Origin of the sequence: Pseudomonas sp. GD03903 (assembly GCF_029840045.1) — a bacterium.
GTDB classification, from domain to species: Bacteria; Pseudomonadota; Gammaproteobacteria; order Pseudomonadales; family Pseudomonadaceae; genus Pseudomonas; species Pseudomonas pseudonitroreducens.
The window spans coordinates 1-56,472 of the sequence record NZ_JAOCBT010000003.1; the positions used below are offsets into that span (position 1 = coordinate 1).

Annotated in this window: 50 protein-coding genes, 2 tRNA genes and 1 pseudogene (1 of these 53 only partly in view); 20 read left to right on the forward strand and 33 right to left on the reverse strand. The window is 65.3% G+C overall.

Annotation, left to right across the window (positions count from 1 at the left end):
• The 11 genes and pseudogenes from N5C91_RS04875 to N5C91_RS04925 form a co-directional block, all read right to left on the reverse strand.
• Positions 1–214 (reverse strand): annotated as a pseudogene (locus tag N5C91_RS04875) (YqaJ viral recombinase family protein); the annotation flags it as partial.
• A 281-nt stretch (positions 215–495) separates the two neighbouring features.
• A complete protein-coding gene (locus N5C91_RS04880; RefSeq protein ID WP_279828244.1) occupies positions 496–1,764 on the reverse strand; it encodes a tyrosine-type recombinase/integrase in 1,269 nt (422 codons plus the stop codon).
• 187 nt (positions 1,765–1,951) lie between these two features.
• Positions 1,952–3,052, reverse strand: coding sequence for a redox-regulated ATPase YchF (gene ychF / locus N5C91_RS04885; protein WP_236172983.1), 1,101 nt, complete (start codon positions 3,050–3,052; stop codon positions 1,952–1,954).
• Positions 3,053–3,092: 40 nt separating this feature from the next.
• Positions 3,093–3,677, reverse strand: a complete 585-nt coding sequence (gene pth / locus N5C91_RS04890) for an aminoacyl-tRNA hydrolase (protein ID WP_024767097.1) — start codon at positions 3,675–3,677, stop codon at positions 3,093–3,095.
• 38 nt (positions 3,678–3,715) lie between these two features.
• Positions 3,716–4,330: a 50S ribosomal protein L25/general stress protein Ctc gene (locus N5C91_RS04895; RefSeq protein WP_024767098.1), complete on the reverse strand. Its 615-nt coding sequence runs from the start codon at positions 4,328–4,330 to the stop codon at positions 3,716–3,718.
• Between the two features lie 112 nt (positions 4,331–4,442).
• A complete protein-coding gene (locus N5C91_RS04900) occupies positions 4,443–5,384 on the reverse strand; it encodes a ribose-phosphate pyrophosphokinase (protein WP_015478849.1) in 942 nt (313 codons plus the stop codon).
• 52 nt (positions 5,385–5,436) lie between these two features.
• Positions 5,437–5,511: transfer RNA gene (locus N5C91_RS04905), tRNA-Gln, on the reverse strand.
• A gap of 62 nt (positions 5,512–5,573) precedes the next feature.
• Positions 5,574–5,648, reverse strand: a tRNA-Gln gene (locus N5C91_RS04910).
• Positions 5,649–5,678: 30 nt separating this feature from the next.
• Entirely contained in the window at positions 5,679–6,527 is an 849-nt protein-coding gene (gene ispE, locus N5C91_RS04915) for a 4-(cytidine 5'-diphospho)-2-C-methyl-D-erythritol kinase (protein ID WP_279828262.1), read from the reverse strand.
• A 1-nt stretch (position 6,528) separates the two neighbouring features.
• A complete protein-coding gene (lolB, locus tag N5C91_RS04920) occupies positions 6,529–7,173 on the reverse strand; it encodes a lipoprotein insertase outer membrane protein LolB (RefSeq protein ID WP_279828264.1) in 645 nt (214 codons plus the stop codon).
• Positions 7,174–7,176: 3 nt separating this feature from the next.
• Positions 7,177–8,943 carry a tetratricopeptide repeat protein gene (locus N5C91_RS04925; RefSeq protein WP_279828265.1) on the reverse strand — a complete coding sequence of 589 codons (1,767 nt, stop codon included), beginning with the start codon at positions 8,941–8,943 and terminating at the stop codon, positions 7,177–7,179.
• A gap of 146 nt (positions 8,944–9,089) precedes the next feature.
• Here N5C91_RS04925 and hemA point away from each other — a divergent pair, with 146 nt between their 5' ends.
• The 6 genes from hemA (at position 9,090) to N5C91_RS04955 (ending at position 14,471) form a co-directional block, all read left to right on the forward strand.
• Positions 9,090–10,358, forward strand: a complete 1,269-nt coding sequence (hemA, locus tag N5C91_RS04930) for a glutamyl-tRNA reductase (RefSeq protein WP_045211202.1) — start codon at positions 9,090–9,092, stop codon at positions 10,356–10,358.
• Positions 10,355–11,437 (forward strand): peptide chain release factor 1, encoded by a 1,083-nt coding sequence (prfA, locus tag N5C91_RS04935; protein ID WP_236172978.1) that lies wholly within the window; start codon positions 10,355–10,357, stop codon positions 11,435–11,437. Before hemA ends, prfA begins: the two co-directional genes overlap by 4 nt.
• A 30-nt stretch (positions 11,438–11,467) precedes the next feature.
• A complete protein-coding gene (gene prmC / locus N5C91_RS04940; RefSeq protein ID WP_279828273.1) occupies positions 11,468–12,298 on the forward strand; it encodes a peptide chain release factor N(5)-glutamine methyltransferase in 831 nt (276 codons plus the stop codon).
• Positions 12,292–13,047 (forward strand): molybdopterin-synthase adenylyltransferase MoeB, encoded by a 756-nt coding sequence (locus N5C91_RS04945; protein WP_279828275.1) that lies wholly within the window; start codon positions 12,292–12,294, stop codon positions 13,045–13,047. Before prmC ends, N5C91_RS04945 begins: the two co-directional genes overlap by 7 nt.
• Complete coding sequence (murI, locus tag N5C91_RS04950; RefSeq protein ID WP_236172975.1) at positions 13,040–13,834, forward strand: glutamate racemase; 795 nt, start codon at positions 13,040–13,042, stop codon at positions 13,832–13,834. Before N5C91_RS04945 ends, murI begins: the two co-directional genes overlap by 8 nt.
• Before the next feature lie 115 nt (positions 13,835–13,949).
• Complete coding sequence (locus N5C91_RS04955) at positions 13,950–14,471, forward strand: acyloxyacyl hydrolase (RefSeq protein WP_279828277.1); 522 nt, start codon at positions 13,950–13,952, stop codon at positions 14,469–14,471.
• A gap of 169 nt (positions 14,472–14,640) precedes the next feature.
• On the opposite strand, the gene phrB is transcribed toward N5C91_RS04955, so the two are convergent.
• The 4 genes from phrB to N5C91_RS04975 all read right to left on the reverse strand — a co-directional run bounded on the left by phrB (position 14,641) and on the right by N5C91_RS04975 (position 19,127).
• On the reverse strand, positions 14,641–16,068 hold the full coding sequence (gene phrB / locus N5C91_RS04960) for a deoxyribodipyrimidine photo-lyase (RefSeq protein WP_279828278.1): 1,428 nt from the start codon (positions 16,066–16,068) through the stop codon (positions 14,641–14,643).
• A complete protein-coding gene (locus N5C91_RS04965; RefSeq protein WP_279828279.1) occupies positions 16,065–17,015 on the reverse strand; it encodes a MerR family transcriptional regulator in 951 nt (316 codons plus the stop codon). Before N5C91_RS04965 ends, phrB begins: the two co-directional genes overlap by 4 nt.
• Before the next feature lie 18 nt (positions 17,016–17,033).
• Entirely contained in the window at positions 17,034–17,993 is a 960-nt protein-coding gene (locus N5C91_RS04970; protein WP_279828676.1) for a DUF523 and DUF1722 domain-containing protein, read from the reverse strand.
• Positions 17,994–18,143: 150 nt separating this feature from the next.
• Positions 18,144–19,127 (reverse strand): NAD(P)/FAD-dependent oxidoreductase, encoded by a 984-nt coding sequence (locus N5C91_RS04975; protein ID WP_236172970.1) that lies wholly within the window; start codon positions 19,125–19,127, stop codon positions 18,144–18,146.
• A gap of 277 nt (positions 19,128–19,404) precedes the next feature.
• Between N5C91_RS04975 and N5C91_RS04980 the strand changes: the two genes are divergently transcribed.
• From N5C91_RS04980 to N5C91_RS04995, 4 genes are all read left to right on the forward strand, one after another.
• Positions 19,405–20,310 (forward strand): TIGR01777 family oxidoreductase, encoded by a 906-nt coding sequence (locus N5C91_RS04980; RefSeq protein WP_279828280.1) that lies wholly within the window; start codon positions 19,405–19,407, stop codon positions 20,308–20,310.
• 119 nt (positions 20,311–20,429) lie between these two features.
• Positions 20,430–21,452, forward strand: coding sequence for a ferrochelatase (hemH, locus tag N5C91_RS04985; protein WP_279828281.1), 1,023 nt, complete (start codon positions 20,430–20,432; stop codon positions 21,450–21,452).
• A 510-nt stretch (positions 21,453–21,962) separates the two neighbouring features.
• A complete protein-coding gene (locus tag N5C91_RS04990; protein WP_236172967.1) occupies positions 21,963–23,327 on the forward strand; it encodes an MFS transporter in 1,365 nt (454 codons plus the stop codon).
• 102 nt (positions 23,328–23,429) lie between these two features.
• Positions 23,430–24,548, forward strand: coding sequence for a hypothetical protein (locus tag N5C91_RS04995; RefSeq protein WP_279828282.1), 1,119 nt, complete (start codon positions 23,430–23,432; stop codon positions 24,546–24,548).
• 260 nt (positions 24,549–24,808) lie between these two features.
• Here the strand turns inward: N5C91_RS04995 and N5C91_RS05000 are convergent, their stop codons facing one another.
• The 11 genes from N5C91_RS05000 to N5C91_RS05050 all read right to left on the reverse strand — a co-directional run bounded on the left by N5C91_RS05000 (position 24,809) and on the right by N5C91_RS05050 (position 41,032).
• A complete protein-coding gene (locus tag N5C91_RS05000; RefSeq protein WP_279828283.1) occupies positions 24,809–27,865 on the reverse strand; it encodes a multidrug efflux RND transporter permease subunit in 3,057 nt (1,018 codons plus the stop codon).
• 83 nt (positions 27,866–27,948) lie between these two features.
• A complete protein-coding gene (locus tag N5C91_RS05005; RefSeq protein ID WP_236172964.1) occupies positions 27,949–29,067 on the reverse strand; it encodes an efflux RND transporter periplasmic adaptor subunit in 1,119 nt (372 codons plus the stop codon).
• Between the two features lie 290 nt (positions 29,068–29,357).
• Positions 29,358–30,983, reverse strand: coding sequence for a methyl-accepting chemotaxis protein (locus tag N5C91_RS05010; RefSeq protein WP_279828284.1), 1,626 nt, complete (start codon positions 30,981–30,983; stop codon positions 29,358–29,360).
• Between the two features lie 259 nt (positions 30,984–31,242).
• Entirely contained in the window at positions 31,243–32,337 is a 1,095-nt protein-coding gene (locus N5C91_RS05015; protein ID WP_279828285.1) for a DUF1513 domain-containing protein, read from the reverse strand.
• Between the two features lie 154 nt (positions 32,338–32,491).
• Positions 32,492–33,553, reverse strand: a complete 1,062-nt coding sequence (locus N5C91_RS05020; RefSeq protein WP_279828286.1) for an imelysin family protein — start codon at positions 33,551–33,553, stop codon at positions 32,492–32,494.
• A gap of 15 nt (positions 33,554–33,568) precedes the next feature.
• Positions 33,569–34,993: a di-heme oxidoredictase family protein gene (locus tag N5C91_RS05025; RefSeq protein ID WP_279828677.1), complete on the reverse strand. Its 1,425-nt coding sequence runs from the start codon at positions 34,991–34,993 to the stop codon at positions 33,569–33,571.
• A 191-nt stretch (positions 34,994–35,184) separates the two neighbouring features.
• On the reverse strand, positions 35,185–36,525 hold the full coding sequence (locus N5C91_RS05030; protein ID WP_236172960.1) for an imelysin family protein: 1,341 nt from the start codon (positions 36,523–36,525) through the stop codon (positions 35,185–35,187).
• A 299-nt stretch (positions 36,526–36,824) separates the two neighbouring features.
• Positions 36,825–38,906 carry a GGDEF domain-containing phosphodiesterase gene (locus tag N5C91_RS05035; RefSeq protein ID WP_236172959.1) on the reverse strand — a complete coding sequence of 694 codons (2,082 nt, stop codon included), beginning with the start codon at positions 38,904–38,906 and terminating at the stop codon, positions 36,825–36,827.
• Positions 38,907–39,100: 194 nt separating this feature from the next.
• Positions 39,101–39,682, reverse strand: coding sequence for a Fe-Mn family superoxide dismutase (locus N5C91_RS05040; protein WP_045211147.1), 582 nt, complete (start codon positions 39,680–39,682; stop codon positions 39,101–39,103).
• 321 nt (positions 39,683–40,003) lie between these two features.
• Positions 40,004–40,606: a LysE/ArgO family amino acid transporter gene (locus tag N5C91_RS05045; RefSeq protein ID WP_236172958.1), complete on the reverse strand. Its 603-nt coding sequence runs from the start codon at positions 40,604–40,606 to the stop codon at positions 40,004–40,006.
• A gap of 3 nt (positions 40,607–40,609) precedes the next feature.
• Positions 40,610–41,032, reverse strand: a complete 423-nt coding sequence (locus tag N5C91_RS05050) for an ACT domain-containing protein (RefSeq protein WP_279828287.1) — start codon at positions 41,030–41,032, stop codon at positions 40,610–40,612.
• A 92-nt stretch (positions 41,033–41,124) separates the two neighbouring features.
• Here N5C91_RS05050 and N5C91_RS05055 point away from each other — a divergent pair, with 92 nt between their 5' ends.
• The gene (locus N5C91_RS05055; RefSeq protein ID WP_279828678.1) at positions 41,125–42,030 is read left to right on the forward strand and encodes a LysR family transcriptional regulator ArgP; all 906 of its coding nucleotides are present in this window, start codon (positions 41,125–41,127) and stop codon (positions 42,028–42,030) included.
• Here the strand turns inward: N5C91_RS05055 and N5C91_RS05060 are convergent.
• A complete protein-coding gene (locus tag N5C91_RS05060) occupies positions 42,017–43,078 on the reverse strand; it encodes a trans-acting enoyl reductase family protein (protein ID WP_279828288.1) in 1,062 nt (353 codons plus the stop codon). The genes N5C91_RS05055 and N5C91_RS05060 overlap by 14 nt on opposite strands.
• Before the next feature lie 203 nt (positions 43,079–43,281).
• On the opposite strand from N5C91_RS05060, the gene N5C91_RS05065 reads away from it, so the two are divergent.
• A complete protein-coding gene (locus N5C91_RS05065) occupies positions 43,282–44,271 on the forward strand; it encodes an NAD(P)-dependent oxidoreductase (RefSeq protein WP_279828289.1) in 990 nt (329 codons plus the stop codon).
• Between the two features lie 108 nt (positions 44,272–44,379).
• Here the strand turns inward: N5C91_RS05065 and N5C91_RS05070 are convergent, their stop codons facing one another.
• Entirely contained in the window at positions 44,380–44,670 is a 291-nt protein-coding gene (locus tag N5C91_RS05070; protein ID WP_236199638.1) for a hypothetical protein, read from the reverse strand.
• A 254-nt stretch (positions 44,671–44,924) separates the two neighbouring features.
• Between N5C91_RS05070 and N5C91_RS05075 the strand changes: the two genes are divergently transcribed.
• The 4 genes from N5C91_RS05075 to N5C91_RS05090 all read left to right on the forward strand — a co-directional run bounded on the left by N5C91_RS05075 (position 44,925) and on the right by N5C91_RS05090 (position 48,752).
• Positions 44,925–45,764 carry an ATPase gene (locus tag N5C91_RS05075; RefSeq protein WP_236172954.1) on the forward strand — a complete coding sequence of 280 codons (840 nt, stop codon included), beginning with the start codon at positions 44,925–44,927 and terminating at the stop codon, positions 45,762–45,764.
• 190 nt (positions 45,765–45,954) lie between these two features.
• Positions 45,955–46,182, forward strand: a complete 228-nt coding sequence (gene feoA, locus N5C91_RS05080) for a ferrous iron transporter A (RefSeq protein WP_024762599.1) — start codon at positions 45,955–45,957, stop codon at positions 46,180–46,182.
• Between the two features lie 6 nt (positions 46,183–46,188).
• Positions 46,189–48,483, forward strand: coding sequence for a Fe(2+) transporter permease subunit FeoB (gene feoB, locus N5C91_RS05085; RefSeq protein WP_236199324.1), 2,295 nt, complete (start codon positions 46,189–46,191; stop codon positions 48,481–48,483).
• On the forward strand, positions 48,483–48,752 hold the full coding sequence (locus N5C91_RS05090; protein ID WP_279828290.1) for a FeoC-like transcriptional regulator: 270 nt from the start codon (positions 48,483–48,485) through the stop codon (positions 48,750–48,752). The genes feoB and N5C91_RS05090 overlap by 1 nt, the downstream gene beginning before the upstream one ends.
• Before the next feature lie 326 nt (positions 48,753–49,078).
• Here N5C91_RS05090 and N5C91_RS05095 read toward each other — a convergent pair whose 3' ends face one another.
• The 3 genes from N5C91_RS05095 to N5C91_RS05105 are packed head-to-tail and all read right to left on the reverse strand — an operon-like array spanning position 49,079 to position 51,703.
• A complete protein-coding gene (locus N5C91_RS05095; RefSeq protein WP_279828291.1) occupies positions 49,079–50,128 on the reverse strand; it encodes an alkene reductase in 1,050 nt (349 codons plus the stop codon).
• 33 nt (positions 50,129–50,161) lie between these two features.
• A complete protein-coding gene (locus N5C91_RS05100; RefSeq protein ID WP_279828292.1) occupies positions 50,162–51,325 on the reverse strand; it encodes an MFS transporter in 1,164 nt (387 codons plus the stop codon).
• 48 nt (positions 51,326–51,373) lie between these two features.
• A complete protein-coding gene (locus N5C91_RS05105) occupies positions 51,374–51,703 on the reverse strand; it encodes a helix-turn-helix transcriptional regulator (protein WP_236172949.1) in 330 nt (109 codons plus the stop codon).
• Positions 51,704–51,968: 265 nt separating this feature from the next.
• On the opposite strand from N5C91_RS05105, the gene N5C91_RS05110 reads away from it, so the two are divergent.
• On the forward strand, positions 51,969–52,562 hold the full coding sequence (locus tag N5C91_RS05110; RefSeq protein ID WP_279828293.1) for an ACP phosphodiesterase: 594 nt from the start codon (positions 51,969–51,971) through the stop codon (positions 52,560–52,562).
• A gap of 75 nt (positions 52,563–52,637) precedes the next feature.
• Positions 52,638–53,498, forward strand: coding sequence for a universal stress protein (locus tag N5C91_RS05115; protein ID WP_233298936.1), 861 nt, complete (start codon positions 52,638–52,640; stop codon positions 53,496–53,498).
• Positions 53,499–53,661: 163 nt separating this feature from the next.
• Here N5C91_RS05115 and N5C91_RS05120 read toward each other — a convergent pair whose 3' ends face one another.
• Positions 53,662–54,432 (reverse strand): lysophospholipid acyltransferase family protein, encoded by a 771-nt coding sequence (locus N5C91_RS05120; protein WP_236199327.1) that lies wholly within the window; start codon positions 54,430–54,432, stop codon positions 53,662–53,664.
• A complete protein-coding gene (olsB, locus tag N5C91_RS05125; RefSeq protein WP_236172946.1) occupies positions 54,432–55,187 on the reverse strand; it encodes an L-ornithine N(alpha)-acyltransferase in 756 nt (251 codons plus the stop codon). The genes N5C91_RS05120 and olsB overlap by 1 nt, the downstream gene beginning before the upstream one ends.
• A gap of 148 nt (positions 55,188–55,335) precedes the next feature.
• Here olsB and N5C91_RS05130 point away from each other — a divergent pair, with 148 nt between their 5' ends.
• Both N5C91_RS05130 and N5C91_RS05135 read left to right on the forward strand, forming a co-directional pair.
• Entirely contained in the window at positions 55,336–56,232 is an 897-nt protein-coding gene (locus tag N5C91_RS05130; protein ID WP_279828294.1) for an acyl-CoA dehydrogenase family protein, read from the forward strand.
• Positions 56,233–56,337: 105 nt separating this feature from the next.
• A protein-coding gene (locus tag N5C91_RS05135; protein ID WP_279828295.1) for an MBL fold metallo-hydrolase crosses the window boundary here: on the forward strand, positions 56,338–56,472 show its 5' end (the start). It continues 651 nt past the right edge of the window; the window shows 135 of its 786 coding nt (coding positions 1–135); it begins with the start codon at positions 56,338–56,340; its stop codon lies off the right edge, out of view.

Below are 56,472 nucleotides of genomic sequence, written 5' to 3' on the forward strand. Positions count from 1 at the left end.
TTTTTCGGCGAGAGAGGGGCGTGTACTGGAGGCTTCTCCAGCCACAGTTCCACTTGTGACTGGTAGGATTCAGGCCGACCGCTGCTGCAGCATCCGAACTGCCGATGCCTTGCTTGCGAACGGTCAGTCAGTCCTCGCGCGGTAGTTCCTTGGCCCTGACCAGGCGCAGAGCGGGGCGTTGTTTGTGGGGACTGTTTATAAAGCGTGCTTTCATAGTGTCTCCTTGCAGATACACAAACGCCCGGTCAGCGCAGAGCTGACCGGGCGTTATGGGGAATGAAAATGGGGACGGAGGTCAGCCGCAGAAGCGGCTCCTAGGTTCGGCTGGGGCAATTTGCAGTGTTCGGGGTGGGGACCGTGGCGCCGAGCCCGAAACAAGCTGGGTTATGGGGCCTTAGCGCATCGAGACAACCTTTCTGTCCTGGTTGTCATTGACGGCTGAGACCGACAGGTTGTTAGTAGCTGCTTCTTGGGTATACCCGCCCCACCACGCTGTCAGCGGGAAGTTGCGCTCACTGATGTCGTATTGTTTGCCTTCCAAGAGTCCAGCATGTCTGCCCATTGCTGCATCATCTCGGCCCTATCACTCAGATACTCGGCATGGTTGTAGGTGCGTCTGACGGCGTTCTGCTCAGTATGTGCGAGCTGTCTTTCGATCCAGTCTGCGGAGAAACCCATTTCATTAAGTCTGGTGCTTCCTGTCGTCCGGGTGGCATGTGGACTGTACTTGCCGCCCCAGCCTAGGGTGTTAAGCATCTGGCGAAACGAGGCTGAGACCATCGGGCGTGTGCGCTCGTCTCGATGTGGAAACACATGAGTGTATTTGCCGGTGATACCTTGAAGAGTCTGCAGCATTTCGACCGCCTGCCTTGGGAGCGGGGTCGTGTGCTCCTTTCGCTTTTTCATTCGCTCGGCAGGGATGCGCCATAGGCCCTTATCTAGGTCAAATTCCGACCATTGAGCCTCCACCGCTTCATTTGGCCGGCACAAAGTTAGCCACATAAGTCGGAAAGCGCAGAGGGTTTCATGGCGCCCGCCGTGGGATTCGACATCCCGCAGTAGCTGGCCAATTTCATCCGTAGAGAGTGGACGTTTGTGTTGTGTCTTATTGGCAGGCAGCGCTTTTCGGACTGGGTGTACGGGATCACTGTTGGCACGTAGCGTTGAGATTGCCAGCTCGAATACGCCGGACATGGTCCGCTTGGCTTCGGCGGCTACAGATGGGCCGTTGTCCCGTGCCGCTCCTTTGAGCACTTCAAGGATGTGGGCGGGGGTGATGGTTTTGATCGGAAGATTTCCGATTTTCGGAAAGACGACGCGTTTCAGCATATTGAGTCGTCTAGATTTGGTGATCTCCTCCCACTCCTTCAGCGACAGCCACTCTTTGGTGACCGCTTCAAAAGTGATCGCTCTCTCATGCTCACGTTTCACCCGTTCGTGTTGGCGATGGTGCGCGGGATTGATGCCTTGTACAACCAATGATCGCGCCTTTACGCGTTCATCACGGGCTTCTGAAAGGGTGAAACGACGTCCTCTTCGGCGCTCCTCGGATTGCTCGGGCGTTTCGCCCTTGGTGGCGATCACATATTCCCCGATGGCGAACACACTTTCTTTCCTAACGCTGCCGTCGCTCAGCTCGAATCGATAGCGCCACGCCTTAACTCCGTTGGGTTTCACCTCCAGATAGAGCCCATTTCCGTCTGTTAGTTTGTAGGGCTTTTCCTTTGGTTTAGCAGTACGGCACTCAGTGTCGGTAAGCGGCATGGCTGCATCTCTCTATCTGTACCCGGTATTTTGATGATGGCGTCAGAGCTGTACCCGGTAGCGTACCCGGTAAGGTCGCGGATCGTATAGGGTCTTGATAGATCTTGCTGGAAAATAAAAACCCCTTAAAGTGGTGTTCTTTAAGGGGTCGGTGTCCTATAGCGTCCGATAGAATCTAAATTTCTATTTAGACGTTGAAGCGGAAATGCATCACGTCGCCGTCCTTGACGATGTATTCCTTGCCTTCCAGGCGCCATTTGCCGGCTTCTTTCGCACCCTGTTCGCCTTTGAACTGGATGAAATCGTCGTAGGCAACCACTTCGGCGCGGATGAAGCCTTTTTCGAAGTCGGTGTGGATCACGGCGGCGGCCTGCGGGGCGGTGGCGCCGACGCGGACGGTCCAGGCGCGGACTTCCTTCACACCGGCGGTGAAGTAGGTCTGCAGGTGCAGCAGTTCGTAGCCGGCGCGGATCACGCGGTTCAGGCCGGGTTCTTCGAGACCAAGGGATTCGAGGAACATGTCCTTCTCTTCGCCGTCGTCGAGCTCGGCGATCTCGGCTTCGATCTTGTTGCACACCGGCACGACCATGGCGCCTTCTTCTTCGGCGATGGCTCGGACGACGTCCAGGTGCGGGTTGTTCTCGAAGCCGTCTTCGGCAACGTTGGCGATGTACATGACCGGTTTGCTGGTCAGCAGGTGGAAGCCACGCACGCCACGCTTTTCGTCATCACTCATGTTTTTCATCAGCGAGCGGGCGGGTTTGCCTTCGCTGAAGTGGGGGATGAGCTTTTCCAGCAGGGCTTTTTGCGCCAGGGCTTCCTTGTCGCCGCCCTTGGCGTTGCGCGCGACTTTCTGCAGTTGCTTCTCGCAGCTGTCGAGGTCGGCGAAGATCAGTTCGAGGTCGATGATCTCGATGTCGCGCTTGGGGTCGACGCTGTTGGAAACGTGGATGACGTTCTCGTCTTCGAAGCAGCGGACGACGTGGGCGATGGCGTCAGTCTCACGGATGTTGGCGAGGAACTTGTTGCCCAGGCCTTCACCCTTGGAAGCGCCCGCTACGAGGCCGGCGATGTCGACGAACTCCATGGTGGTCGGGATCACGCGCTCGGGCTTGACGATCTCGGCCAGCGCATCGAGACGCGCATCGGGCATCGGCACGATGCCGCTGTTGGGCTCGATGGTGCAGAAGGGGAAGTTTTCCGCCGCGATGCCGGATTTGGTCAGGGCGTTGAACAGGGTGGACTTGCCGACGTTGGGCAGGCCGACGATGCCGCAGTTGAATCCCATGCTAGGTCCCTCGCGCCACGTGGCGGAAATAGAGGTGTAATCAGGCCTTCTGGCTGTGCAGCTTCTGCATCGCGCGGGTCCAATCCCCGTCGAGCATTTCCGGCAGCACGCCGAGGGCGAAGTCGATGCTGGTGTCGAGCAGTTCCTGTTCGGCGCGCGGGGCGCGGCCAAGAACGAAACCGGAAACCAGGCTGCTGTGCCCCGGATGGCCGATGCCAAGCCGCAGGCGATGGAAACCGTTCTGGTTGCCGAGCTGGGCGATGATGTCGCGCAGTCCGTTGTGCCCGCCGTGTCCGCCGCCCTTCTTGAGCTTGGCGACGCCGGGAGGCATGTCGAGTTCGTCGTGGGCCACCAGGATGGCTTCGACCGGAATGCGGAAGAATCCGGCGAGCGCCGCCACGGCTTGGCCGCTGCGGTTCATGTAGGTGGTGGGAATCAGCAGACGAACATCGCGGCCCTTGTGGCTGAACTTGCCGACCAGGCCGAAGTATTTCTTGTCGAGAGACAGGTTCGCGCGCTGCGCGTCCGCCAGTCGCTCAACGAAAAGGGCCCCCGCGTTATGCCGGGTCTGGTCGTATTCAGGGCCTGGATTTCCCAGGCCAACGATCAGTTGTACGGCAGTCACGACGGGGGCCCCTTCCTTAAAGGCAATGGTGCGCGCGATTACTCGGCAGCAGCTTCGCCTTCACCTTCTTCTTTCACTACGCGGGAAGCGTGGATGTTGGCGACGGCCAGGTCGTTACCGTGGGCCAGTTGCACCAGCTCTACGCCTTTCGGCAGTTTCAGATCGGACAGGTGAACGATCTGACCCAGTTCTACCTTGGCCAGGTCGACTTCGATGAATTCCGGCAGGTCTTTCGGCAGGCAGGAAACTTCGACTTCGGAGATCACGTGGGAGATCTCGCCGCCGCCAGTCTTGACGCCAGCAGCAGTGGCTTCGTTCAGGAAGTGCAGCGGAACGTGAGCGGTCAGCTTCTGGCCGGCAACGACGCGCTGGAAGTCAGCGTGCATGACGAAGCCTTTCGACGGATGGCGCTGCAGGGCCTTGATCAGTACGGTTTCCTTGGCGGAACCGACGTTCAGGCTGATCACGTGGCTGAAGGCAGCCTCGTTTTCCAGCAGTTTGGAAATCTCGCGCAGTTCCAGGGTGACGGATTGCGGGGCTTTTTCGCCGCCGTAGATCACAGCCGGGATCAGGCCAGCATTACGACGCAGGCGGCGGCTCGCACCTTTCCCCAGGTCGGAACGCTCTTGGGCATTCAGTACAAAATCAACCATTTGTATATCTCCAAAATGACAAGATCGCCCGGACGCTTGCGACCAGCGTTCGGGCGATTTTGCTGATGCTTCGCCGACATGGCGAAGCGCTTTACGTCAGACCTGTTCCGCCTTAGCGGAACATGGCGCTGATCGATTCTTCATTGCTGATGCGGCGCATGGCTTCAGCGACAACCGGAGCAATGTCCAGCTGGCGGATGCGGCCACAGGCTTGCGCAGCAGCGGACAGCGGGATGGTGTTGGTCACCACCAGCTCGTCCAGTACGGAATTCTCGATGTTCTCGATGGCACGGCCGGACAGCACCGGGTGGGTGCAGTAGGCGATGACCTTGGCGGCGCCGTGCTCTTTCAGAGCCTTGGCGGCGTGGCCGAGAGTGCCAGCGGTATCGACCATGTCGTCGACCAGTACGCAGGTACGGCCTTCGACATCACCGATGATGTGCATGACTTCGGACTGGTTGGCCTTCGGACGACGCTTGTCGATGATGGCCAGGTCGACGCCCAGGGACTTGGCGACGGCGCGCGCACGCACCACACCACCAATGTCCGGGGAGACGATCATCAGGTTCTCGAAGCGCTGGTCTTCGATGTCATCGACCAGTACGGGCGAGCCGTAGATGTTGTCGACGGGGATATCGAAGAAGCCCTGGATCTGGTCGGCGTGCAGGTCAACGGTGAGAACGCGGTTGACGCCTACGACGGTCAGCATGTCGGCAACGACTTTGGCGCTGATGGCCACGCGAGCGGAACGCGGACGGCGATCCTGGCGGGCGTAACCGAAGTAGGGAATGACTGCCGTGATACGAGTCGCCGAGGAGCGGCGGAAGGCATCGGCCATCACTACCAGTTCCATCAGGTTGTCGTTGGTCGGTGCGCAGGTCGGCTGGATCAGGAAGACGTCCTTACCACGAACGTTTTCATTGATCTCAACGCTGATTTCGCCGTCGGAGAATTTGCCGACAGAAACGTCACCGAGGGGGATGTGCAGCTGCCGTACGACACGGCGTGCCAGATCGGGGTTGGCGTTCCCCGTGAAAACCATCATTTTGGACACGCTGCGGTACCTGTGTCGGCTTGAGGGTAGGCCCGGTTGAGCCAGAAGAAAATGGCAGGGGCGGCTGGATTCGAACCAACGCATGGCAGGATCAAAACCTGCTGCCTTACCGCTTGGCGACGCCCCTGTAGCTTACAACTTGCGGAGCAATGTGTTCGTTGACGCTGTACGTTAAACCCTGTGGGTTAATGGCAGGGGCGGCTGGATTCGAACCAACGCATGGCAGGATCAAAACCTGCTGCCTTACCGCTTGGCGACGCCCCTGTATCGTACAACCGATTACATTGCTGCTTCTCAGGCCTGGTTTTGCAGCTTGCGGTGCAACATCGAGATGTTACGGCCCTGGGCAACAAAACTCGGCAGAGTGGCCGGAAGTTGGCGGCGAACTTTATCAGCATCGCCTTTGTTTGGGAAGCTCCCAAACACACAAGCTCCGGTGCCGGTCAATCTCGCTTCGGTAAATTTACCTAGCTGGATCAGTGCGTTACGTACATCTGGGTAACGCTTCTCGACGACCGGCTGGCAGTCGTTATGACCGTCCACCCCGAGAAGGCTGCGAACTTTAATGGGCGGAGTATCCCGTGTCAACTCGGGATCGGAGAAAACTTCTGCTGTGGAGACAAAGACTTGCGGCACAACGACGAGGAACCAGGGCTCTTCCAGTTCAACCGGCGTGAGCTGTTCGCCAACGCCTTCGGCGAATGCGGCGCGGCCGCGCACGAATACCGGGACGTCTGCGCCCAGGCTCAGGCCCAGCGCCGCGAGTCGGTCTTCGTCCCAGTCGAGCTGCCACAGATGATTGAGCGCGAGCAGGGTGGTGGCGGCGTCAGAACTGCCGCCGCCGATGCCACCGCCCATGGGCAGGCGCTTGTCCAGCCAGATGTCGGCGCCCAGCTTGGTGCCGGATTGTTCCTGCAGCCGGCGCGCGGCTTTCACGATCAGGTTGCTGTCGTGGGGAACACCGTCGATCTCGGTGTTCAGGCGGATTTCGCCATCCTCGCGAACAGCGAACTGGAGCTCGTCGCCGTGATCGAGAAATTGGAACAGGGTCTGCAGCTCGTGATAGCCGTCGGCGCGGCGACCGGTGATGTGCAGGAACAGGTTGAGCTTGGCCGGTGCCGGCAGGGTCAGGCGGTCCGGCATGTCACTGCTGGTCCGCAGAGTTCGGCTGGCCGCTGCCCAGTTGGCGCGGCTGCCAGGTCTTCACCACCAGGGTGACGTCGAGGTCCTGGCCATGCAGCTTCAGGCGTTCGGGCAGCCAGTAGCCGTTCTGTTCGCTGTAGCGGGTGTATTCCACATCCCAGCCGTCCTGCTGCAGCTTGGCCAGGCGGCTGTCGCCGTCGAGGGTCAGGCGGCTCTTGCTGTCGGGGGCGGGCAGGCCGCGAATCCACCAGAGCAGGTGGGAAACCGGCAGGCGCCAGCCCATCTGCTGTTCCAGCAGTTCTTCGGGGGAGGCCGCCTCATAGCGGCCCTGGCCGGCGACTTCCAGGGTCACGGCGCCTTCACGCCCGGTCAGGCGCGCGGCGCCGCGGCCGAGCGGGCCGGAGAGGCGGATGTCGTAGTAGTCCTGGCGCTGCAACCAGAACAGGGTGCCGCTGCCGGAATCCTTGGGCGCGCGGATGCCCACCTTGCCGTCGATCTGCCAGCCGTCGAGGGTGGCGATGCGGGCCTTGTGGGCATTCCAGGCGGTGGCGTTGCCCTGGCCTTCCAGGGCTTCGTGGGTGCCGAAGCTGGAGCAACCGGCGAGCAGGGCCAGCGCGGCAGCGCCGATCAGGTGACGTAAGCGCATAGATCAGAGGGTTCCGGAGCCGGTCAGGCGCAGCATGGTGTCGCGCAGGACGGCGCTGTCAGGCTGGCTTTGCAGGGCAGTGGCCCAGACTTTTCGGGCTTCGCTCTGCTTGCCCTGGGCCCAGAGCACTTCGCCCAGGTGCGCAGCCACTTCGTGGTCGGGGAAGCGTTCCAGCGCCTTGCGCAGGTAGGTTTCCGCTTCGCTGAGGTTGCCCAGGCGGTAATTCACCCAGCCCAGGCTGTCGAGGATCGCAGGGTCGTCCGGGTTCAGCGCGTGGGCCTTCTGGATCAGATCACGGGCTTCGCCGTAGCGGGTGGTGCGATCAGCCAGGGTGTAGCCCAGCGCGTTGAGCGCCATGGCGTTGTCTGGCTCGCGCTGGATGATCAGGCGCAGGTCCTGCTCCATCTGCGCCAGGTCGTTGCGCTTCTCGGCGAGCATGGAGCGGGTGTAGAGCAGGTTGAGGTCATCCGGGAACTGCTTGAGGCCCTGCTGGATGACGCTCCAGGCGCGATCGACCTGGTCGCGGTTGGACAGGCCCTCGGCTTCGATCAGGTACAGCTGGATGGCGTAGTCCGGCTGGCGGTCGCGGGTTTCGGCGAGACGGCGCGAGGCGTCGTCGTAGCGCTTCTGGTCCAGCAGGATTTCGGTAGAGCGCAACTGGGCCGGGAGGAAGTCGTTGCCCGGACCGACCAGGGCGTATTCCTTGAGCGCGGTCTCGGGGTCCTTCTGCTCCTCGGCCAGGCGGCCCAGGTTGAAGTGGGCGGAGTCGACATGACTGTCGCGCTCCACCAGTTCCTGCAGGTAGACCTTGGCTTCGTCCCAGGCCTGGGCTTCGAGGCAGACCAGCGCCAGGGAGAAGCGCAGGTCGTCGTCGTCGGGGAACTGCTCGACCAGCGCGGAGAACTCGGCCTTGGCGTCTTCCAGGCGGTTCTGCTCCACCAGCAGGCGGGCGTAGGCGAGGTGGACGCGCTTGTCGTCCGGATGCTCCTTGATGCCGGCCTTGAGCAGCGGCAGCGCTTCATCGCTGCGCTTCATGCTCTGCAACAGGCGGGCGCGCAGCAGCAGCGGGGCGACGTCGTGCTTGCTGGCGGAATTGTCTTCGAGCAGGTGCAGGGCTTCCTGCGGGCGGCCGTCCTGTTGCAGCAGCAGGGCCTTGCCGAACAGCAGTTGGCCGTTGTCCGGGTACTTCTTCAGCAGGCGGTCGAAGCTCTGCAGCAGGCCGGCGCGGGTATCCGGATCGGTCTCGGCGGCGGACAGTGCGAGGAAGTCGAAGTGGGTGTCGCCCTGGCCGTTGAGGACCTTCTCCATGTACACCATGGATTCGTCGTACTGGCCGGTGCGCGCCAACTGGATGGCGGCGGCGCGCTGGGCATCGAGGTTGTCCGGCGCGGCCTTGGCCCAGATCAGCGAAGTGTCCAGGGCTTCCTGGTCGGCACCCAGGTACTCGGCGATGCGGAAGGCGCGTTCGGCGACGCCCGGATCACGGGTTTCCTTGGCCTGCTCGACGTAGTTGGCGAGGGCGATATCGAAGCGGTTGCGCTGGCCGGCGAGCTCGGCGGTGAGCAGCGAGTACATCGTGTCCTCGCTGAAGGAGCCGTATTTCTGGTCCTTTTGCGCAGCCGCGGTCTTGTCCTTCTCCGCGGAAGCACTGTCGGTGTTTTTCTGTGTAAGAGACTGGCAGCCGCCGAGCAGCAGCAGAGCAGTCAGCAGCGCAAGAGACTTGTTCATAGAGGAAGGACGAGGGCCTGACCTGCGAAATGGGACCATCATGACATAAGGAAAGTGCCAATCCCATGGGCAAGCGCCGCTGGAAGGCCTGTATACGATTTGCAGTGTGCGATCCGTCGTGGGTGGTTGTCCTTAACAAGGCTAAGTAGGACAATTGCGGGCTTTCCGATCAGCATCAGCGATTCTGCATGGCCTTCATTGCCCTCGGCATCAACCACAAGACCGCGTCCGTGGCCGTTCGCGAGCGCGTGGCGTTTACTCCCGAGCAGATGGTCGAGGCGCTGCAGCTGCTGTGCAGGCTGACGTCCAGCCGCGAAGCCGCGATCCTCTCCACCTGCAACCGCAGCGAACTCTACCTGGAGATCGAACATCCGGACGCCGGCGATGTGCTGGCCTGGCTGGCCGATTACCACAATCTGGGTATCGACGACCTGCGCGCCTGCGCCTACGTCCACCAGGATGAGGAAGCGGTGCGCCACATGATGCGCGTTGCCGCCGGCCTGGACTCCATGGTGCTGGGCGAGCCGCAGATCCTTGGCCAGATGAAGTCCGCCTACGCCGTGGCCCGCGAGGCCGGCACCGTCGGGCCGATGCTCGGGCGGTTGTTCCAGGCCACCTTCAGCACCGCCAAGACCGTGCGCACCGATACCGCCATCGGCGAGAACCCGGTGTCCGTGGCCTTTGCAGCGGTAAGCCTGGCCCGGCAGATATTCAGCGACCTGAGTCGCAGCCAGGCGCTGCTGATCGGCGCCGGCGAGACCATCACCCTGGTCGCCCGCCACCTGCACGAGCAGGGCGTGAAGCGCATCGTGGTTGCCAACCGTACCCTGGAGCGTGCCAGCCTGCTGGCCGAGCAGTTTGGCGCCCGCGCCATCCTGCTGGCGGACATGCCGGACGAGCTGGTCAACAGCGACATCGTCATCAGTTCCACCGCCAGCCAGTTGCCGATCCTCGGCAAGGGCGCGGTGGAGCGTGCGCTGAAGCAGCGCCGGCACAAGCCGATGTTCATGGTCGATATCGCCGTCCCGCGGGACATCGAGCCGGAAGTCGGCGAGCTGGAAGACGTCTACCTCTATAGCGTCGACGACCTCCACGAAGTGGTCGCGGAAAACCTCAAGAGCCGCCAGGGCGCGGCCCAGGCCGCCGAGGAACTGGTTGGCGACGGTGTACACGAATTCATGCTGCGCCTGCGCGAGCTGGCTGCGGTCGACGTGCTGCGAGCTTACCGCCAGCAGGCCGAGCGCCTGCGTGACGAGGAAACCCAGAAGGCCCAGCGCCTGCTGGCCAACGGCGCCGACCCGATGGAAGTCATCGCCCAGCTCAGCCGTGGCCTGACCAACAAATTACTGCATGCCCCCAGCGTGCAGATGAAGAAACTCTCCGCCGAGGGCCGCATCGATGCGTTGGCCGTCGCGCAGGAACTGTTCGCCCTCGAGGAGGGCACTGACAAGCGATGAAAGCTTCCCTCCTGAAAAAGCTGGATATCCTCAGCGACCGCTATGAAGAGCTCACCGCTCTGCTGGGCGACGCCGAGGTGATCAGCGACCAGACCAAGTTCCGCGCCTACTCCCGTGAATACGCGGAAGTGGAGCCGGTCATCCTCGCTTTCCGCGAGTTCCGCAAGGTGCAGTCGGACCTGGAGGGCGCCCAGGCGCTGCTCAAGGACAGCGACCCGGACCTGCGCGAGATGGCCGAGGAGGAAGTCGCCGAGGCCAGGACCGCGTTGGTCGGCCTGGAGGACCGCCTGCAGCGCATGCTGCTGCCCAAGGACCCCAACGACAGCCGCAACGTCTTCCTGGAAATCCGCGCCGGCACCGGCGGCGACGAAGCCGCGATCTTCTCCGGCGACCTGTTCCGCATGTACTCGCGCTATGCCGAGAAGCAGGGCTGGCGCGTGGAGATCATGTCCGAGAACGAAGGCGAGCACGGTGGCTATAAAGAGGTGATCGCCCGCGTCGAGGGCGAGAGCGTCTACGCCAAGCTCAAGTTCGAATCCGGCGCCCATCGCGTGCAGCGCGTGCCGGCTACCGAATCCCAGGGCCGCATCCATACCTCGGCCTGCACCGTGGCGGTGCTGCCCGAGCCGGACGAGCAGGCGGCCATCGAGATCAACCCCGCCGACCTGCGTGTGGACACCTACCGTTCCTCCGGCGCCGGTGGCCAGCACGTGAACAAGACCGACTCGGCGGTGCGCATCACGCACATCCCCTCGGGCATCGTGGTCGAGTGCCAGGAAGAGCGCTCGCAGCACAAGAACCGCGCCAAGGCCATGGCCTGGCTGGCGGCCAAGCTCAACGACCAGCAGCAGGCCGCGGCCCAGCAGGCGATCGCCAGCACGCGCAAGCTGCTGGTCGGTTCGGGTGACCGCTCCGAGCGCATCCGCACCTACAATTTCCCCCAGGGGCGCGTCACCGATCACCGCATCAACCTCACCCTGTACTCCCTGGGTGAAGTGATGGAAGGTGCAGTGGAACAGGTGATCGAGCCATTGCTGCAGGAATTCCAGGCCGACCAGCTGGCCGCACTTGGCGATTGAGACAGCGGGCGACTGAGAGACCGACAGACCATGGCAACCATCATGACCCTGCTCAACGAGGCGCAATTGCCGGACTCGCCCAGTGCGCGCCTGGATGCCGAGTTGTTGCTCGCCGCCGCGCTGGGCAAACCGCGCAGCTTCCTGCGCACCTGGCCCGAACGCGTGGTCAGCCGTGAGGCCCACGACCTCTTCGACCGCTACCTGGCGCGCCGCGTGGCCGGCGAGCCGGTGGCCTACATCCTTGGCCGTCAGGGCTTCTGGAGCCTGGACCTGGAAGTTGCGCCGCACACCCTGATCCCGCGCCCGGACACCGAGTTGCTGGTGGAAACCGCGCTGGCGCTGCTGCCGGCCGCGCCGGCTCGCGTACTCGACCTGGGCACCGGCACTGGCGCCATCGCCCTCGCGCTGGCGTGCGAGCGCCTGAGCTGGCAGGTGCTGGGCGTCGACCGGATTCCCGAGGCCGTGGCCCTGGCCGAGCGCAACCGCGAACGCCTGCGCCTGGCCAACGTCGCCTTCCGTGCCAGTCACTGGTTCTCTGCGGTCGATGGCGAGCGCTTCTCGCTGATCGTCAGCAACCCGCCCTACATTCCCAACACCGACCCGCACCTCAAGCAGGGCGATGTGCGCTTCGAGCCGTCGAGCGCTCTGGTTTCCGGCCAGGACGGGCTGGACGATATCCGCCTGATCATCGACCAGGCGCCGAATCATCTGGAAAACGGCGGCTGGCTGATGCTCGAACACGGTTTCGATCAGCCCGATGCCGTGCGTGACCTGCTGCTCAGCCGCGGTTTCACTGCTGTGGAAAGTCGTCGCGACCTGGGCGGCCACGAACGCATCAGCCTGGGGTGCTGGACATGCTGAGCGACAACGAACTGCTGCGTTACAGCCGGCAGATCCTCCTGCCGCAGATCGACGTGGACGGCCAGCTACGCCTGAAGGACAGCCGCGTGCTGATCGTCGGTCTTGGCGGCCTCGGAGCGCCGGTGGCGCTGTACCTCGCCGCTGCCGGCGTCGGTGAGTTGCACCTGGCGGACTTCGATACGGTCGACCTGACCAACCTGCAGCGGCAGATCATCCACGACACCGACAGTGTGGGAGTGAGCAAGGTGGATTCCGCCATTGCCCGCCTCACGGCGATCAATCCGGACGTGAAGCTGGTCGCCCATCGCCAGGCGCTGGACGCCGATTCCCTTGACGCCGCCGTGGCGGCCGTCGACCTGGTGCTGGACTGCTGCGACAACTTCGGTACCCGCGAGGCGGTGAATGCCGCCTGCGTCGCGGCGAAGAAGCCCTTGGCGAGCGGCGCCGCCATTCGCCTGGAAGGGCAGCTCTCGGTGTTCGACCCACGCCGCGAGGAAAGCCCCTGCTACCACTGCCTCTACGGCCATGGCAGCGAAGCCGAGCTGACCTGCAGCGAGGCCGGTGTGGTCGGCCCGCTGGTGGGCCTGGTGGGCAGCCTGCAGGCGCTGGAAGCGCTGAAGCTGCTGGCAGGCTTCGGCGAGCCGCTGGTGGGCCGCCTGCTGCTGATCGATGCCCTCGGCACGCGCTTCCGCGAATTGCGCGTCAAGCGTGATCCGCAGTGTGCCGTGTGCGGAGTTGCGCATGGCTGATGCCGCGCCGGTCGGTGTGTTCGACTCCGGCGTGGGCGGCCTCAGCGTCCTCCACGAAATCCGCGCGCGGCTTCCCCACGAATCGCTGATCTATCTCGCCGATTGCGGCCACGTGCCGTACGGCGAGAAGACCCCGGAATACATTCGCAGCCGCTGCCGCAGCATCGCCGAATTCCTCCTTTCCCGTGGTGCCAAGGCGCTGGTGCTGGCCTGCAATACCGCCACTGCCGCTGCGGCCGCCGATCTGCGCGAGCTTTATCCACAGCTGCCCATCGTGGCGATGGAGCCGGCGGTGAAGCCCGCCGCCGAAGCCACCCGCAGCGGTGTGGTCGGCGTGCTCGCCACCACCGGCACCTTGAAGAGTGCGCGTTTCGCTGCACTGCTGGACCGTTTCGCCAGCGATGTGCGAGTGATCACCCAGCCTTGCCCGGGCCTGGTGGAGCGGATCGAACTGGGCGACCTGAACGGGCCACAGACCCGCGCGCTGCTGCAGGGTTACGTTGCGCCGTTGCTGGCTGAAGGCTGCGACACGCTGATCCTGGGCTGCACGCACTATCCATTCCTGCGCCCGCTGCTGCGCGAACTGGTGCCCGCTGAGGTATCGCTGGTCGACACCGGTGCCGCTGTAGCCCGCCAGCTGGAGCGGGTGTTGCAGGCGCGGGGGATGTTGGCGGAAGGCCAGGCAAAAAAAATTGAGCTGTGGACCAGCGGCATAGTCGAAGAGTTTGAACGTGTCTTACCAGTGCTCTGGGGAGCTGACGAACCCGTCAATCTGTTCCCGGGCTGATGGAAAAATAGCTAGCTATCTACTTTGGTCTTTCAGTAAACACTGACAAATGGCCTTATAATCGCCAGCTATTCGCGGGGATTTTTCATTCAGCTTTCTACTAAAGGATGTTTCGATGAAGAAACTGCTCTCGCTTGCCACTGTGGCAGCTCTGACTCTCGGATACATGGTCTCTTCGCAGGCTGGCAGCCTGACCGGCGCTGTCGGTTTCACCGGGCAGAACGACATGACCTACCGACTGGGCCTGGGTTTCGACTGGGACAAGAGTTGGTGGGAAACTTCGACGGGCCGCCTGACCGGTTACTGGGACGCCGGCTACACCTACTGGGAAGGCGGTGATCGCGCCGGTGGCCGTCACTCGCTGTCGTTCGCCCCGGTGTTCGTCTACGAGTTTTCCGGTGAAAAGGTCAAACCCTTCGTCGAAGCCGGTATCGGCATCGCCGCGTTCAGCGGCTCGGAAGTGGGCGACCAGGACCTCGGCGGCTCGGTGAACTTCGAGGATCGCCTGGGCGTTGGCCTGCGTTTCGGTGAAGGCCAGGCGCTGGGTGTGCGCGCCATTCACTACTCCAACGCCGGCATCAGCCAGCCGAACGATGGCATCGAATCCTACAGCCTTTATTACACGCATCCGCTGTAACAGAGCGCTGATGAAGAAAGCCGGGCCCAGCGCCCGGCTTTTTTGTGTGCGCCATATCGAGGCTCAGCAGTGAGCGTAGGAGCGGACTTCGTCCGCGATCGTTTCCGGCACCTCCGAACTGCCCGGCAGCGCATCGCGGACAGAGTCCGCTCCTACAAAGGCGGCAGCCTCAGCGTGCGGCGGAGAGGCTTTTGAACGCCTCCAACGCCCGCTCCCGCGTGGCGGAGAGATCACACATCGGCTGTGGATAACCCTCCACGCCGAACAGCCCGAGCTTTGACGGATCATGCATCGCCCGGCCCTGAAGCCCGGCCAGCTCCGGCACCCAGCGGCGGATGAAACGGCCGTCCGGGTCGAAGCGCTCGGATTGCGAGATGGGGTTGAAAATGCGGAAGTAGGGCGCCGCATCGGTACCTGTGGAGGCGCTCCACTGCCAGCCGCCGTTGTTCGCCGCCAGGTCGCCGTCAATCAGGTGGCGCATGAACCAGCGTTCCCCTTCGCGCCAGTCGATCAGCAGATTCTTGGTCAGGAACATCGCCACCACCATGCGCAGGCGGTTGTGCATCCAGCCGGTGGCGAGCAACTGGCGCATGGCGGCGTCGATGATGGGGAAGCCCGTGCGCCCTTGCTGCCAGTCCTGCAGGTCCTTCTGGTCGTAACGCCACTTCAGCTTCTCGGTGTCCTCGCGGAAGGCGCGGTGCCGGCTCACGCGTGGGAAGCCGACCAGGATGTGCTTGTAGAACTCGCGCCAGAGCAGCTCGTTGATCCAGCTGACCGCGCCGCTGTTGCCGGTCTCGAACTCGCCATGGTTGTTCGCCAGCGCCGCATGCAGGCATTGCCGGGGCGAGATCACGCCAGCGGCCAGGTACGGCGAGAGGCGGCTGGTGCCGTCACGGGCGGGGAGGTCGCGGGTGTCCTGGTAGGTCTTGAGGATTTCGTCGGTGAACAGCTCGATGCGCTCGTGCGCGGCGTCTTCGCCGGCGGGCCATTCTTCGCGCAGTTGTGGCGGCGCTGGCTCGAAGCCCTCTACCTGTGCCGGTACCGCGTCGCCGGGGATATCCAGCCTCTGCTGCGCGCGGGGTGCCGGCAGCAGGCTGGGCACACCCAGGTTCAGGCGTTCATAGCAGACCTTGCGGAACTGGCTGTAGACCTGGAAATAGGTGCCGCCCTTGGTGAGGATGGTGCCGGGCGTGAAGAACAGCTGGTCAAGGTGACTGCGCAGGCGAACGCCGTCGTGCTCCAGCGCCTTCTCCACGGCGGCGTCGCGGGCCGCTTCGTTGACGCCGTACTCCTCGTTGACGTGCAGCGTCTCGATGTTCAGTTCGCGGCAGAGTTGCGCGATGACTTTCGGTGCCTCGTCCCAGAGATCCGCCGTGCGGATCAGCAGAGGAATGTGCAGTTCGTCGAGGCTGGCGCGCAGTTCGCGCAGGTTGCGCAGCCAGAAGTCGACCTTGCTCGGTGCATCGTCGTGGCGTTGCCATTGGCCGGGGCTGAGCAGGTAGAGGGCGATGACCGGGCCGCGTTCGGCGGCGGCGTGCAAAGCGCTGTTGTCGCGCAGGCGCAGGTCGCTGCGCAGCCAGACGAGTTGGCGCTTCATGCGGCCTCCCCGTTGAGCAGGTGCAGTTCGCGCAGCAGGTCGAACGCGGCGACAGGATCGCTCGCCAGGTGCAGGGGGGGCTCGGCGATGGCCAGCTCCTGCAGCGCATCGGGGTGGATGGCAGTGGCGGGGCCGGCCAGCAGACGCGGGCAGTCGATGCCGGCGAGCAGCCGGGGCAATTGCAGCAGGTTCAGCGTGCGGCTGGAGTAGAGCAGCACGGCGCGCGGCTGCAGGCGCTCCACCGCCAGTGCCAGTTCACCAGGTGGCAGCGGCCAGTCGAAGATTTCCAGCGCGCAGCCGGCGCTGCTGGCCAGCCAGGCGGTGAGCCACAGGCCCGGCTCCAGCGGCAGGCCCGACTGGTTCACCAGCAGCAGCGGGGCGCCGCGCTGCTGGCGGTTGTGGTGGTAGAGGCGGGTGCCGAACTTGGTGCGCAGCCAGGTATGGAAGAACACCCGCTCCAGTTGTGCGCCGAACTGTCCTTGCCAGCGCCGTTCCAGCTCCTCCAGCAGCGGTAGCATCAGTTGCTCGCAGAGAGTCTGTGCGGGGTAGATCGCCAGCGCGGCGTTGAACAGCTCGTCCAGCTGGCGCTCGTTGATCCGGCCGATGGCGGCGATGCACTGCTGGCGCAGGTCGTCCCAGGGCGAGGCGCTGGTGTCCGCCGGCAACGCCGCGTTGTCGTCGAGCAGCGCGCGGATCTTGCTCACCGCCACGCCCCGGCCGAGCCAGGTGAGGATGGCCTGAATGCGCGCGATCTGCGCTTCGGAGTAGAGGCGGTGGCCCTTGGGCGTGCGCTGCGGAACGACCAGGCCGTAGCGGCGCTCCCAGGCGCGCAGGGTGACCGGGTTGACGCCGGTGCGTCGGGATACTTCACGAATCGGCAGCCAGCCTTCGGCCAGGGCCTGGCGATAGTCGTCGTCCGAGTCGCGGTGGGGGTGGTCGGGATTCATGGGGTTCTTGTGAGGACGTCAGATGGCATTGCGCAGGCTCAGGTCTTCGGGGTGCGGCTGCAGGTAGGCCTGGGCATCGATGTAGGGGTGCGGGTGCAGGCGGAAGTGATGCTTGAGCAGTGTCAGCGGCACGACCAGCGGGATCACGCCTTCGCGGTACTGGTCGATCAGGTGCTGCATCTCGGCCTTCTCCGAGCCGGGCAGGTCGTGCTTCAGGTAGCCGGCCAGGTGCTGCAGCACGTTACTGTGGGTGCCGCGGGTGGCGCAGGTGCCCAGCGCCTGCATGAAGTCGCGGAAGTAATCCGCGGCGAACGCTTCCAGCGGCTGATCGCTGATCTTCGCCAGGCGCTGGCCGAGGGCACTGTACTGGCGCGGGTTGTGCGCCATCAGCTGGTACTTGTAGCGCGAGTGGAAAGTGATAACTGCGTGGCGCGTCAGGCCCTGTGCGCAAAGCTGCTGCCAGGCGGCGCAGGCGAACACGCGGGTGAGGAAATTCTCGCGGATCACCGGGTCGTTGAGCCGGCCTTCTTCCTCCACCGGCAGTTCCGGGCGCGCGGCGCAGAAGGCTTCCGCATAGAGCCCACGTACCCCCGGCGGCCGCAGTTGGCCATCGAAGCGATAGAGCTTTACCCGCTGCAGGCCGCAGGAGGGCGATTGCTGCATGAAGATGTAGCCGCAGATATCCCCCAGCCGCTCCGCCTGCAGGCGGCCGAAGTCGCGCAGGGCATCGCTGACATCGCGACCGCCTTCGCGCTGGATCAGCGCGCGGGGATCGTCGCGGTCGCCCACCAGGCGCAGGGTCGGGCGCGGTACGCCGAGGCCGATGGCGACTTCCGGGCACAGCGGGACGAAGTCGAAATAGCGGTTGAGCACGTCCAGGCACAGGCGCGAGGCCTTGTGCCCGCCGTTGTAGCGTACCGGCTCGCCCAGCAGGCAGGCGCTGATGCCGAGCTTGGGACGTGGCGGGATGCTGGACATGACGTTGACCGATTTCTTGTACAGGATGATTTGTTTGTACAACTATCGGTCAGGATAGACGCCGGCTTGTACAAGTGCAAAGCCTTGTACAGGGCAGGACGCCAACATGGGGGCTTCACGGCCCTCCCCGGAGGGGGAGGGCGTGTGCGATCAGAGGTGTTCGAGCAGCCGGCGGGCGGCTTCCAGGCCGCTCAGCCAAGCGCCTTCGACGCGACCGGAAAGGCACCAGTCGCCGCAGGCGTAGATGCCCAGGTCGGCATCCGCGAGGGCCCCGAACTGGTGGGCTTCCATGGGCCGCGCGTAGAGCCAGCGGTGGGCGAGGGCAAAGTCCGGGGCGTGCACGGCGCAACCGATCAGCTCGGCGAAGGCTCCGCGCAGGTGCTCGATCACGCTTTCCTTGGGCAGGTCGATGTGCTGCTTGCTCCAGCCGCTGGCAGCGTGCAGGACCCAGGTATCCAGTTGCTCGTCGCGCCCCGGCTTGGAGTGATTGCTGGCCAGCCAGGACAGCGGGCCCTCATGCACGAAGCAGCCTTGCACCGGGGTATCCAGCGGCTCGCGGAAGGCCAGGGCGACGGCCCAGGTCGGCTCCATGGGAATGCTCGCGGCGGCGGCGGCCAGCTTCGGCGCGCTGGCCAGCAGGGCGGCGGCCTGTGGGGCGGGGGTAGCGACCAGCACGCGGCTGAACGGCCCGTGGGTCTGGCCCTCGGAGTCCTGCAGGTGCCAGTGCTCCTCGCCGCGGTACACCTCGGTGATGCGGCAGGCGAAGGTGACGACCTGGTCCTGCAGCAGCGCGCGGGTGATCGCGCTCATGCGCGGAGTGCCGACCCAGCGTGGCTGCTCGTCGGGAGAGGGGCTCAACTCACCGTCGCGGTACTGGTACAGGGCCGGGTCCCATTCGGCGACCCAACCGTGCTCGCGCCAGCGCTGGATCGCATCGAGGAAGCGTCGATCGCGGGCGGTGAAGTACTGTGCACCGAGATCCAGGGCGCCAGCTTCGCTGCGCTTGCTGGCCATCCGGCCGCCGCTGCCGTGGCCCTTGTCGAACAGCTGGACGTCCTGTCCGGCATCGCGCAAGGCGTGGGCGGCCGAGAGGCCGGCGATACCGGTGCCAATGATGGCAATGGGGGCGCTCATGACATGCCTCGTAATCTGTTTGCTTTGAAGCGTAACGAGCAGGGAGTTCTTGTACAAACGAAACTATCTGTACAATTGGATTTCAGCTGTCCGCGCTCGTCAACGATAGGAGTCCGATCATCGGAACCTTTGGCGCCACATCGGTTCATTCAGAGATGAGCCCGGCTTCGGTTCCGGCACTTACAGCGTAGACCTCGCCGCAGAGGGAGTGTCAATGCAATCGCCTCCCTCTCGTCCAGACTGATGGAAGGTGGAACAACGCAACAAGGAGTTCGCCATGCATATTCTCTTGACCGGCGGCACCGGCCTGATCGGCCGCCGCCTCTGCCGCCAGTGGAGCGCCGAAGGGCATCAGCTCACCGTGCTGAGCCGCCAGCCGCAGCGCGTCGCAGCGCTGTGCGGTGAGACGGTGCGCGGGATTGCCGATTTCGAAGCCTATGGTGACGGGCCGCTGGATGCGGTGGTCAACCTGGCCGGCGAACCGATTGCCGACAAGCCCTGGAGCGCGCGGCGCAAAGCCCTGCTGTGGGACAGCCGGGTGCGCCTGACCGAACGCCTGGTGACCTGGCTGGAGGGGCGCAGTCAGCGCCCGGCGGTACTGATCAACGGCTCGGCGGTTGGTTGGTATGGCGACGCCGGGGAGCGTCCGCTGGAAGAAAACAGCGCAGCGGCCGGCGAGGACTTCGCCAGTGAACTTTGCCTGGCCTGGGAACAGATCGCCCGCGAAGCCGAGGCGCTGGGCGTTCGTGTGGTGCTGGTGCGCACCGGGCTGGTGCTGGCGCCCGAAGGTGGTTTCCTCAAGCGCCTGTTGCCGGCGTTCCGCCTGGGAGCCGGTGGGCGACTGGGAGATGGCCGCCAGTGGATGTCGTGGATTCATATAGAGGACGAGATCGCCCTGATTGATTTTCTTTTGCGCAAGGAGGACGCGGCCGGTCCCTATAATGCGTGCGCGCCGCAGCCGGTGCGCAACCGCGACTTCACCCAGGAACTGGGCCAGGCGTTGCACCGGCCGACGCTGATGCCGGTGCCGGGCTTTGCCCTGCGCCTGCTGCTGGGCGAAATGTCGACCCTGCTGCTGGGTGGCCAGCGCATCGTGCCGCGCCGCCTGCTGGATGCCGGCTTCGAGTTTCGCTTCGCGGAGCTCAAGGAAGCGCTGGCCGACGTCTTGCAGGACCAACGCTGAACCCCTGCGGCATCGGCGACAGCCTGGAATAGGCCCAGGCTGCTCTGGATAGCGCGGTCTGCGTGTAAACTGCGCAGCCCGCACGACGACCTCCTACCGTACCGGTTTAAGGACACTGCATGACCCAAAACGCCCTCCTGCTGGTCAACCTGGGATCACCGGCCTCCACCCAGGTCGAGGACGTGCGCCGCTACCTCGATCAGTTCCTCATGGACCCTTACGTGATCGACCTGCCCTGGCCGATCCGCCGACTGCTGGTGTCGCTGGTGCTGCGCAAGCGCCCGGAGGAGTCCGCCCACGCCTACGCATCGATCTGGTGGGACGAAGGCTCGCCGCTGGTCGTGCTGAGCCGCCGCCTGCAGGAGGCCGCCCGGCCGTTCTGGCCGCATGGCCCGGTGGAGCTGGGCATGCGCTATGGCGAACCGTCCATCGAGGGCGCGCTGCTGCGCCTGAGCCAGCAGGGCATCACCCAGGTGACCTTCGCGCCGCTCTACCCGCAGTTCGCCGACAGCACCACCACCACCGCCATCGAAGAAGCCCGGCGGGTGATGCGCGAGCACAACCTCAAGCTGGAGCTGAAGGTGCTGCCGCCGTTCTACGCCGAGCCCGAATACCGCCAGGCGCTGGTGGACAGCGTCAAACCGTATCTGGCGCAACCCTACGATCACCTGCTGCTGAGCTTCCATGGCCTGCCCGAGTCGCACATCCGCAAGCTGGTGAAGGACAAGCGTCACGACCTCACTGCCAGCTCCAGCCGGGGTGTGCACGAGGACGTCATGGCTGTCTGTTACCGCAGCCAGTGCCTGCGCACGGCCGAGGACTTCGCCGCTGGCGCCGGGCTGGAGGATGGGCGCTGGTCGGTGTCCTTCCAGTCGCGCCTGGGCCGCAACAAGTGGATCGAGCCCTACACCGAGGCGCAGCTGGAAAAGCTCGGCAAGCAGGGCGTGAAGCGCCTGCTGGTGATGTGCCCGGCCTTCGTCGCCGATTGCATCGAGACGCTGGAAGAAATCGGCCAGCGCGGCCAGGAGCAGTTCCGCGCGGCGGGCGGCGAGGAGCTGGTGCTGGTGCCGTGCCTGAACGACCAGGAGTTGTGGGCACGGGCGCTGGCCAAACTGTGTGAACGGACGCCGCAGGCAATCTGATCGAACTCGGCGCTCGGGCTTCCCCTCACCTTGACCCTGGGTACGCGCCCCGCTCAGAGGGAGAGGGGAACGTTCGGTACAGCGTGAAAGTTCAGCGTCAGCCGGCTCGGACTGCCCCCTCTCACTTTGGGAGAGGGTTGGGGTGAGGGTGGCCGGCAGCTGCGGCGATTCAGGTGTGCAGCGTGCATAACGCCCCAAGTGTTGTCGGCCATGGCGGATAAAGCGTTCCGCTTTATGCGCCCTACTGGAGCCCCAAGCTCCGGCTCTTCGTAGGAGCGAGCTTGCTCGCGAACCCGCCCAGCGTCGGTGCCATCGGCGAGCTCGTTCGCGAGCAAGCTCGCTCCTACAAGGTAAAACCCGCCGTCCAATCCTTGACCACTCATTCATCAGCCAACGGCCGACGCGCGCATTCAGAGACCTGATAGTGCGCGCGCGACGCGTTGGCAATGCCTACTCTGCGGACTCTCCCCTTCGCCTTCGCCGCGATTGGCGGCGTTTCAGGAGCCCGGCATGAACAACAACAATAACGGCTATCCCTCCAGTGCCGTGGCCTGGTCCACGGTTGCGATCCTCATGGTCGCCTACGTGCTTTCCTTCATCGACCGACAGATTCTCAACCTGCTGGTCGGCCCCATCCGTCGCGATCTGGAGATCAGCGACACGCAGATGAGCCTGCTGATGGGCCTGTCCTTCGCGCTGTTCTACACCCTGTGCGGCATCCCCCTCGGGCGCATGGCCGACAGTCGCAGCCGGCGCGGGCTGATCACCGTCGGCGTGCTGATCTGGAGCGCCATGACCGCGGCCTGCGGCCTGGCCCGGCAGTACTGGCACTTCCTGCTGTTCCGCGTCGGCGTCGGCGTGGGCGAGGCGGCCTTGTCGCCGGCGGCCTACTCGCTGATTGCCGACAGCTTCCCGGCCAATCGCCGCGCCACCGCCATCAGCGTCTATTCCATGGGCATTTACCTCGGCTCGGGCCTGGCCTTCCTGCTCGGCGGGCTGGTGATCAAGTTCGCCTCCGCCCAGGGCGATGTGCATTTGCCTGTCCTCGGTGAAGTGCGCCCCTGGCAACTGATCTTCCTGATCCTTGGCGCCGCCGGCGTGCTCTTCACCCTGCTCATGCTCGCGGTGAAAGAGCCGACCCGCCGTGGCGTGGGCGCCGGCGTGGTGGTGCCGATGAGCGAAGTGGGTGCCTACCTGCGCGCCAACCGCAAGACCGTGCTCTGCCACAACTTCGGCTTCGCCTGCATCTCCTTCGCCAGCTACGGCAGCGGCGCCTGGGTGCCGACCTTCTTCGTCCGCACCTATGGCTGGGACGCCGGCCACGTGGGCGTGGTGTACGGCAGCATCGTCGCCGTGTTCGGTTGCCTGGGCATTGTCTGCGGTGGCCGCCTGGCGGATTACTGGGCCAAGCGCGGGCGCACCGATGCCAACATGCGCGTGGGTCTGCTGGCTGCCTGCCTGGCCATTCCGCTGAGCCTGGTCTACCCGCTGCTCGACAGCGGCAATGCGGCGGCGGCGATGATGGCGCCCATCGTGTTCTTCCTCAGCATGCCCTTCGGCGTCGCGCCGGCGGCCATCCAGGAAATCATGCCCAACTCCATGCGCGGCCAGGCCTCGGCCATCTACCTGTTCGTGGTCACGCTGCTGGGCCTGGGCATCGGCCCGACCGCCATCGCTCTGGTCACCGACTATGTGTTCGCCGACGATATGGCGCTGCGCTACTCGCTGCTGATCGTCAGCGTTATCGCCCTGCTCGCTGGCGCGTTGCTGCTGGCCAGCGGCCTCAAGCCGTACCGAGCCAGCCTGGAACACCTGAAGAGCTGGAGTGTGAAAGGCGAGAGCAGCAGCGGCGCGATGCAGCGCCAGCCGGCCTGATCGTACCGGTGCATGATCGAGCCCCCGTGCAGCGATGCACGGGGGCTTTTCTTTGTGCATGGCACAATGCGCCGGGACATGGATTCGACAGGAGGTTCCAGCATGGAAGGCAAGGGCACTGGCGCGTGGCTGCTGGCCCTGGGGGCACTGGCGCTGAGTGTGCCGGCAGGGGCGGACGAGCCCTGGGTGGCCTTCACGCAGAACGATCTGGTCGGTTTCAAGGACTCGCGAGGCGCGGTCAAGGTCGCCCCGACGCTCGTCCAGGGCCTCACTCTGGCTCGCCGTTTCGAGCGCATCATTGCTGCCGGCGAGGAAACCGCCGACGGTTACCGCACCTACTACCTGCTGCGTGACGGACGCCAGGTCGCGCCGGACTCGCTGTACTTCTTCGACAACGCGCCGGTCTGCGAGAGTGAGGACAGCATTCGCTTCCGCGATCACCAGCGCGACAAGGTCGGCTTCCTCGATGGTAACGGCCAGGTGCTGATCGCCGCCGAGCTGAGCGACGCCAGCGCCATGCATAACGGCATGGTCGTCGCGTTGAAGGGGGCCAGCCGAACCTGCGCTGATCCGGGCACCAGCCTGGAACATTGCGAGCACCGGAGCTGGAAGGGCGGCACCCAATTGCTGCTCGATCGCCACGGCAAGACGCTGGTGTCGAACTTCGACAGCACCCGTGCCGGAGCGCTGGACTGGTTCTCGCTACAGATCAGCGAGCAGCCCCCGAGCGATCCGCGCCGCGTCTCCTTCAAGGGCGTCGACGGGCGTTACATCAGCTTCGTCGACATCGAGAAGGACTTCGCCATCTGGTTCAGGGAGGTTTTCCTCGCGCATCTCGACGACGCCTCGTTGCAGGCGCACAGCGCAGTGCGGGTCTGGAACGGGGAGGGCGGCGAACCGCTGGACGACTGGCGCTCCGCGCCGCCTGGGCAGATGATCCGCCAGCATGGGCCAGTGTTGCGTGAGCGCCTGGAGGCGCTGCGCGCGTCCGCCGACTACGGCGTGCGCCAGGACGACATGGGCTGGCCGTTCGACCCCGAGAGCGACCCGCAGTACTTCGACAACTGCGGCGAGTTTGCCCAGTGGAAGACCCCGAAGGTCTCGGCCATGGAACATTGGAACCAGGGCTCGTTCGAGCCGGCCAAGCATGCGAGCTTTGATTTCATCCGCACGGTTGATGGATATCGTCTGGTGGCGTTTTCCATTCCTGCGAAAGAATGAAATGCAGGCTGTTATAGCAGCGGACTCCGTCCACGATTGGCCCCGCGCGACAGGGAATCACGGCGGGGGCGTTGCATTGGCATTGGTCGGGAAAATCGCCAGGCACCACGGGCTGACCTGTAGGAGCGAGCTTGCTCGCGAACGCGGTTTCGCCTGGGGCATTGGCATCCGGCGGTTCGCGAGCAAGCTCGCTCCTACAAGGGCCTGGCGCATGGATTGATCAGGGATAAAAAAGCCCCGCAGTTGCGGGGCTTTTTCCTTCAGTGCGCCGTGGCTGGCGCGCCGGCTGCAGCAGGTTTCTTGTCCGGCTTGGCCAGCAGCGTGTACACGCAGGGCAGCACGAACAGGGTGAACAGCGTACCGACGCTCATGCCGGTGGCGATCACCACGCCGATGTCGAAGCGGCTCACCGCGCCGGCGCCGCTGGCGAACAGCAGCGGCGTCACGCCCAGCACCATCGCCGCGGTGGTCATCAGCACCGGGCGCAGGCGGATCGCCGCGGCTTCCTCCACCGCCTCGCGCACCGACAGGCCGCGCTCGTGGCGCAGCTGGTTGGCGAACTCGACGATGAGGATGCCGTGCTTGCTGATCAGCCCGATCAGTGTCACCAGGCCCACCTGGGTGTAGATGTTCAGGCTCGACAGGCCGAGGAACAGCGGGATCAGCGCACCGCAGATCGACAGCGGCACCGTGACCATGATCACCAGCGGATCGCGGAAGCTCTCGAACTGTGCCGCCAGCACCAGGAAGATCACTGCCAGCGCCAGGGCGAAGGTGATCATCAGCGCGCTGCCTTCCTGCACGAACTGCCGCGAGGCGCCGGCGTAGTCGAAGGAGAAGCCGCGCGGCGATTCCTCTTCGGCAAAACCACGCACCGTCTCGATGGCCTCGCCCATGCTGACCATCGGCACGCCGGAGATGATCGCCGAGTTGAGCTGCTGGAACTGGTTGAGCTGGCGCGGGCGCGCGTGCTCGTGGAAGGTCACCAGGGTCGACAGCGAGATCAGCTGGCCGCTCTGGCTCTTCACGTAGTAATTGTTCAGCCAGCTGGGGTTGTCGCGGAAGGCGCGCTCGACCTGGGCGATTACCTTGTAGCTGCGCCCGTCGATGGTGAAGCGGTTGATCTCGCCCTCACCCAGCAGCGCGCCCAGGGACACGCCGAGGTCCTGCATGCTCACGCCCATCTGCGCGGCCTTGGCGCGATCGATGTCGACCACCAGCTCGGGCTTGTCGAAGGCCAGATCGAGGTCGAGGAAGGCGAACTTGCCCGATTCCTCCGCGCGCTTCTTCACCCGCTCGGCCACCTGCAGCAGCGACTGGTAGTCGCTGGCAGTGTTGATCACGAACTGGAACGGCAGGCCCTCGCCGGTGCCCGGCAGCGACGGCAGGTTGAAGCCGAAGATCTGCAGGCCGGGGATCTTGTCCAGCTCGCCCTGTACCGCGCGCAGCAGTTCCATCTGGCTGCGCTCGCGTTCGTCCCAGGGCTTGAGCAGCATGCCGCCGATGCCGGTCTGCACACCGTTGTAGCCGTTGATCTGGAACGCCGAATAGTACTCGGGGAACTTGCGGAAGATGCCCTCGAACTCGGCGGTGTACTTCGACAGGTAGTCCAGGTTCGCCGTCTGCGGCGCACTGGCCATGATGAAGACGATGCCCTGGTCTTCCTCCGGTGCCAGTTCCTTGTGGGTGAACATCATCAGCAGCGGGATGATCGCCAGCACCAGCAGGGCGAAGACGATCACCACCGGACGGCTGTTCAACGTGCCGTGCAGGGCGCGCTGATAATGCTGCTTGAGACCCTCGAAGATCAGGTCCAGGCGATGCGCCAGACCGCTGGGGTTTTCGTCGTGGCGCAGCAGGCGCGAGCACATCATCGGCGACAGCGTCAGGGCGACGATGCCGGAGATGATCACGGCACCGGCCAGGGTGAAGGCGAACTCCTTGAACAGCGCGCCGGTCAGGCCGCTGAGGAAGCCGATGGGCGCGTACACGGCGGCCAGGGTGATGGTCATGGTTACCACCGGCACGGCGATTTCCCGCGCGCCCTCGATGGCGCCCTGGAACGGCGACTTGCCCTCCTCGATGTGCCGGTGGATGTTCTCCACCACCACGATGGCGTCGTCCACCACCAGGCCGATGGCGAGCACCATCGCCAGCAGCGTCAGCAGGTTGATCGAGTAGCCCATCATCTGCATGAAGAACAGCACGCCGATCATCGACAGCGGGATGGTCACCACCGGGATGATCACCGAGCGGAACGCGCCGAGGAACAGGAACACCACGACGATGACGATCAGGATCGCCTCGGCCAGGGTCTTCACCACCTCGTCGATGGACGCCTGGATGAAGCGCGTGGCGTCATAGGCGATGGAGACTTTCAGGCCTGGCGGCAGCTGCTCTTCCAGCTCCGGCATCTTCGCGCGGACTTCCTTGATCACATCCAGCGGGTTGGAGCTGGGCGTGCCCTTGATGCCGATGTACACCGACGGGATGCCGTTGAACGAACTGACCGCGTCGTAGCTTGCCGCGCCCAGTTCGATACGCGCGACGTCGCCCATCAGCACGCGGCGGTCACCCGCAGTCTTCAGCGGAATGGCGGCGAAGGCTTCCGGGGATTTCAGGTCGGTGGAGGCGTTCACCGAGGTGACCACCAGCTCGCCCTTCACCTCACCAGCGGCGGAGAGGAAGTTGTACTCGCGCACCGCGCTGGCCACGTCGCCGGCGGTGATGCCGTAGGCGGCCATCTTCACCGGGTCGAGCCACAGGCGCATGGCGAAGACCTGGTTGCCGAGGATCTCGGCCTCGGCGATGCCCGGCAGGGTGGCGAGCTTGGGCTGGATCACCCGCGACAGGTAGTCGGTGATCTGCGGGTTGTTCATCTGCTCGCTGAAGAAGCTGATGTACATCAGCGCCGAGGCGTCGGCCGCTTCCTTGTCGAGGATCGGGTCCTCGGCATCCGGCGGCAGCTGGGTCTTCACCTCGCCGATCTTCGACAGCAACTCGGTGACCAGGCGATCGGTGTTGGCGCCGATGTGCGCGTAGATCGAGATCACCGAGTAGTTCTGCCGGCTCACCGAGGTCATGTAGTCGATGCCTTCGGCGCTGGCCAGGCTCTGCTGCAGCGGCTGGGTGATGTAGCCCTGGATGGTCTCGGCGTTGGCGCCGGCATAGAAGGTGGTGACGGTGATCAGCGCGTTTTCCATCTGCGGATATTCGCGGATCACCAGCTTGCTGAAGGCCTGCATACCGAGCAGGACGATCAGCAGGCTGACCACGGTCGCCAGCACGGGGCGACGGATAAAGGGATCGGTGAACATAGCTCAATCCTTTAATGCGGACCCTGCCGGACGACGGCGGGGTCTGTTGGCGCGCAGCATCGAGCGACGCGCCGGCTATGCGATTACTGCGGGTCCTTGACGATGGCCACGGCGGTACCGTTGTCCAGCTTGAGCTGGCCGGAGGTCACGACCTCTTCGCCGGCCTTCAGGCCCTCGAGGATCACCACGTTGCCTTCGCGGCGCTCGCCGGTCTTCACGAAGCGGCGTTCGACGTCCAGCTTCGGCGCGTCATCGGCCTTGGCTTCTTCGGCTTTCTCGCCGTCCTTGGGCTTGTGCGGTACCACGACGTACACCGAGTTGCCGTACAGGGTGAAGGCCACGGCGGTTTCCGGGACGATCACCCGCGGCGCGCTGTCGGGCAGTTGCACTTCCAGGTTGGCGAACATGCCCGGCAGCAGCTTGCCATCGGGGTTGGCCATGCTGGCGCGGACCAGCAGGTTGCGCGTCTGGTTGTCCACCCGTGGGCTGATGGCGTCGATCTGCGCGTCGAAGCTCTGGCCTGGATAGGCTGCCACGCGCACCACGACCTTCTGCCCGCGCTTGAGCAGCGGGAAGTCCTGTTCGGGCAGGAAGAAGTCCACCTGCAGGGTGGAAAGGTCCTGCAGGGTGACGATCTCGGTGCCGGGGGAAACGTAGTCGCCCACGTCTACCTGACGGATGCCGATGGTGCCGGAGAAGGGCGCGAGGATGCGCTTCTTCGCCAGCGCCGCCTTGAGTTGCGCAACGGTAGCAGTGGAGCGGTTCAACTGGGCGGCGAGGCGGTCGTACTCGCTCTTGGAGATGGCCTGGCGGCCCACCAGGCTCTTGCCGCGCTCGTACTCGACCTGGGCCAGCCCGAGGTCGGCCTCGGCGGTGCGCAGGGTGGCCTGCTCAACGTCGGATTCCAGTTGCACCACCGGCTGGCCGACCTTGACCTTGTCGCCGGAGACGAACTGCACGGCGCTCACCGTGCCGGAGACTTCCGCAGTCAGGGTTACGCCCTGGATTGCCCGGAGGGTGCCGATGGCCGCCAGGCGGCTCTGCCAGTCGCGCTCTTCGGCCTGGGTGGCGTTCACGCTCACGGGCGGACGCGGCGCCGAGAACATGGCGATCTGTTTCTTGATGGAGAGGTATTTCGAGCCGGCGAGCACCGCAACGATGACGGCAACTACGCCCAGCATGATCAGCATGCGGCGCAACATCTTCCTGTTCCTTGGTACGTGCCTGGCAGCAATCAGGCGCGATCGCTCGCCCACTGTTTGCCGGGCGGCCTTCCGTTCGCGCAGATGTCGATCAGGCTCTGAAGCCGATACGTGGGACGCCCCATTGCGGGGCGGAATTGCGCACCTTATTCCTACTTCGAAGGTGAGTCAAAGGTCTGCGTTTACAAGACGTTTCCCACAGGTTTTGAAGGGATTACGAGAAATAGGCGCTGAATCGGTGCAGCAGGAAGTACCACGGGAGAGGGCCACTTCCGTGTGGCCACAGCGGGTCAGGCGCTGAGTTTGCGGGTGACCTCGGCGATCTCGCCGGAGAGCCCGTGCAGGTGGCGGCTGGCGCCTTGGGTGCGCACCACGTTTTCCTCGTTGGTGGCGCCGATGGCGGTGATCTCGGTGAGGTTGCGCGAGATGTCCTCGGCCACCGAGGTCTGCTCCTCCGCGGCGGTGGCGATCTGCCGGTTCATGTCGCGGATCGCTTCCACGGCGAGGGTGATGCTGCGCAGCACTTCGCCGGCCTGGGTGACGCGCTCCACGCCCTGTTCACTGCGGGTCTGGCCATTTTCGATGGCGCGCAGGGCGTTCACCGAGCCGGTCTGCACGGTGTCGATGATCTGGTGGATCTCGGCGGTGGATTCGGCGGTGCGCTGGGCCAGAGTGCGGACTTCGTCGGCGACCACGGCGAAACCTCGGCCGGCTTCACCGGCGCGGGCGGCCTCGATGGCGGCGTTGAGGGCCAGCAGGTTGGTCTGGTCGGCGATGCCGCGGATCACTTCGAGCACCTTGCCGATGCGGCCGCTGTCGCTTTCCAGGCGGCGAATGACTTCGGCGGTGTTGGCGATCTCGTTGCTCATCTCGGTGATGGTGACGATGGTGGTCTTCATCACCTCGCCGCCCTGCTGGGCGTGCTGGTCGGCATCATCGGCGGCGCGCGCGGCGTCGGAGGCGTGGCGCGCGACTTCCTGGGCGGTGGCGGACATCTCGTGCATCGCTGTGGCCACCTGGTCGGTGCGCGAGAACTGCTCGCGGGTGCCTTCGGCCATCAGGGTGGCGATGGCGTTCAGTTCGCCGCTGGCGGTGTCCAGCTCGGTGGTGCTGTGCTTGAGGCGGGTGAAGGTCTCGGCCAGGAAGTCGCGCAGGGTGTTGGCGGCGCGGGCCAGGCGGCCCAGCTCGTCGCGACGGCTGGCATCGACGCGCTCACCGAAGTTGCCTTCGCTGAGCTGGGCGATGTGCTCGATCAGGCGGGCGATCGGGCTGATCAGGTTGCGGTTGACCAGCCACAGGCTGAGCAGGCCCAGGACGAGGCCGGAGATCAGCAGGATCAGGCTGCCGCTGATCACGGTGCTGTGGGCGCTGGCGGAAATGCTCCCGGCTTCCTCCTGGGCATCGCGGTGCAGGCTGTCCACCAGCGCGGCCATCTGCTCGCTGGCGGCGCGGTCGATGCCCTTCACGGCGGCGTCACCGGCGCGCGGGTCGCTGCCGGCGGCAAGGTAGGCGTCGCGGCCTTTGCGGTAGGCCTGGCCGAGCTGGCGGTGCTCATCGCGCAGACGCGTTACCTGGGCCTTGAGTTGCGGGTCGTCGCTGGCGTTCTGCTGCAGGCGGCCGAGCACGTCCTGCACGGCGCGCTCCTGATCCTCGAACTGGCCCCAGTACTTGTTCAGGTCGGCCGGTTGCTGGCCGCGCAGCAGGACGTTCTTCCACTCCTGCACCTGGATCTTGAAGGCCAGGTTGGCCTGGTCGACCAGTTGCGAGGATTGCAGCGGGCCGTCCAGCAGTCGCTGGTAGGCACCGACGCTGCCGGAGAGGAAGTGGAAGCAGGCGAGGGCGATCAGCAGCACGAGCAGCAGGCTGCCGCCCAGCAGCGAAAGGATCTGGGTACGCAAGGAAGTGTTGGGGGACATCGTGGGTACGCCTCTAAGACGCAAGGTGGGAATCGGTCAGTCTTTGCATCGGCCGGGAGCCCGCGTTTGTGAGGCCGAGCAGATGAGTGGTAGGGCTTTGGAACGCTCTGGGACGGGCGTTCCGCTTGATACCATGAGGTTGAGGATCACGTAGCAGCGGACTCCGTCCGCGATCGTTTCCCGGCGGCTCCGAGCGTCGGCGTGGCACATCGCGGACAAAGTCCGCTCCTGCGTTCGCCGGTTATTTCGTAGCCGCAGCTCAGGCCAGGTGCAGGTGGTTGTCCCAGAAGGCCGGGGGCAGGTCCAGCGGCGTGCCGGCGATGCGCTCGTTGCGGCAGTCATAGACGCGGCAGCGGCCCTGGCCGGAGGTGACGACGAAACCGTCCTTCACCGCGCCAACGCCGGCGCAATCGGGTAGCGGCGCGTCCAGGCGCACGGCGCCGGTGTCCAGGTCCCAGATGAAGAAGCGGTTGCCGCGCGGAGCAGTCAGGGCGACCAGGCGCAGCTCGTCATGGATGGCGACGCTGGCGGTGTACTGGGTCATCGCCAGACGCTGTTCGTCTGCCAGCGGGAAGGCTGCGAAGGGCTGGCCGGGGCGCTTGATGGCGAGCAGGTCGGCGCGGTCGTGGGCATCGCCCATGTACTGCTGGCCGGCGACGATGGTGCCGTCCTCGGCGATGGCGAGGTGGCGCACGCTGTTCATCTGCTGCGGCAGGGTTTCCTTGGAGATCAGCGAGCCGTCGCGGCGCATCAGCACCAGGCTCGGTTCCATGGCGTCGAGGTTCATTTCCACGCGGCTTTCGGCTTCGGTACGAATGCCGCCGTTGGCCACCACCAGAGTCTCGCCGTCGGGCATCCAGGACACCTGATGCGGGCCGAGACCGTGGGTGGAGACCTCGCTGGTGTGGCTCAGGCGCTCACCGTCGAAGCGGTACACGCCGAGCATGCCGCGGCCCGGATCGGTGGTGTCGTTCTCGGTGGCGTACAGCCACTCGCCGTCCTTGTGCCACACGCCGTGGCCGTAGAAGTGGCGGTCGGCCTGCGAGTCGAGGGTCTGCAGCAGGCGGCCATCGTTCAGGTCGATCAGGTAGCTCTGCCGGCCAGGGCGCCGGGCGACGAACAACGCCAGTGGCAGCTCCGGATGCTGCACCACGTCGTGGCAGCGCAGGCCGACTTCGGTGGCGAAGGCGCAACTGCCATCCAGGCGATAGCCCACGGCGTAGTGCTTGCCATCCGCGTCGTCACGGGCGGACAGCACCAGGGGCTCCTTGCCCTTGCGTGACAGCGTCCAGCCGCCGAAGGTCAGGGCACCGAGCAGCAGGCTGCCCAGGCCGATCACGTGACGTCGCAACATGGCGTTCACCTCTATCACTTCTCGTAGTCCATCGGTCTTGCGAGCTAGAGCCAGGTTAGGCGGGAAGCTGCGGCGGATGCGGAGTTGGCTCCAGCCAATGAGCAATCCGACGCATCATTTCCAACGACCCGTGGCCGGCGCGCAGCAGATCGAATCAGTCCCCGTCGTTGGCGTTGAACCCCAGCTGCACTCCCAGCGCCTTGGCGAGATCCCCCTCGTGCAGGCGATGGACGACGTTGAGGCTGTCATACAGTTCGTTCAGTTGCTTGAGGCCAGCCTCGTCCTTCAGCAATTCGCTCAAGGGTTTATTGATGGCTTTCAGCTTGCCGTGGACATCGGCGTAGGCGGCGTCGATCTTGCCGGCCAGTTCTTTCTGCTCGGCCGGCAGCAGGGCGCGCAGGCCCTTCTTGTCGGTGCCGTCCCACAGCGCCTGGGCGCCGGTCAGGCTGGAGTCCAGGCTCGCCAGCGACATGTCGCTGCGCCAACCTTCGGCCTGGAATGGCTGCGGAATGCCCTTGCTCTGGCGACCCAGCGGGGTGCCGAGCTTCTTCTTCAGCATGTCCAGCGCGGTGACCTGCACGCGCAGCAGCTCGGCGATGGCCTCGTGGGCATCGGCGTAGCGCTCGTTGGGGAACTTGGAGAGCTGGGCGAGCATGCCGCCGTCCTGCTTCCACTGCGCCAGGATGCTCTCCGCCAGGGCCTGCTGGTGGCTGCCGATGGCTTCCAGCAGCGGGCAGTAGCGCGCCTTGGTCTCGGCGTTGGCGAGGTCGATCCTGGCGTCGTAGAGGATGTATTCGTAGGCGGTCAGGCCCTGGACCACGACGCTGGATTTATCCAGGGTCGCCGGGGAAATCGCGTTGCCGCTGTTGAGCAGTTGCTCGACCTGGCGCGCCACGAGGTTCTTCTTGTCCGGCCAGAACTGCACCTGCCAGGAGCGATTGCCCTCGGCCAGCGGCCCGACCAGCAGCGGCTGCAGTTCGGCCCAGGCCTTCTGCGCGGCCATGAAGTCGGCGCGCGCCTTGGTCAGGTCTTCCTTGCCCTGGCAGTAGGCCAGGGCGCTGGCGGCCAGCGCTCGGTCGGCGTCGACCCAGCGGCTGTAGGTCGGCAGGATCACCTGCTGGGCCAGCGTGGCGCTGGTGGTCGCCTGCGGGTCGGTGGGCGAGCAGGCGCCCAGGGCGATGGCGAGGCTGGTGATCAGAAGTCGGGGGCGGAACATGGTGGGCTCGGCTCCTTAGAGTGAGTTCAGGAACGCCAGCAGGGCATCGCGCTGCCCGGCGTCGAAGTTCAGTACGCGTTGCTTCGCCGCTTCGGCTTCGCCGCCATGCCAGAGCACGGCTTCGAGCAGGTTGCGGGCGCGGCCGTCATGCAGGAACTGGGTGTGGCCGTTGACCGTCTCGGTCAGGCCGATGCCCCACAGCGGCGCCGTGCGCCAATCGCGGCCGCTGGCGAGAAATTCCGGGCGATTGTCCGCTAGTCCCTCGCCCATGTCATGCAGCAGCAGGTCGCTGTACGGGCGGATGAGCTGGTTGGCCAGCTCGGGCTCGGCGGCGTTCGGCCCGGTGGTGAATTTGGGCGTGTGGCAACTGGCGCAGCCGGAGTCGAAGAACAGCCCCTTGCCGGTCAGCACCAGTGGGTCGTCGACCTTGCGCCGCGCCGGCACCGCCAGGTTGCGGGCGTAGAAGGCGACCTGGTTGAAGATGTGTTGGCTGACTTCCGGCTTGCCGCCGTCGATGGCGTTCTTGCAGTCGGTCTGTGCTGCCGTGCAGTCGTCGCTGGGCAGCAGGTCGCTGGTCAGGCCCATGTCACCGGAGAAGGCGTGGGCGTTCTGCTGGGCGACGTTGGGCTGCCCGGCCTTCCAGCCGAAGCGGCCGAGTACGGTCTGCTGCGTGGCATCGTCCCAGACCCGGTTCGGCCGGCCATGGATGCCGTCGTTGCCTTTGGCCTGCAGTTCGGCGTTGGCGAGGATATCCGCTTCGCTGATGGACTCCAGCAGGCCCAGGCCGATCATCGGCGGGGCGATGCGCGCGGAGAACATAGTGTCCGGGTGCATCGGGCCGTAGCCTAGGTCGCTGATGCGCAGCTTGGGTTTGCGCAGCTCGACCACGGTGCCGTCCTTGAAGGTCACCGGCACCGCGTCGTATTCCACGCGGACCTTGCCTTCGGGCGCCACGCCGGGGATCGCCGAGTCCTGGAACTGGCCGCCGTACACCGGCTCGGGCACCACGCCCAGGCGCTTGATGGTTTCGACGTCGGCGGAGCCGGCGGGGATCGACAGGCGTACCAGCATCGACACGGCGTTGACGTCGTTCAACTCCGGCGGATGGCCGCGGCCGTCCTTGATGTGGCAGTTCTGGCAGGCGTTGGTGTTGAACAGCGGGCCGAGGCCGTCGCGCGCGGTGGTGGTAGTCGGCGCGATCACCCAGGGATTGCGGAAGAAGCTGTTGCCCACGGCGAAGTCCAGTCGACGACTCGGCGTGAGGTTGGCCGAGGGCATGGAATAGGCGTTGCGGTCGCTCTGTCTGACCGTGGTGGCGCCGCCGGAAAGTGCTTCGCCGGGCTCGGCCACGGCGTGCTGGGAGGTCTCCGGCTTGCACGCGGCAAGGGCGAGGGCGGACAGCAGCGGCACGAGGTGCAGGGCGGTACGGCGGTGGAGCATCGACGGGTTCCAGAGCGGTGACATGGCAGCGCGCCATGTTATCAGGGGCTTCAAATGCAAATATGAAAAATTTGTATTTGAGAACGACATCGTTTGCCGCCCGGAAACGACAAAGCCCCGCAGTGCGGGGCTTTGCCTTTGCCACTTGAGTAGCTGCGGCCAGGAGCCGCAGTCACCTCAGGACGCGCGGATCAGAACTGGTGATCGGCGTTGTCCGGCTTCAGGTCCTGCACGCCGACCGCGGTGGCGGCCTTCTCGATGGCGCCGGTCTGCTTGACCAGCGAGGCGATGGCGTCGCGGATCTTCTGCTGATCGTCCTTGTCTTCCGGAGCGATCATCTGGTCGAAGTGCACACCGTCCTTCTCGGCACGGTCGACGATGACCTGCATCTTGGCTTCAGTGTTGGCCAGGTCATTCTTCAGGTCGGTATCGGCGGCGGCGTCAGCCTTGGCGACCAGGTCGGACAGGCTCGGACCCTTCACGACGCTGCCGTCGGTGCGCTTGTACTCGCCCAGGTAGATGTTGCGGATCGACTTGGCGTTGAAGAACAGGGTGTTGTGGGTGTTGTCGCTGAAGCAGTCGTGTTCGTCTTCGGTGGAGTTGGCTTCCAGCGCGACCTTCATGCGCTCGCCGGCCAGTTCGCCGAGGGACAGGGAACCCATGCCGAAGAACATCTTGCGCAGGTTGTTCTCGGCGGTGTCGGCCTCGACCTTGGCGCGATAGTTGTCGGCGACGCCGGACTTGAAGTTGCCGACCATTTCTTCCAGGTCAGCGACCAGCAGGTCGGTGGCGGCTTTCAGGTAGGCAGCGCGACGGTCGCAGTGACCGTTGGTGCAGTCCTTGCCCTGGGCGTAGTCGGTGTATTTGCGGTCGCCGGCGCCCGGCTTGGTGCCGTTCAGGTCCTGGCCCCAGAGGAGGAATTCGATGGCGTGGTAGCCGGTGGCGACGTTGGCTTCGGAACCGCCCAGCTCGTTCAGGCCCTTGAGCTTCTCGCCGGTGATTTCCTTGACGTCGATCTTGTCTTCGCCGACCTGGATCTCGGTGTTGGCGATGATGTTGGCGGTGGCGCCGGCGTTGCCTTCGGCGTGCTGGTAGTCCTTGGCGACGTAGTCGATCAGGCCTTCGTCCAGCGGCCAGGCGTTAACCGCGCCTTCCCAGTCGTCGATGATCGAGTTGCCGAAGCGGAAGGCTTCGCTCTGCGAGTAGGACGGGCGGGAAGCGATCCAGGCTTCGCGGGCGGCCTTCAGGGTGGCTTCGCTGGGCTTGGCGATCAGTGCGTCGACGGCGGTCTGCAGCGCCTTGGCGGTGGTCAGGGCGTCGCCGTAGGTGGCTTCGGCGATGTCCAGGTAGTTCTTCACTACGGCCTTGACCGCGGCCTCGTCGACCTTGGCGGTCGCTGCCGGGGCAGTGCTCTGGGTGCTGGCAGCCGGCGCGGCGGCGGCGGGGGCTTCGGCTTTCTTGTCATCGCCGCAGCCGGCGAGGGAGATGGCGATGGCGAGCAGGCTGGCAGTGGCCCAGGGCATACGAGTCATGACGGGTTCCTTTGCATGGAGAGGAGGCGCACGAAAAAGGACTGCGCAAGAAAATCCGCAACATAATGCGAAAGATTTGCATTTTTGAAAAGAGAGATCGGTGGCGCTGTTCGGTCACGGGGCCAGCAAGTCGCTATCAGTGTCAGGGAATTAGCTCTTTGTAGGATCGAGGGGGACGCCTAGTCCTTGCTCGCGAACAGCTCCGGCGCCATGCGGTTCGCGAGCAAGCTCGCTCCTACAAGGGGATTCGGCGTGGGGGGATGGCGGATGAAGCGTTCCGCTGCATTCGCCCTACGCCGTCAATGCCGTTCGACGGAGCCGCCCGGATTGCCGCCGGCCGCTTCGGCCAGACGCCGCGCCTGCTTGAGGTAGAGCGTCAGCTCGCGCGCCGGCAGCGGCTTGCTGTAGAGGTAGCCCTGACCTTCGTGGCAGCCCTGGGCGATGATGTAGGCCTCCTGCTCGACGGTCTCCACGCCCTCGGCGATCACCTGCATGCCCAGGCTCTTGCCCAGCTGGATGATGGCGCGAACGATGGTGGCGTCGTCGTCGTCCAGCAGCAGGTCCTGGACGAAGCTTTTGTCGATCTTGATCTTGTCCAGCGGCAGGCTCTTCAGGTAGCTCAGCGATGAGTAGCCGGTGCCGAAGTCGTCGATGGCGATCAGCGCGCCGGCGCGACGCAGGCTGAGCAGGTGCTGGGCGGCGGTGGAAATGTCTTCCATCAGGCCGGTCTCGGTGACCTCCAACTCCAGCGAACGCGGCGGCAGGCGGTGCATCTGCAACAGGTTGCTGACGACGCGCGGCAGGGCGTTGTGGCGCAACTGCACGGTGGACAGGTTGACCGCCAGGCGCAGGTCGTCGAAGCCCTGGTCGTGCCATTCGCGCAGTTGGCGGCAGGACTGGTCGAGCACCCATTCGCCGATGCTGAAGATGCTGCCGTTCTGCTCCGCCAGCGGGATGAACAGGTCCGGCGCGACCCAGCCCTGGGTCGGGTGCTGCCAGCGCAGCAGCGCCTCGACGCCGACCACGCGGTGATCGCGGTAATCCACCTGCGGCTGGTACACGAGGTGCAGTTCGTTGCGTGCCAGGGCTTCGCGCAGGTCCTTCTCCAGTTCGCGGCGGCGGCGCATCTCGCTGTCGACGCTGGCGATGTAGAACTGGTAGCGGTTGCGCGAGCGACTCTTGGCCAGGGTCATGGTCTGCTCGGCTTTCTGCAGCAGCTTCTCGGTGGTCTCGCCGTCCTCGGGGAACAGGGTGATGCCGATGGTGGCGCGCAGGTGTACCAGGTGCTGGTCCAGTTCGAAGGGCGCTTCCAGGTCGTCGAGGATCTGCTGGGCCAGTTCCGCCGCTTCGTAAGGCTGCTCGATGTCGGCCTGGACCAGGGCGAACTGGTCGCCACCCAGCCGCGCCAGGGCGCCGAGGTGCGCGCTGCGGGTGCGCAGGCGGTCGGCGAGGGCGATCAGCAACTGGTCGCCGAACTGGTAGCTGTACTGCTCGTTGATGCCCTTGAAGTCATCCAGGCCCAGGCAGAGCACGGCGACGCGGCGCTGCAGACGCGAGGCGCCCTCGAGAATCTGGTCCAGGCGTTGTTGCAGCAGCTTGCGGTTGGGCAGGCCGGTGAGGAAGTCGTACTGGGAGATGCGCAGCAGGCTGTCTTCGGCCTCCCTGCGCAAATGGCCGTTGCGCTCGATGGAGGCCAGCAACTGGTTGGCGGTGTTCACCCACAGGCCCAGTTCGTCCTTCTCGTGGCCGTCGGGCATCGGCAGCTTGTGCTGGCTGGGGCGGTCCGGGTTGATCGAGGCCAGGTGCTCGATGATCTTCGACAGCGGCTTGGTCAGCAGCCAGTGGTAGACCATGAACAGCACCAGGCTCAGGGCCATGGCGCGGAGGATGCCGGAGATGAAGATGATCACCGAGGTGGCGACGAAGTCGTCGCCGTAGGGCGCGGTGTCGAGGGTGATCTTCAGGTCGCCGTAGTACTCGTTGGAGCCGCCACGGCCGGCAAGGCGGATGGAGTAGTTCTGCTCGGCGCCGAGGATCGGGTCGGTCAGCCAGCGGGTGGAGGAGTCCAGCAGCGGGCGGGATTTCTCCGCCAGCATGGGTTCGTCGGGGTGGCCGATGGCGGCGTAGCGCACGGCTTCGTGCTGGAACAGGCCTTCGAGGACCTGCATCGCCATGTCGCGGTCCAGGCTGTAGACGGCCTGGGTAGAAGGGTCGCGGACCATCGCCAGGATGCGCTGGGCATCGTTGTGCACGTTCTGGCGGGCCTTGTGGGCGTCGTAGACGATCTGGGCACAGCTGAGTACCACCCCGACCACGAGGGCCGCGAGCAATACCATACGCAGCAGCTTGAGGGAGAGGCTGTGCCGGGGATCCAGTTTCAAGGTCTTTCCTTGTTTCTCGCCAGGGGCGAACGACTGGGGCTGAGTATTGGCAATTGGCGCAATGACGTCAAAGGGCCATCGTTGTGTTTCGTGACTGTACCGGCCTTTCAGGTTAGCCGACACGAAGGTGTTACGCGCCCCTTACGAAAAAACCCGGCACGAGGCCGGGTTCTTTCAGATCATATGGGGTGCGATCAGGCAGCGAACTGCTCGGCCACGAAGTCCCAGTTGACCAGGTTCCAGAACGCCTCGACGTACTTCGGACGCAGGTTGCGGTAGTCGATGTAGTAGGCGTGTTCCCAGACGTCGCAGGTCAGCAGCGGGGTGTCGCCGCTGGTCAGCGGGCAACCGGCGCCGATGGTGCTGGCCAGGGCCAGGGAGCCGTCGGCTTTCTTCACCAGCCAGCCCCAGCCGGAGCCGAAGGTGCCGATGGAGGTCTTGCTGAACTCTTCCTTGAACTTGTCGAAGGAACCGAAGGCAGCGTTGATGGCGTCAGCCAGGGCGCCGGTGGGCTGGCCACCGCCGTTGGGGCTCAGGCAGTTCCAGTAGAAGGTGTGGTTCCACACCTGGGCTGCGTTGTTGAAGATGCCGCCGGAAGAGGTCTTGACGATGTCTTCCAGGCTTTTGCCTTCGAACTCGGTACCCGGAACCAGGTTGTTCAGGTTCACGACGTAGGTGTTGTGGTGCTTGTCGTGGTGGAATTCCAGAGTCTCCGCGGAAATGTGCGGCTCAAGGGCATTCTTCGCGTAGGGCAGCGGAGGCAATTCGAAAGCCATGGTGTCTCTCCTATCTCACTCAGTCTGGGCTAGCGCGGCGAACGCGCGACCGGTACACGGGGCCGGTATCGTAGGTGTCGCGGCATCCGGGCGTAGCTGCAAGGCGTCCCGCAAGGGGACAGGCAGCGCGCCAGTTGCGTCTGACAGCCTTGGCCGTCAGCGCCGCGAAGGTCGGATCATAGCACCCGACCTGTGGCATATCCACGCAGCAACTGTAGGGGCAAAGGCCCTGCCAGGCGGCTTGCGTCGGCGCCCGGCCCTCACTCTATACCGACCGGGATGACGGAACGTGGTTCGGACTGATTTCCCGCACGGCCTGAATCAGTTGGCGAACACCAGTTGCGCCGCCATCCCCAGCATCATCACGGCGACCATCAGGTCCACCAGGCGCCAGGTGGCCGGCCGCGCGAGCCAGGGCGCGAGCCAGGCGGCGCCGAAGGCCAGGGTGAAGAACCAGATCAGCGAGGCACTGGCCGCGCCCATGGCGTAGGCGCCGGGGGCAGCCTGCTGGGCACCGAGGGAGCCGATCAGCAGCACGGTGTCGAGGTAGACGTGGGGGTTGAGCAGGGTCACCGCCAGCGCAGCCATCAGAACGGTGCGGCGCGAACGCGGGCCGGTTTCCCCGGCGTCGGCCATGGCTTCGGGTGCGACTGCACGACGCAGCGCCTTGAGGCCGTACCAGACCAGGAAGGTGACGCCGCCCCAGCGGGCGATGGCCAGCAGCGTCGGGTTCTCGGCAAGGATCTTCGCCAGGCCGAACACCCCGGCGCTGACCAGGATGGCGTCACAGGCCACGCACAGCGCGGCCACCGACAGGTGATGCTCGCGGCGCAGGCTCTGGGCGAGGACGAAGGCGTTCTGCGCGCCGATGGCGATGATCAGCCCGGCGGCCACCAGGATGCCGTTGAGATAGCTCTGCCACATGATTCAGACCACCTCTTCATTCAGGGCGGGGGGATCGAGCGCGAGCGCGCGCAGGACGTCCAGCGCGCGCGGGCCGTCGGCGTGGGCAACGAACAGATGGTCGTGGTACCAGGCGGCGACCACGTTGCAGCTGATCCCGGCCCTGGCCAGCGCAGTCGCCACGGCGGCGGTGAGGCCGACGGCCTGCAGCGCCGAGTGCACTTCGAGGGTCAGCCAGGCGGCCACGTAATCGAAGCTCAGCCCGGCTTGTTCGGCTTCGGCGCGCGGCAGGATCAGCGTCAGCCCTTCGCTTTCGCGGAAGCTGCCCAGTGGCTGCAGGCCGGCGGGCAGCTTTCCGTCGGGCAGGGTGCAGTAGACATATTCGCCGTCATTGAGCACCGGGGTCATGCCGCGCAGCAGCGCAGCCAGGGAAGTTTCGCCAGCCATGGGTAGGTTCGTCCGAAGTGGGGAATGCTGGCGATTGTCCGGCTTTGACCTGTATAAGAAAAACCAATACTGCTGATATCTCATTAGGGAAACTGATCATGTTCGACTACAAGCTGCTCGCCGCCCTGGCCGCCGTGGTGGAGCAGGGCGGTTTCGAGCGTGGCGCCCAGGTACTGGGGCTGTCGCAGTCGGCGATTTCCCAGCGCATCAAGCTGCTCGAGGCGCGGGTCGGCCAACCGGTGCTGGTGCGCGCGGCGCGGCCGCAGCCGACCGATCTCGGCCAGCGCCTGCTCAACCACGTGCAGCAGGTGCGCCTGCTGGAGGGCGACCTGCAGCAATGGGTGCCCGCGCTGGACGATGGCGCCGCCCCCGAGCGCCTGCGCCTGGCGCTCAATGCCGACAGCCTGGCGACCTGGTGGGCCCACGCAGTCGGTGATTTCTGCGGCGAGCGCCACGTGCTGCTGGATCTGGTGGTGGAAGATCAGGAGGTCGGCCTCAAGCGCATGCGCGCCGGTGAGGTGGCCGGCTGCGTCTGCGCCAGTCCGCGCCCGGTGGCCGGTGGCCGCAGCGAGCCATTGGGCGCGATGCGCTATCGCGGGCTGGCCAGCCCGGAATTCATCGCCCGGCATTTTCCCAAGGGCGTCACGCCGGCGGGATTGGTGCGCGCCCCGGCGATCGTCTACGGCCCCGACGATCAACTGCAGCATCGCTACCTGAAGGACCTGGGCGTGGACGGCCACTTCAGCTACCACCTGTGCCCGTCTTCCGAGGGCTTCGTGCGCATGACCAGCGGCGGCCTGGGCTGGGGCCTGGTGCCCGAGCAGCAGGTGCGCGGCGAGCTGGAACGCGGTGAGCTGGTGGACATGTTGCCGGGGCGGGTGATCGACGTGCCGCTGTATTGGCACCACTGGCGCAACGGCGGCGAACTGCTCGCCGCGCTGACCCGGCACCTGCTGGCGAAGGCGCCGGGGCTGATGGTGCCGATCAGCCGCGAATGACGATTTGCCCGCTGCCCGGCAACTGCTCGATGCAGCGCGCGCCGAAGAGTTTCGACGGCGTGAAGTAGCCGACGCTGTTCGGATTGGCCAGCAGATGGCGCACGGCGAAGAGCACGCCGTGGATGGTCACGTCGTAGCCGTTGGCGGTTTCCAGGCGCGCCGTGCGGCGCTCGCCACGGGCGTTGCGCACTTCACCCCAGACCCAGGTGCGCAGCTTGCTGCGGGCCAGCTCGTCAGGGCCCTGGACGCGCTTGTCCACCTGTTCCTTGAGCCAGTCCTGCACGCGCTCGCGGCCCAGCAGCGGGCGCAAGGAATCCATCACCCGCATGCCGATGGCGGCGGCCGGCGGCACCGGCAGGTAGACCTCGATGTCGCCGATGCCGGTGGAGTAGTAAGCGGTCGCCACGTCGCCCCAGGGAATGGTCACGGCGTGCTTGAGGCCGCGGCCGAAGTCGATGTCGCGGCGCTTGTAGCCCAGCGGCACGTCGCGCAGGCGCCCGGCTTCGCGCACCTTGCCGCCCAGCTTGAGGCCTTCCACGGTGGTCTTGGCGGTGCCCGGTGAGAGCCCGCTGCCACTGTCGAAACCCAGCGCCAGGTGCGCGGCGTCAGGCATGGCTTCCTTGAGGCAGGCGGCGACGCAGTCGGTGGGGATCACGTCGAAGCCGACGCCGGGGCAGAGCACCACGCCCGCCGTGCGTGCCACTTCGTCGAGGCCGTGGGCGTACTCGAAGACGGAAATTTCCCCGGTGATATCGACGTAGTGCGCGCCGCTGGCGATGCAGGCCTCGATCATCGGCGCGGCGGTGGCGGAGAACGGCCCGGCGCAGTTGGCGACCACCGCGACATCCTCCAGGGCGGCCAGGGCGGCGGCGCTGTCGTTCAGGTCGAATACCCGGCATTCCAGTCCCAGTGAACTGCCCAGCGCATGCAGGCTGGCCGGGTTGCGAGCGGCGAGGATCGGTGTCAGGCCCTCGCGCTGCGCCTGCTCGGCCACCAGCCGGCCGGTGTAGCCGTTGGCGCCGTAGATCATCCAGTGGGGCTTGCTCATGCTGTGGCCTCGCGCGGTTCAGAGAGGATCGATGGAATGCCTCTAGGGTAGTCGCAACTGCCGTGTACCTGTCGCCGATCGCAAGTCGTGCAACCCTGGTGGGCGGCTGCGGTCTGCAAGGATTCGTTTCTGGCGTGCAAGGCCAGAGTGGTAGCGTGCGGTGGCTGGTAGAGTCGCCGGAAATAAAAACAGGAGTGGCGTGCATGAAGATTCTGGTCACCGGAGCCAGCGGGTTCATTGGCGGGCGTTTCGCTCGCTTCGCCCTGGAGCAGGGCCTGGCGGTACGGGTGAACGGACGCCGCGAGGAGGCGCTGCAACCGTTGGTGGCGCGCGGCGCCGAGTTCATGGCCGGCGACCTGGCGGACCCGGCGCTGGTGCGCGCGCTGTGCAGCGGCGTCGATGCCGTGGTGCATTGCGCCGGCGCGGTGGGGGTGTGGGGCAGCCATGAGTACTTCCACCAGGCCAACGTGGTGATGACCGAGTCCATCGTCGAGGCGTGCCTGAAACAGAAGGTGCGGCGCCTGGTGCACCTGTCGTCGCCGTCGATCTACTTCGATGGCCAGTCCCATGTGGGCATCAGCGAGCAGCAGGTGCCCAAGCGCTTCGCCAACCATTACGGCTCGACCAAGTACCAGTCCGAACTGGTTGCCCTCGGCGCGCAGGAATTCGGCCTGGAGGTGCTGGCGCTGCGCCCGCGCTTCGTCACCGGCGCCGGCGACACCAGCATCTTCCCGCGGATGATCGCCGCACACCGCAAGGGCCGCCTGCGCATCATCGGCAAGGGCCTGAACAAGGTGGACTTCACCAGCATCCAGAACCTCAACGATGCCCTGTTCGCCAGCCTGATGGCCGGCGACGAGGCGCTCGGCCACGCCTACAACATCAGCAACGGCCAGCCGCTGCCGCTGTGGGACGTGGTGAACTACGTGCTGCGTCGGCTCGACATGCAGCCGGTGGAGCGGCACATGCCCTACGGATTGGCCTACAACCTGGCGCTGCTCAACGAGGGCGTGTGCAAGGTGCTGCCCGGTCGTCCGGAGCCGACCTTGCATCGCCTGGGCATGGCGGTGATGGCCAAGGATTTTTCCCTGGATATCTCCCGCGCCCGCGAGTACCTCCACTACGACCCGCAGAACAGCCTGTGGGATGCGCTGGATGAGTTTTGCGACTGGTGGAGATTGCGCGGCGTGTAAAGGCTCGCTCCGACGCTGAACTGTAGGAGCGGACTTCGTCCGCGATATCGTCCAGCGCGATGCGGATCAATCGCGGACGGAGTCCGCTCCTACGAGAGCATTCTCTGCCTAGCGTGGTGCGCGAGCACCGCCCCGCAGCGGGCCGGAGTACTGCTGGTCGCCTCCGCCCTGCATCGGCAGGAAGCTCGGTTCCTGTACCACGCGCGGCAGTTGCACGCCGCTCAACTGGCTGAGGCGTTCGCCCATCTGGCGCGTCTCCTCGCAGATGGAGGCGGCGCAGGCGCGTAGCATCCGCTCGATGGCGTCGCTCTGCTGGTACTGGATTTCCACGGCCTGTTCTTCACGCAGACGACGGCGCAATTCGCGCATGCAATCCAGGATGGCCTTGTTGAGTTCGATCACCCGACTTCCTCCCCCGCGAAGGGCGCCAAAGCGGCGCCAAGTAACGGGAGCGGGAGCAAGGGGCGTGCCACGATGTCGCAAAGCCACTATTGGCGGCCTGCCTGGGGAACTGTGACTTCCGGCACGGGTCTTCTATGCGCCGACGAGGTGCGTGACGCCCTGTGATGGCACGCTGCTCTGAAGTGTCACGCGAACGGATATACTGCGCCCTGCGCAGGCAACACGCCGCTTTATCCCCACAGGTTCATTCCATGCGTAACGACACGTTCGACGAATTCGATGATGTGCCCCACCTGTCCACCGACGCCGCCGACCGCGACGAGTTCGGTCATCACCCGCGCCGCGTGGTCGAGCCCAACGGCCGCCCGCTGCCGCAGCCGGTGAAGCGTGGCGGCGGTACCGGTGCGCTGTGGGCGCTGGTCGCGGCCATGGCCATCGCCCTGGCCGGCGTCGGCTGGTGGAGCCACCAGCAGTTGTTGCTGATGGAACAGCAACTGATCGCCACCCAGGAAAGCTTCGCCAAGATCAGCGAGGAGGCCGCCGGTCGCCTGGACGACATTCGCGGCAAGTTCGTCGCCAACGAATCCAACGGCATGAGCGACCGCGAAGCGCTGAAGCTGCAGGTCAAGCAGTTGCAGGGCCGCCTGGCCGAACAGGCCAAGGCCCAGCAGACTTCCCTGTCGGAGTTCGATGGCGCCCAGGGCAAGCGCCTGGCGCAGATCAGCGACGACCTCAAGGCGCAACAGGAAAATGCCGCGCAACTGGTGGCCCAGCTGGATGGCAAGCTCAAGACCATTTCCGATGAACAGGCCAAGTTCAAGAACGTGCAGGCCGACCTCGCCACTGCCAACCAGCAGATCCAGGCGCTGAACACCGAGATCGCCAACCTGAAGAAGCAGGGCAACCAGAGCCAGGCGATCAAGAGCATCCAGGACGACCTGATGCTGCTGCGCGCCGAGGTCGATGGCCGCCAGGGCCAGGCCAGTAGCGATACCAAGGAGTTCGACGTGTTCCGCATCCAGGTGATGCGCAACATCAACACCCTGCAACAGCAGATGCAGAACCTCCAGCAGCAGATCAGCACCCGCTGATCGGCCTGCAACCGCAAAGCCCCCGCACCGAAAGGTCCGGGGGCTTTTTATTAGCCATCCCTCTTTGGGGGTAGTGACGGTAATTCTTGTCTTGAATCAGTTTCAGCGCCGGCTTCGAGGCGAATAATCGCTAACAAATGAGAGTCATTCCGATTCTCCCGTTGTTCGATCTTTCGCCCGGAGGCTTCCCATGCACGATCTTCAAGCGCAACGCCGGTACCGCATCGCCGGCTACCGGCCCGGGATCGGCGCCGCCTTCCGCCAGCGGCTGTTCTCCATGGGGCTGCTGCCGGGCGCCGAACTGAAGGTACGCCGCGTGGCGCCGCTGGGCGACCCGGTGCAGGTGGACACCCGCCAGTGCAGCCTGGTGCTGCGCCGTCGCGACCTGGCCTTTCTCCAGCTCGAAGCGCAGGACTGATCCAGCATGGACGAACTGCGCATCGGCCTGATCGGCAATCCCAACGCGGGCAAGACCACCCTGTTCAACCAGCTCACCGGCTCGCGCCAGCGCGTCGGCAATTGGGCCGGCGTTACCGTGGAGCGCAAGGAAGGCAACTTCCGCACCGCCCGCCATAACGTGCGCCTGGTGGACCTGCCCGGCACCTACTCGCTGACCACGCTGTCGACCCAGGCCTCGCTGGACGAACAGATCGCCCGGCGCTGCATCGTCGATGGCGAGGTGGACGTGCTGGTCAACGTGGTGGACGCCACCAACCTGGAACGCAACCTCTACCTCACTGTGCAACTGCGCGAGATGGGGCTGCCCTGCGTGGTGGCGCTGAACATGCTCGATATCGCCCGCAGCCAGGGCTTGAACATCGACCGCGAGGCGCTGGCGCGGGAATTGGGTTGCCCGGTGGTGCCGCTGGTATCGACCCGCGGCGAAGGCATCGATGCGTTGAAGGACGCCATCGATGGCGTGACGGCACAGCCGCCGCTGCAAGTGCCCTATCCCGCCGCACTGCGCAACGCCATCAGCCAACTGCTGCCCGCCGACGCGCCACCGGCCCACGCCTGGATGGTTCTGCTGGCGCTGGAAGGCGACCTGCACAGCGCCCGGCAGCTCAAGCTCGACCCGGCGAGCCTGCTGGCTGCCCGGGACGCGATCCGCTGCGCCTGCGGCGAAGACCCGGAACTGCTGTTGGTGGACGCGCGCTACCGGCTGATCGGCGAACTCTGCGAGCGTGCCAGCAACCATCGCGAGGCAGCACCGCATCGCCTGACACAGATGCTCGACCGTATCGCGCTGAACCGCTGGCTGGGTATCCCGGTGTTCCTCTTCGTGATGTACCTGATGTTCTTCTTCGCCATTACCCTGGGGGGAGCGCTGCAGCCGATCTTCGACCAGGGTTCCTCGGCGCTGTTCATCGACGGCATCCAGTGGCTGGGCGCTCGCACGGGCGCACCGGACTGGCTGACTGCGCTGCTGGCGCAGGGCCTGGGCGGCGGTATCAACGCGGTGCTGCCGCTGATCCCGCAGATCGGCCTGATGTACCTGTTCCTCGCGTTGCTGGAAGACTCCGGCTACATGGCCCGCGCGGCCTTCGTCATGGACCGCCTGATGCAGGCCCTCGGCCTGCCGGGCAAGTCCTTCGTGCCGCTGATCGTCGGCTTCGGCTGCAACGTGCCGTCGATCATGGGCACCCGCACCCTGGACAACCCGCGCGAGCGCCTGATGACTTCGATGATGGCGCCGTTCATGTCGTGCGGCGCGCGACTGGCGATCTTCGCCGTGTTCGCCGCTGCCTTCTTCGGCCAGAACGGCGCACTGGCGATCTTCTCGCTGTACCTGCTGGGTATCGTCGTCGCGGTACTCACCGGGCTGCTGCTCAAGCACACGCTGATGCGCGGCGAAGCCTCACCCTTCGTCATGGAACTGCCGCTGTACCACGTGCCGCACCTGCGCAGCCTGCTGCTGCAGACCTGGATGCGCCTGCGCGCCTTCATCGTCCGCGCCGGCACCGTGATCATCCTGGTCAGCCTGGTGATCGGCGGCCTCAACAGCGTCACCCTCGACGGCCGCCCGGTGCAGGGCGACATCGCCGACTCGGCGCTCTCCAGCCTCAGCCACAAGGTCACGCCACTGCTCAAACCCATGGGCGTGCATGAGGACAACTGGCAGGCCACGGTCGGCCTGGTTACCGGCGCGCTGGCCAAGGAAGTGGTGGTCGGTACGCTGAATACCCTGTACACCGCCGAGCACATCCAGGGCGAAGCCTTCGACGCCGACGGCTATGACCTCTGGGGCCAACTGAAGCAGGCCGGTGCGGATACGCTGGATGGCCTGCGTGATTCCTTCAGCCTCAGTGTGCTGGCCAACCCGGTTGCCGCGAGCATGGCCGACGGCGAGATGGAGCAGGGCTCCATGGGCACCTTCGCCGCCAAGTTCGGCAGCCCGCTGGCCGCCTACAGCTACCTCGTCTTCGTGCTGCTCTACGTGCCCTGTGTAGCTACCCTCGGCGCGCTGACCCGGGAAAGCGGCCGTGGCTGGATGACCTTCGCGGTGTTCTGGGGCCTCAACGTCGCCTACTCGCTGGCGACCCTCTGCTACCAGGTGTTCAGCTTCGCCGAACATCCGCAGTACAGCGCGGTGGCGATCGGTGTGGTGCTGGTGTTCAACCTCGTACTGTTCCTGATCCTGCGCTGGATTGGTCGGCGTGGGCTGGAACTGGATGGCGAGCGCGAGCTGCGCGCGGCCCCGGCGGGGAGCTGCCACTGATGGCCACGGCAATCGCGCTGCGCAACCTGCTGGGCGAGTTGGGCGAGGCCGATGTACCGACCCTCGCCCAACGCCTCGGCGCTTCCAGGGCGTTGCTCGAGGCGTTGCTGGAGCGGCTGCTGGCGCTGGGCGTGGTGGAAAAAGTCGCGCCCGAACCGGCGGCCTGCGGGAGTTGCAATGGTTGCGCGGAGGCGACGCGGTGCGCGACGACGGGGTATCGCCTTTCCAGTCGCAACGATCCCGCCCCCTTGCGCTGGATCACCCCCTGACTCCGGACCGTAGGATGGTGTGGAGCGAAGCGATACCCATCACGCATCGCGCCGACAGCATGGGTATCGCTGCGCTCCACCCATCCTACGAAGCGCTCCGACGCAGAATCTGGCGCGTTTTTGTAGGAGCGAGCTTGCTCGCGAACAACCCCGGGTGGACCAGCGTAGGAGCGGACTCTGTCCGCGATGTGAGATAGGCGTACTCGGAGTCGCCGGTAATCGATCGCGGACGGAGTCCGCTCCTACGCTGGGTTATTGCCTTGCGCAGAAATGAAAAGGGCGCCTTCGCGAGAAGGCGCCCTTTTCGTTGGCGCTGGAGCCGGCCCTTACAGGCGCGGGTAGTCCAGGTAGCCGACCGGGCCCTTGGCGTAGAAGGTTTCCGGATGCGGCTCGTTCCAGGCGGCGCCTTTCTGCAGGCGGGCCACCAGGTCCGGGTTGGCGATGAACGGAATGCCGAAGGCGACTGCATCGGCCTTGCCGCTTTGCAGCCACTCGGTCGCGGTTTCCTTGGTGAAGCGCTCATTGGCGATGTACACGCCACCGAAGATTTCCTTCAGTTTCGGGCCGATGCTGTCGTCAGCAGCCTTCTCGCGGGTGCAGATGAACGCCACACCGCGCTTGCCCAGCTCGCTGGCCACGTAGCCGAAGGTGGCCAGCGGGTCGGCATCGCCCATGTCGTGGGAGTCCATGCGCGGAGCCAGGTGCACGCCGACGCGGCCGGCACCCCAGACGCCGATCACCGCATCGGTGACTTCCAGCAGCAGGCGCGCGCGGTTCTCCACGGAGCCGCCGTACTGGTCGGTGCGCTGGTTGGTGCTGCTCTGCAGGAACTGGTCGAGCAGGTAGCCGTTGGCACCGTGCACTTCCACGCCGTCGAAGCCGGCGGCCTTGGCGTTCTCGGCACCGACGCGGTAGGCCTCGACGATGTCGGCGATCTCTTCGGTTTCCAGGGCGCGTGGGGTGACGAACTCCTTGATCGGACGCACCAGGCTGACGTGCCCGGCGGGCTTGATGGCGCTCGGTGCCACCGGGGTTTCACCGTTCAGGTACAGCGGGTCGGAGATGCGGCCCACGTGCCACAGTTGCAGGAAGATGCGACCGCCGTTGGCATGCACGGCCTTGGTGATGTTGGTCCAGCCGCGGACCTGGTCGTCGGACCAGATGCCGGGGGTATCCGGGTAACCCACGCCCATCGGGGTCACCGAGGTGGCTTCGCTGAGGATCAGGCCGGCGTCGGCGCGCTGGGTGTAGTACTCGGCCATCAGGGCATTGGGCACACGGCCTTCGTCGGCGCGGCAGCGGGTCAGCGGGGCCATGATGATGCGGTTGGGCAGTTCCAGGTCACCGATGACGATGGGATCGAAAAGCGTGGTCATTGCGTTACTCCAATACGGGGTGAGGGTGGAGGATCAGTCGAGGACGGTTTGGGTCTGGTTGGGCTTGCCGCTGAACGCGATCATCACCGCGAGCAGGGCGAGTACGGAGAGCACGGCGCCGGCCAGGGGCACGCGGGTCAGGCCCAGGCCGTGGTCGATGACGCTGCCGCCGACCCAGGCGCCGATGGCGTTGCCGACGTTGAAGGCGCCGATGTTCAGGGTGGCGACGAGGTTCGGTGCGGCGCCGCCGACGCGGACCACGTTGACCTGCAGGGCGGGCACTGCGGCGAAGGCGGCAGCGGCCCAGATGAACAGGGTGATTTCGGCCGGGATCAGCGCGGCGCTGGTCCAGCTCAGCACGGTGGAAACCACCGCCATGGTGGCGAACACGCCGGCCAGGGTCGTGCCCAGGCGCCAGTCGGCCAGGCGGCCGCCGATGATGTTGCCCAGGGTCAGGCCCAGGCCGATCAGTACCAGGCTCCAGGTGATGCCGCGCGGCGAGACCCGGGTGACTTCGCCCAGCAGCGGCGCGACATAGGTGAACAGTGCGAAGACCGCGGCGGAGAACAGCACGGTGGTGCCCAGCGCCAGCCACAGCGGGCCGTTGCGCAGCGCGGAGACTTCCTTGCGCATGTCCACCGCTTCTTCATCGTGCTGCTTGGGCAGCACTCGCCACAGGCTGATCAGTGCGAAGACGCCGATCAGGGTCACCGCCCAGAACGGCGAGCGCCAGCCAGCGACCTGGCCAAGCGCGGTGCCGGCCGGAACGCCGAGGACGTTGGCCAGGGTCAGGCCGGTGAACATCAGGGCTACGGCTGAAGCCTTGCGGTTGGCCGGTACCAGGCTGGCGGCGACCACCGAGCCGATGCCGAAGAAGGCGCCGTGGCACAGCGCGGTGATGATCCGCGCCAGCATCAGCAGGCCGTAATTGGCAGCCACCGCGCAGAGCAGATTACCGAGGATGAAGATGCCCATGAGCATCAGCAGGGCAGTCTTGCGCGGCAGTCGGGCCGTCAGCAGGGCCATGATCGGCGCGCCGATGGCGACGCTGAAGGCGTAGCCGCTGACCAGCCAGCCGGCGGCCGGAATGGTTACGGACAAGTCGCTCGCAACCTCGGGCAACAGGCCCATGATCACGAATTCCGTGGTGCCGATGGCAAACGCGGACAAAGCGAGGACGAGAAGCGAAGTGGGCATGCGCCTGCTCCTGGAGAGTTGAAATTGTCTTGGCTGGCAGTAGCCGGGTTACAGCGCTTCGCTCAGGTGGCGAACAAAGGCCTGGATGGTTTCTTCATTACGTTTGAAGAAATTCCACTGGCCGACTTTTCGACTGGTCACCAGTCCCGCGCGCTGGAGGGTGGCCAGATGCGCGGAAACGGTGGATTGCGACAGACCGGTGCGCTGGTCGAACTTGCCGGCGCAGACGCCGATCTCGAAGGATTGGTGTTCCTGCTCGACGAAGAATTGCTCCGGGTCCTTGAGCCAGTGCAGCATGTCGCGCCGCACCGGGTGGGCCAGGGCCTTGAAGATTTCGTCGAGGTCGATACCAGGATCGAGAGGGAGTTGTTCAGTCATGGGGCACATCGGTATATCGCGTTGAGACGAACTATATATCGGTCAAAAACGATATGAATTCGTTTGGCGCGATAGTAATGATCAACACCGATGATATTACCCAGCTGACGCAGGAGCGGACTCGGTCCACGATGATTCCGCCTCCGCTCCGAGCCTGCTCTTCGTAGGAACGAGCTTGCTCGCGAACCCCTTGGCTCCGAGCTTTCTCGGTTCGCGAGCAAGCTTGCTCCTACAGAAGAGCATCGGTCCGCGCTAAGCTCAGCTCATGAACTACCTCGCGCATCTCCACCTGGGCGGCCACCGGCCCGCCCAACTGCTCGGCAGCCTGTATGGCGATTTCGTCAAAGGCCCGCTCGCCGGGCAATGGCCCGCCGAGATCGAGGCGGGTATCCGCCTGCACCGGCGCATCGACGCCTTCACCGACAGTCATCCCTTGATACACAGTGCCAAGTCGCGCTTCCCCAGCGAGCGCCGGCGCATGGCTGGCGTGCTGTTGGACGTGTTCTACGACCACTGCCTGGCGCGCGACTGGGAGCGTTTCTCCGGTGAGCCGCTGGAGCACTTCACCCAACGGGTCTACGGTGTACTGGGCCGCACGCCCGGCCTGCCCGAGCGTCTGGCGCGCATTGCACCGCGCATGGCCGCGCAGGACTGGCTCGGCAGCTATCGGCAGTTCGAGGTATTGCAGGATGTGGTCGCCGGCATGTCCCGGCGCCTGTCGCGGCCGTCCCTGCTGGATGGCGCCTGGGAGGAGCTGGATCGTCTTTACCAGCCGCTGAGCGAGGACTTCCGTGAGTTCTATCCCGAACTTCAGGAGTTCGTCAGAAATCCGCCGAAATCGATGGACGGTCCGGCCTGACTTGATATGCGTCAACCGCCCGGCGGCCCATAGCGTGTGCAATAGACACATCTGAAGGACGACGAGAGGAGCAGCATGATGAAGTCGCTAATGGTCGCAACGGATCTGTCCGGCCGTTCCGAAAAGGCTTTGCACCGTGCGGCAGCGCTGGCCAAGCGCTACGCCTGCCCCTGGACCGTGCTTTACGTGGTCGATGAGGACCAGCCGTCGGCGCTGGTCGAGCAGGAAGTTACCCAGGTGCGCATGATGCTCGAAGCGCGTCTGGTCGAACTCACCGAAATGGGTGGCACCTGTCCGAAACTGCTGGTGGAGCGCGGCGATCCGAACCAGAAGATCCTCGCCGCAGCGAAGAACCTGAACTGCGAAATGCTGGTGATGGGTGCGCACCGCAAGAGCGTGCTGCGCGACATCTTCGTTGGTACCACCGTCGAGCGAGTGCTGCGCGCCGGGCAATTGCCGGTGCTGGTGGTCAACCAGCCGGCCGGCGGCCAGTACCGCGACCTGCTGATCGCCCTGGACACCTCGCCGGCCTCGGCCCACGCGGTGGAAGTGGCCAATGACCTGGGCCTGCTGGAAGGCGCCGTGCGCCGCGGCGTCTACGCCTTCAGCCCGCTGGCCAAGGGCATGATGCAGTACTCCGGAGTCAGCGAGGAGCGCATCGACGAATTTGTCAGCAGCGAATCGCGCCAGGCGGTGGAGGAGTTGAAGACGTTCCTCCACGACCAGCACCTGGAAGAGCGCATCGATGAACAACTGGTGGCCGTCGGGCTGCCGGGCAACGTGTTGCAGCGGATGGTCGACAAGCATCGGCCGGATCTGCTGGTCATGGGTACTCGGGGTATGGGGGGGATCAAGCGTGCCCTGATCGGCAGTGTTGCCGACTACGCTCTGCGCGAACTGGATTGTGACATCCTGGTCGTGCCGCCGGAGGCTTGAGCCTGCGGCGTCTGGAGACTGTTTTCAGGCTTCACCGGGCTGCTCGAGGGTGCCGCCCGGCGCAGTTTGAAAGCTGTTTCGTCAGAGTGGGAACCCGCCGGCCGTAGGTTACGGCGGGCTCCAAACCCTTCTTCGCTTTCTTCCGCTGCCTTGCCAGCGGGCCTCAGGCCGCGATGGCCGATTCTCCCTGACGCTCGCACACCACCGCGTGGATCGCGGCGTGAGCCTGCCTGGCCAGCAGGTTGCGGTCCTGGTGGGCACTGGAGAGTGCCGGCAGCAGATGGACTTCCACGATTCCCCGATCATTGTCGAACAGGCGCTTCAGGTGACTGACCAGATCATCGTCGCCGATGAAGGGCGCCAGCTCGCACGCCTGCCCGTTGCGCCGGTAGCGCAGCGCCACTGGCTGCACCGGCACGCCGGCCTCGATGGCGCTGGCCATCAGCCGGCCGTGGAAGGTGCGCAGGCCCTGGCCGTCGGTGGTGGTGCCTTCGGGGAAAACCAGGAGTGAACGGCCGCGCGACAGTTGGGTGGCGAGCTGTGCATTGATCATTCGCGAATCGCCAGAACCCCGGCGGATGAACAATGTGCCGGCCTTTTCCGCCAGCCAGCCGGCGACGGGCCATTGGCGCACTTCGGCTTTGGACAGGAAGGTCAGCGGCAGCAGGCCGCCCAGCAGCGGGATATCGACCCAGGACACATGATTCGACACCCACAGCATCGGTTGCTCGGGCATCTCGCCGTGCACCTGTAGCTCAAAGGGCAGGGCGCCGGACAAGCGCGCCAGGAACCAGCGCGTCAGGCGCTGGCGCAAGGGCATCCGGTCACCGCCGGGCAGGCGCTCCAGCAGGCTGACGAAGCTGGCCAGCGCAAGGCCTACCAGCAACAGCATCAGCAAGCGGGAGACGCGCAGCCAGGCACGCAGGCGGCGCATCAGACCGCCGCCTTGAAGTGGCGGGCGTAGCGCGGGCAGAGCTCGTCGCGCTTGAGCAGGATGAACACGTCGGCGACGCCGAAGTCCGGGTCCCAGCAGGGCTCGCCGCAGATCTTCGCGCCCAGGCGCATGTAGGCCTTGAGCAGCGGCGGCAGCTCGGCGGTGAGGTTGTCCGGCACGTCCAGTTGCGGCAACGGGGTTTTCGGCTCGGCGCGCAGGTTCTGCTGGCACAGGTAGCGGTCACGCAGGCGCTGCATCACCGCGCGGGCCTGGATGCCGCCGTCGCGCATCGGGATGCTGGCGCAGCCCATCAGGTAGCGGTAGCCGCCTTCATTCAGCACTTCGGCCAGCTCGCTCCAGAGCACGGCGATGGTGCCGCCATTGCGGTAGTCCGGGTCGACGCAGGTACGGCCGATTTCCAGCACCGGGCCCTGCAGGTTGTCCAGGCCGTCGAGGGCGAACTCCTCTTCGCTGTAGAAGCGCCCCAGGCGCTGGGCGGCGCGGTGGTCGAGCAGGCGGGTGGTGGCCACCAGCGCTCCAGTGTTGAGGTCGCGCACGCCGATGTGGGCGCAGTGACGGTCGTAGTCGTCCATGTCCAGCCCCTGGTCCGCACCTTTGAGCTGGGCATCGAACTCGCTGCTGAACACGCGGTAACGCAGGGCCTGGGCTTCGCGCAGGGCGCGGGCGCCGCGCAGACGCACGGCCTTGAGACGGCGTTCTGCCGGGGTGTCACAGGAGAGGGCGATCTGACTCATGCGAGTGCCTCCGTGAACCGGCCATGCGGGTTGCGGCCGGTCGGCTTTGTTGTGCAAGCTCAGGCTAGGAATGACCGGTGTCACGCCCATGACGGTGCGGTGATGCTTGTATGACAAGAACAACGACCTCGAAGGAAGGAGCGCCGCGATGACCTGGAAATGCCTGCTCGGCCCACAGGACCGGCTGCCGCCGGGCCTTGCCCTGGAGGACTGGTACGCCGAACTCCTGGAGCGCGCCGCTCATGCCGGCAGCTTTGAGCTGGCAGTGCTCGGCGGCCGCATGGCGACTTCGCCGGGGCTGGCCTTCCTCGCCGGTTACCAGGCCGCCCTGCGCGCGCTCTGGCCAGCGGCCCCGCGCAGCCTCGGCGCGCTCTGCGTGACCGAGAAGAAGAGCGTGCGCCCCGCCGACCTGCAGACCCGCCTCGACGGTCTGGTGCTGCACGGTCGCAAGGACTTCGCCACCGCTGCCGACAGCGCCGCCTGGTGGCTGGTCGCCGCGCGTGACGAGGACGAGGGACAGCCTCCGCGCATCGCCATGACCGTCGTCCAGTCCGGTGCGCCGGGCGCGAAGCTCGAGGCGTTGCCGGCCCTGCCGCTGATGCCGGACATCCCCCACGCTCGCCTGCTGCTCGACGGCGCCCACTGCGAACGCCTGCCCGGCGATGGCTGGGAGGCCTACAGCAAGCCCTTCCGCACCCTGGAAGACACCCATGTGCTGGCGGCGGTCTGCGCCTGGCTTTATGGCCTGGCGCTGGAGCACCAGTGGCCGGCGGAGCTGGCGCTGCGCCTGACCGGTGTGCTGGCCGGCTGTGCGGAAGTCAGCCGGCAGCCGGCTTCGCAGGCGGAAACCCACCTGCTGCTGGCCGGCGTGTTCAGCCAGTTCGAAGGCCTCGCTGCGACACTGGATGCCGCCTTCGCCTCGGGCGACCCGGAGCTGGCGGCGGTCTGGAGACGCGACAAGGGCGTGCTCGCCATCGCCGGTGCCGCACGGGCCAAGCGCCTGGAGAAAGCGAGGGTGGCAATAGGCCTTGACCCACGTCAGTGAGGGTTGGGAGAGGGGACGTTAGCCTTACAGAGGTTTCTGAATACCTAGAAATTTCCGCAGGGCTACCCACTGTTTTCCCTCCCACTGCTTTAGGAAATCCCCCTCATGCGACGCGAACCCATCGTGCTGTTCGACGACGGTAAACACCAATGCCTGTGTTTCGACGATCTGGTCAGCGGCGACGGTGTGCAATCCAACCAGTTCCTCATCGTCGACCACGACAAGCGCCTGTTGCTCGAT

Bases quoted from the DNA above. Each gene is read 5' to 3' on its own strand.
- feoA (WP_024762599.1), top strand. From the start codon at position 45,955: ATGCACGATCTTCAAGCGCAACGCCGGTACCGCATCGCCGGCTACCGG.
- lolB (WP_279828264.1), bottom strand. From the start codon at position 7,173: ATGCGCTTACGTCACCTGATCGGCGCTGCCGCGCTGGCCCTGCTCGCC.
- N5C91_RS05025 (WP_279828677.1), bottom strand. From the start codon at position 34,993: ATGCTCCACCGCCGTACCGCCCTGCACCTCGTGCCGCTGCTGTCCGCC.
- N5C91_RS05000 (WP_279828283.1), bottom strand. From the start codon at position 27,865: ATGTTCACCGATCCCTTTATCCGTCGCCCCGTGCTGGCGACCGTGGTC.
- N5C91_RS05020 (WP_279828286.1), bottom strand. From the start codon at position 33,553: ATGTTCCGCCCCCGACTTCTGATCACCAGCCTCGCCATCGCCCTGGGC.
- N5C91_RS04990 (WP_236172967.1), top strand. From the start codon at position 21,963: ATGAACAACAACAATAACGGCTATCCCTCCAGTGCCGTGGCCTGGTCC.
- N5C91_RS04880 (WP_279828244.1), bottom strand. From the start codon at position 1,764: ATGCCGCTTACCGACACTGAGTGCCGTACTGCTAAACCAAAGGAAAAG.
- murI (WP_236172975.1), top strand. From the start codon at position 13,040: ATGGCTGATGCCGCGCCGGTCGGTGTGTTCGACTCCGGCGTGGGCGGC.
- N5C91_RS04970 (WP_279828676.1), bottom strand. From the start codon at position 17,993: ATGTCCAGCATCCCGCCACGTCCCAAGCTCGGCATCAGCGCCTGCCTG.
- N5C91_RS05045 (WP_236172958.1), bottom strand. From the start codon at position 40,606: ATGTGGCAGAGCTATCTCAACGGCATCCTGGTGGCCGCCGGGCTGATC.
- N5C91_RS04895 (WP_024767098.1), bottom strand. From the start codon at position 4,330: ATGGTTGATTTTGTACTGAATGCCCAAGAGCGTTCCGACCTGGGGAAA.
- N5C91_RS05005 (WP_236172964.1), bottom strand. From the start codon at position 29,067: ATGTTGCGCCGCATGCTGATCATGCTGGGCGTAGTTGCCGTCATCGTT.
- N5C91_RS04980 (WP_279828280.1), top strand. From the start codon at position 19,405: ATGCATATTCTCTTGACCGGCGGCACCGGCCTGATCGGCCGCCGCCTC.
- N5C91_RS04975 (WP_236172970.1), bottom strand. From the start codon at position 19,127: ATGAGCGCCCCCATTGCCATCATTGGCACCGGTATCGCCGGCCTCTCG.
- prfA (WP_236172978.1), top strand. From the start codon at position 10,355: ATGAAAGCTTCCCTCCTGAAAAAGCTGGATATCCTCAGCGACCGCTAT.
- olsB (WP_236172946.1), bottom strand. From the start codon at position 55,187: ATGAGTCAGATCGCCCTCTCCTGTGACACCCCGGCAGAACGCCGTCTC.
- N5C91_RS05015 (WP_279828285.1), bottom strand. From the start codon at position 32,337: ATGTTGCGACGTCACGTGATCGGCCTGGGCAGCCTGCTGCTCGGTGCC.
- prmC (WP_279828273.1), top strand. From the start codon at position 11,468: ATGGCAACCATCATGACCCTGCTCAACGAGGCGCAATTGCCGGACTCG.
- N5C91_RS05060 (WP_279828288.1), bottom strand. From the start codon at position 43,078: ATGAGCAAGCCCCACTGGATGATCTACGGCGCCAACGGCTACACCGGC.
- N5C91_RS04965 (WP_279828279.1), bottom strand. From the start codon at position 17,015: ATGAATCCCGACCACCCCCACCGCGACTCGGACGACGACTATCGCCAG.
- N5C91_RS05090 (WP_279828290.1), top strand. From the start codon at position 48,483: ATGGCCACGGCAATCGCGCTGCGCAACCTGCTGGGCGAGTTGGGCGAG.
- hemH (WP_279828281.1), top strand. From the start codon at position 20,430: ATGACCCAAAACGCCCTCCTGCTGGTCAACCTGGGATCACCGGCCTCC.
- N5C91_RS05050 (WP_279828287.1), bottom strand. From the start codon at position 41,032: ATGGCTGGCGAAACTTCCCTGGCTGCGCTGCTGCGCGGCATGACCCCG.
- ychF (WP_236172983.1), bottom strand. From the start codon at position 3,052: ATGGGATTCAACTGCGGCATCGTCGGCCTGCCCAACGTCGGCAAGTCC.
- N5C91_RS05115 (WP_233298936.1), top strand. From the start codon at position 52,638: ATGATGAAGTCGCTAATGGTCGCAACGGATCTGTCCGGCCGTTCCGAA.
- N5C91_RS05075 (WP_236172954.1), top strand. From the start codon at position 44,925: ATGCGTAACGACACGTTCGACGAATTCGATGATGTGCCCCACCTGTCC.
- N5C91_RS05030 (WP_236172960.1), bottom strand. From the start codon at position 36,525: ATGACTCGTATGCCCTGGGCCACTGCCAGCCTGCTCGCCATCGCCATC.
- N5C91_RS04945 (WP_279828275.1), top strand. From the start codon at position 12,292: ATGCTGAGCGACAACGAACTGCTGCGTTACAGCCGGCAGATCCTCCTG.
- N5C91_RS05105 (WP_236172949.1), bottom strand. From the start codon at position 51,703: ATGACTGAACAACTCCCTCTCGATCCTGGTATCGACCTCGACGAAATC.
- N5C91_RS05010 (WP_279828284.1), bottom strand. From the start codon at position 30,983: ATGTCCCCCAACACTTCCTTGCGTACCCAGATCCTTTCGCTGCTGGGC.
- N5C91_RS05110 (WP_279828293.1), top strand. From the start codon at position 51,969: ATGAACTACCTCGCGCATCTCCACCTGGGCGGCCACCGGCCCGCCCAA.
- N5C91_RS05065 (WP_279828289.1), top strand. From the start codon at position 43,282: ATGAAGATTCTGGTCACCGGAGCCAGCGGGTTCATTGGCGGGCGTTTC.
- N5C91_RS05040 (WP_045211147.1), bottom strand. From the start codon at position 39,682: ATGGCTTTCGAATTGCCTCCGCTGCCCTACGCGAAGAATGCCCTTGAG.
- N5C91_RS05095 (WP_279828291.1), bottom strand. From the start codon at position 50,128: ATGACCACGCTTTTCGATCCCATCGTCATCGGTGACCTGGAACTGCCC.
- N5C91_RS04925 (WP_279828265.1), bottom strand. From the start codon at position 8,943: ATGATGGTCCCATTTCGCAGGTCAGGCCCTCGTCCTTCCTCTATGAAC.
- N5C91_RS05100 (WP_279828292.1), bottom strand. From the start codon at position 51,325: ATGCCCACTTCGCTTCTCGTCCTCGCTTTGTCCGCGTTTGCCATCGGC.
- phrB (WP_279828278.1), bottom strand. From the start codon at position 16,068: ATGAAGCGCCAACTCGTCTGGCTGCGCAGCGACCTGCGCCTGCGCGAC.
- hemA (WP_045211202.1), top strand. From the start codon at position 9,090: ATGGCCTTCATTGCCCTCGGCATCAACCACAAGACCGCGTCCGTGGCC.
- N5C91_RS04955 (WP_279828277.1), top strand. From the start codon at position 13,950: ATGAAGAAACTGCTCTCGCTTGCCACTGTGGCAGCTCTGACTCTCGGA.
- N5C91_RS04995 (WP_279828282.1), top strand. From the start codon at position 23,430: ATGGAAGGCAAGGGCACTGGCGCGTGGCTGCTGGCCCTGGGGGCACTG.
- N5C91_RS05120 (WP_236199327.1), bottom strand. From the start codon at position 54,432: ATGCGCCGCCTGCGTGCCTGGCTGCGCGTCTCCCGCTTGCTGATGCTG.
- feoB (WP_236199324.1), top strand. From the start codon at position 46,189: ATGGACGAACTGCGCATCGGCCTGATCGGCAATCCCAACGCGGGCAAG.
- ispE (WP_279828262.1), bottom strand. From the start codon at position 6,527: ATGCCGGACCGCCTGACCCTGCCGGCACCGGCCAAGCTCAACCTGTTC.
- N5C91_RS05130 (WP_279828294.1), top strand. From the start codon at position 55,336: ATGACCTGGAAATGCCTGCTCGGCCCACAGGACCGGCTGCCGCCGGGC.